This window comes from Wolbachia endosymbiont (group A) of Limnophora tigrina (assembly GCF_964263225.1).
GTDB lineage: Bacteria > Pseudomonadota > Alphaproteobacteria > Rickettsiales > Anaplasmataceae > Wolbachia.
In genome coordinates, this window is the sequence record NZ_OZ181654.1 from 1,326,443 (window position 1) to 1,384,113 (window position 57,671).

At 34.0% G+C, this 57,671-nt stretch carries 58 protein-coding genes, 1 tRNA gene and 1 rRNA gene (2 of these 60 running past the window's edge); 25 read left to right on the plus strand and 35 right to left on the minus strand.

What is annotated here, in order from left to right; genetic code table 11:
* Window positions 1-892 carry the 5' portion of a tyrosine--tRNA ligase gene (gene tyrS, locus ACE38P_RS06245; RefSeq protein ID WP_264730063.1) on the minus strand. Its footprint begins 371 nt before the window's first position, so the window shows 892 of its 1,263 coding nt (coding positions 1-892); its start codon is at window positions 890-892; its stop codon lies beyond the left edge, outside the window.
* A gap of 230 nt (window positions 893-1,122) precedes the next feature.
* Entirely contained in the window at window positions 1,123-1,440 is a 318-nt protein-coding gene (rsfS, locus tag ACE38P_RS06250) for a ribosome silencing factor (protein ID WP_264375992.1), read from the minus strand.
* Between the two features lie 128 nt (window positions 1,441-1,568).
* On the opposite strand from rsfS, the gene ACE38P_RS06255 reads away from it, so the two are divergent.
* The 3 genes from ACE38P_RS06255 to ACE38P_RS06265 are packed head-to-tail and all read left to right on the plus strand — an operon-like array spanning window position 1,569 to window position 3,427.
* Window positions 1,569-2,168 (plus strand): hypothetical protein, encoded by a 600-nt coding sequence (locus tag ACE38P_RS06255; RefSeq protein ID WP_374699710.1) that lies wholly within the window; start codon window positions 1,569-1,571, stop codon window positions 2,166-2,168.
* A complete protein-coding gene (locus tag ACE38P_RS06260) occupies window positions 2,161-2,649 on the plus strand; it encodes an RNA pyrophosphohydrolase (protein WP_264375990.1) in 489 nt (162 codons plus the stop codon). Before ACE38P_RS06255 ends, ACE38P_RS06260 begins: the two co-directional genes overlap by 8 nt.
* Window positions 2,639-3,427 carry a TatD family hydrolase gene (locus ACE38P_RS06265; RefSeq protein WP_264704496.1) on the plus strand — a complete coding sequence of 263 codons (789 nt, stop codon included), beginning with the start codon at window positions 2,639-2,641 and terminating at the stop codon, window positions 3,425-3,427. The genes ACE38P_RS06260 and ACE38P_RS06265 overlap by 11 nt, the downstream gene beginning before the upstream one ends.
* 5 nt (window positions 3,428-3,432) lie before the next feature.
* Here the strand turns inward: ACE38P_RS06265 and mdh are convergent, their stop codons facing one another.
* Genes mdh through ACE38P_RS06300 form a run of 7 tightly spaced genes read right to left on the minus strand, consistent with a single transcriptional unit; the run spans window position 3,433 to window position 7,217 of the window.
* Window positions 3,433-4,377 (minus strand): malate dehydrogenase, encoded by a 945-nt coding sequence (mdh, locus tag ACE38P_RS06270; protein ID WP_374699711.1) that lies wholly within the window; start codon window positions 4,375-4,377, stop codon window positions 3,433-3,435.
* Window positions 4,378-4,380: 3 nt separating this feature from the next.
* Entirely contained in the window at window positions 4,381-4,956 is a 576-nt protein-coding gene (locus ACE38P_RS06275) for an NADH-quinone oxidoreductase subunit C (protein WP_017532371.1), read from the minus strand.
* Window position 4,957: 1 nt separating this feature from the next.
* Window positions 4,958-5,461 carry a NuoB/complex I 20 kDa subunit family protein gene (locus ACE38P_RS06280; protein ID WP_007302257.1) on the minus strand — a complete coding sequence of 168 codons (504 nt, stop codon included), beginning with the start codon at window positions 5,459-5,461 and terminating at the stop codon, window positions 4,958-4,960.
* Window positions 5,452-5,805: an NADH-quinone oxidoreductase subunit A gene (locus tag ACE38P_RS06285; RefSeq protein ID WP_064085468.1), complete on the minus strand. Its 354-nt coding sequence runs from the start codon at window positions 5,803-5,805 to the stop codon at window positions 5,452-5,454. Before ACE38P_RS06285 ends, ACE38P_RS06280 begins: the two co-directional genes overlap by 10 nt.
* 17 nt (window positions 5,806-5,822) lie before the next feature.
* A complete protein-coding gene (locus ACE38P_RS06290; protein ID WP_006014413.1) occupies window positions 5,823-6,191 on the minus strand; it encodes an HIT domain-containing protein in 369 nt (122 codons plus the stop codon).
* Between the two features lie 6 nt (window positions 6,192-6,197).
* Window positions 6,198-6,479 carry a hypothetical protein gene (locus ACE38P_RS06295; protein WP_010403548.1) on the minus strand — a complete coding sequence of 94 codons (282 nt, stop codon included), beginning with the start codon at window positions 6,477-6,479 and terminating at the stop codon, window positions 6,198-6,200.
* 3 nt (window positions 6,480-6,482) lie between these two features.
* The gene (locus ACE38P_RS06300) at window positions 6,483-7,217 is read right to left on the minus strand and encodes a hypothetical protein (protein WP_264686906.1); all 735 of its coding nucleotides are present in this window, start codon (window positions 7,215-7,217) and stop codon (window positions 6,483-6,485) included.
* A gap of 184 nt (window positions 7,218-7,401) precedes the next feature.
* Between ACE38P_RS06300 and ACE38P_RS06305 the strand changes: the two genes are divergently transcribed.
* Together ACE38P_RS06305 and ACE38P_RS06310 are read left to right on the plus strand one after the other, a co-directional pair.
* Window positions 7,402-8,778, plus strand: coding sequence for a UDP-N-acetylmuramoyl-tripeptide--D-alanyl-D-alanine ligase (locus ACE38P_RS06305; RefSeq protein ID WP_264336529.1), 1,377 nt, complete (start codon window positions 7,402-7,404; stop codon window positions 8,776-8,778).
* Window positions 8,779-8,826: 48 nt separating this feature from the next.
* Entirely contained in the window at window positions 8,827-9,777 is a 951-nt protein-coding gene (locus ACE38P_RS06310) for a complex I NDUFA9 subunit family protein (protein WP_179945645.1), read from the plus strand.
* Between the two features lie 8 nt (window positions 9,778-9,785).
* Here the strand turns inward: ACE38P_RS06310 and ACE38P_RS06315 are convergent.
* The 4 genes from ACE38P_RS06315 to rpmF all read right to left on the minus strand — a co-directional run bounded on the left by ACE38P_RS06315 (window position 9,786) and on the right by rpmF (window position 12,179).
* A tRNA-Arg gene (locus ACE38P_RS06315) sits at window positions 9,786-9,859 on the minus strand.
* 142 nt (window positions 9,860-10,001) lie between these two features.
* On the minus strand, window positions 10,002-10,958 hold the full coding sequence (locus ACE38P_RS06320; RefSeq protein ID WP_264377619.1) for a beta-ketoacyl-ACP synthase III: 957 nt from the start codon (window positions 10,956-10,958) through the stop codon (window positions 10,002-10,004).
* Window positions 10,951-11,988 (minus strand): phosphate acyltransferase PlsX, encoded by a 1,038-nt coding sequence (gene plsX, locus ACE38P_RS06325; protein WP_264682563.1) that lies wholly within the window; start codon window positions 11,986-11,988, stop codon window positions 10,951-10,953. The genes ACE38P_RS06320 and plsX overlap by 8 nt, the downstream gene beginning before the upstream one ends.
* 8 nt (window positions 11,989-11,996) lie before the next feature.
* Entirely contained in the window at window positions 11,997-12,179 is a 183-nt protein-coding gene (gene rpmF, locus ACE38P_RS06330) for a 50S ribosomal protein L32 (RefSeq protein ID WP_029237672.1), read from the minus strand.
* A gap of 234 nt (window positions 12,180-12,413) precedes the next feature.
* Here rpmF and ACE38P_RS06335 point away from each other — a divergent pair, with 234 nt between their 5' ends.
* The 3 genes from ACE38P_RS06335 (at window position 12,414) to tnpC (ending at window position 15,425) form a co-directional block, all read left to right on the plus strand.
* Window positions 12,414-13,196: an MlaE family ABC transporter permease gene (locus ACE38P_RS06335; protein ID WP_029237671.1), complete on the plus strand. Its 783-nt coding sequence runs from the start codon at window positions 12,414-12,416 to the stop codon at window positions 13,194-13,196.
* Window positions 13,189-13,890 (plus strand): ABC transporter ATP-binding protein, encoded by a 702-nt coding sequence (locus ACE38P_RS06340; RefSeq protein ID WP_010405332.1) that lies wholly within the window; start codon window positions 13,189-13,191, stop codon window positions 13,888-13,890. Before ACE38P_RS06335 ends, ACE38P_RS06340 begins: the two co-directional genes overlap by 8 nt.
* 152 nt (window positions 13,891-14,042) lie before the next feature.
* Entirely contained in the window at window positions 14,043-15,425 is a 1,383-nt protein-coding gene (gene tnpC / locus ACE38P_RS06345; protein WP_374699286.1) for an IS66 family transposase, read from the plus strand.
* Window positions 15,426-15,596: 171 nt separating this feature from the next.
* Here tnpC and ffh read toward each other — a convergent pair whose 3' ends face one another.
* The 8 genes from ffh to rseP form a co-directional block, all read right to left on the minus strand.
* Window positions 15,597-16,940 (minus strand): signal recognition particle protein, encoded by a 1,344-nt coding sequence (ffh, locus tag ACE38P_RS06350; RefSeq protein WP_374699712.1) that lies wholly within the window; start codon window positions 16,938-16,940, stop codon window positions 15,597-15,599.
* Window positions 16,925-18,484: a proton-conducting transporter membrane subunit gene (locus tag ACE38P_RS06355; protein ID WP_374699713.1), complete on the minus strand. Its 1,560-nt coding sequence runs from the start codon at window positions 18,482-18,484 to the stop codon at window positions 16,925-16,927. Before ACE38P_RS06355 ends, ffh begins: the two co-directional genes overlap by 16 nt.
* Window positions 18,485-19,093: 609 nt before the next feature.
* Window positions 19,094-19,498 (minus strand): hypothetical protein, encoded by a 405-nt coding sequence (locus ACE38P_RS06360; RefSeq protein WP_374699714.1) that lies wholly within the window; start codon window positions 19,496-19,498, stop codon window positions 19,094-19,096.
* Between the two features lie 85 nt (window positions 19,499-19,583).
* Window positions 19,584-22,397, minus strand: coding sequence for an FAD-dependent oxidoreductase (locus ACE38P_RS06365; protein WP_064085477.1), 2,814 nt, complete (start codon window positions 22,395-22,397; stop codon window positions 19,584-19,586).
* Window positions 22,398-22,442: 45 nt separating this feature from the next.
* Window positions 22,443-22,874 (minus strand): 3-hydroxyacyl-ACP dehydratase FabZ, encoded by a 432-nt coding sequence (fabZ, locus tag ACE38P_RS06370; RefSeq protein WP_064085478.1) that lies wholly within the window; start codon window positions 22,872-22,874, stop codon window positions 22,443-22,445.
* Window positions 22,875-22,878: 4 nt separating this feature from the next.
* Window positions 22,879-23,439, minus strand: a complete 561-nt coding sequence (locus tag ACE38P_RS06375) for an OmpH family outer membrane protein (protein ID WP_010404220.1) — start codon at window positions 23,437-23,439, stop codon at window positions 22,879-22,881.
* The gene (gene bamA, locus ACE38P_RS06380) at window positions 23,440-25,773 is read right to left on the minus strand and encodes an outer membrane protein assembly factor BamA (protein ID WP_374699715.1); all 2,334 of its coding nucleotides are present in this window, start codon (window positions 25,771-25,773) and stop codon (window positions 23,440-23,442) included.
* Window positions 25,774-25,780: 7 nt separating this feature from the next.
* Window positions 25,781-26,896 carry an RIP metalloprotease RseP gene (rseP, locus tag ACE38P_RS06385; RefSeq protein ID WP_064085479.1) on the minus strand — a complete coding sequence of 372 codons (1,116 nt, stop codon included), beginning with the start codon at window positions 26,894-26,896 and terminating at the stop codon, window positions 25,781-25,783.
* 99 nt (window positions 26,897-26,995) lie between these two features.
* Between rseP and ACE38P_RS06390 the strand changes: the two genes are divergently transcribed.
* On the plus strand, window positions 26,996-27,262 hold the full coding sequence (locus ACE38P_RS06390; RefSeq protein WP_010404229.1) for a succinate dehydrogenase assembly factor 2: 267 nt from the start codon (window positions 26,996-26,998) through the stop codon (window positions 27,260-27,262).
* On the opposite strand, the gene ACE38P_RS06395 is transcribed toward ACE38P_RS06390, so the two are convergent.
* The 3 genes from ACE38P_RS06395 to ACE38P_RS06405 are packed head-to-tail and all read right to left on the minus strand — an operon-like array spanning window position 27,240 to window position 29,551.
* Entirely contained in the window at window positions 27,240-27,557 is a 318-nt protein-coding gene (locus ACE38P_RS06395) for a cell division protein ZapA (protein WP_010404232.1), read from the minus strand. The genes ACE38P_RS06390 and ACE38P_RS06395 overlap by 23 nt on opposite strands.
* Before the next feature lie 43 nt (window positions 27,558-27,600).
* Window positions 27,601-27,879: an HU family DNA-binding protein gene (locus ACE38P_RS06400; protein WP_010404234.1), complete on the minus strand. Its 279-nt coding sequence runs from the start codon at window positions 27,877-27,879 to the stop codon at window positions 27,601-27,603.
* A 19-nt stretch (window positions 27,880-27,898) separates the two neighbouring features.
* On the minus strand, window positions 27,899-29,551 hold the full coding sequence (locus ACE38P_RS06405; RefSeq protein ID WP_264375979.1) for a 30S ribosomal protein S1: 1,653 nt from the start codon (window positions 29,549-29,551) through the stop codon (window positions 27,899-27,901).
* A gap of 103 nt (window positions 29,552-29,654) precedes the next feature.
* Between ACE38P_RS06405 and trmB the strand changes: the two genes are divergently transcribed.
* Window positions 29,655-30,299 (plus strand): tRNA (guanosine(46)-N7)-methyltransferase TrmB, encoded by a 645-nt coding sequence (gene trmB / locus ACE38P_RS06410; RefSeq protein ID WP_063631013.1) that lies wholly within the window; start codon window positions 29,655-29,657, stop codon window positions 30,297-30,299.
* Window positions 30,300-30,507: 208 nt separating this feature from the next.
* Here the strand turns inward: trmB and ACE38P_RS06415 are convergent, their stop codons facing one another.
* Entirely contained in the window at window positions 30,508-31,029 is a 522-nt protein-coding gene (locus ACE38P_RS06415; protein WP_006013204.1) for a pyrimidine dimer DNA glycosylase/endonuclease V, read from the minus strand.
* A gap of 130 nt (window positions 31,030-31,159) precedes the next feature.
* Window positions 31,160-32,557, minus strand: a complete 1,398-nt coding sequence (terL, locus tag ACE38P_RS06420) for a phage terminase large subunit (RefSeq protein ID WP_264730039.1) — start codon at window positions 32,555-32,557, stop codon at window positions 31,160-31,162.
* Between the two features lie 68 nt (window positions 32,558-32,625).
* On the opposite strand from terL, the gene ACE38P_RS06425 reads away from it, so the two are divergent.
* The 4 genes from ACE38P_RS06425 to ACE38P_RS06440 are packed head-to-tail and all read left to right on the plus strand — an operon-like array spanning window position 32,626 to window position 35,252.
* Complete coding sequence (locus ACE38P_RS06425) at window positions 32,626-32,955, plus strand: type IV secretion protein Dot (RefSeq protein WP_374699716.1); 330 nt, start codon at window positions 32,626-32,628, stop codon at window positions 32,953-32,955.
* 13 nt (window positions 32,956-32,968) lie between these two features.
* Window positions 32,969-34,426 (plus strand): IS4 family transposase, encoded by a 1,458-nt coding sequence (locus tag ACE38P_RS06430; protein WP_374699293.1) that lies wholly within the window; start codon window positions 32,969-32,971, stop codon window positions 34,424-34,426.
* Between the two features lie 2 nt (window positions 34,427-34,428).
* Window positions 34,429-34,911 (plus strand): hypothetical protein, encoded by a 483-nt coding sequence (locus tag ACE38P_RS06435; RefSeq protein ID WP_374699717.1) that lies wholly within the window; start codon window positions 34,429-34,431, stop codon window positions 34,909-34,911.
* Between the two features lie 53 nt (window positions 34,912-34,964).
* The gene (locus ACE38P_RS06440; RefSeq protein ID WP_353275668.1) at window positions 34,965-35,252 is read left to right on the plus strand and encodes a hypothetical protein; all 288 of its coding nucleotides are present in this window, start codon (window positions 34,965-34,967) and stop codon (window positions 35,250-35,252) included.
* A 730-nt stretch (window positions 35,253-35,982) separates the two neighbouring features.
* On the opposite strand, the gene ACE38P_RS06445 is transcribed toward ACE38P_RS06440, so the two are convergent.
* The 8 genes from ACE38P_RS06445 to purE all read right to left on the minus strand — a co-directional run bounded on the left by ACE38P_RS06445 (window position 35,983) and on the right by purE (window position 48,096).
* The gene (locus ACE38P_RS06445; RefSeq protein ID WP_374699718.1) at window positions 35,983-37,305 is read right to left on the minus strand and encodes a hypothetical protein; all 1,323 of its coding nucleotides are present in this window, start codon (window positions 37,303-37,305) and stop codon (window positions 35,983-35,985) included.
* A 4-nt stretch (window positions 37,306-37,309) separates the two neighbouring features.
* On the minus strand, window positions 37,310-38,536 hold the full coding sequence (locus tag ACE38P_RS06450; RefSeq protein WP_374699719.1) for a hypothetical protein: 1,227 nt from the start codon (window positions 38,534-38,536) through the stop codon (window positions 37,310-37,312).
* On the minus strand, window positions 38,511-41,612 hold the full coding sequence (locus ACE38P_RS06455) for a hypothetical protein (protein ID WP_374699720.1): 3,102 nt from the start codon (window positions 41,610-41,612) through the stop codon (window positions 38,511-38,513). The genes ACE38P_RS06450 and ACE38P_RS06455 overlap by 26 nt, the downstream gene beginning before the upstream one ends.
* Before the next feature lie 372 nt (window positions 41,613-41,984).
* Window positions 41,985-43,448, minus strand: a complete 1,464-nt coding sequence (locus tag ACE38P_RS06460) for a DegQ family serine endoprotease (RefSeq protein WP_374699721.1) — start codon at window positions 43,446-43,448, stop codon at window positions 41,985-41,987.
* Between the two features lie 3 nt (window positions 43,449-43,451).
* Window positions 43,452-44,324 (minus strand): protease modulator HflC, encoded by an 873-nt coding sequence (gene hflC, locus ACE38P_RS06465; RefSeq protein WP_010407101.1) that lies wholly within the window; start codon window positions 44,322-44,324, stop codon window positions 43,452-43,454.
* 2 nt (window positions 44,325-44,326) lie between these two features.
* Window positions 44,327-45,352 carry an FtsH protease activity modulator HflK gene (hflK, locus tag ACE38P_RS06470; protein WP_264375971.1) on the minus strand — a complete coding sequence of 342 codons (1,026 nt, stop codon included), beginning with the start codon at window positions 45,350-45,352 and terminating at the stop codon, window positions 44,327-44,329.
* A 414-nt stretch (window positions 45,353-45,766) separates the two neighbouring features.
* Window positions 45,767-47,596 (minus strand): DNA mismatch repair endonuclease MutL, encoded by a 1,830-nt coding sequence (gene mutL / locus ACE38P_RS06475; RefSeq protein ID WP_052264667.1) that lies wholly within the window; start codon window positions 47,594-47,596, stop codon window positions 45,767-45,769.
* Complete coding sequence (gene purE / locus ACE38P_RS06480) at window positions 47,596-48,096, minus strand: 5-(carboxyamino)imidazole ribonucleotide mutase (protein WP_007302433.1); 501 nt, start codon at window positions 48,094-48,096, stop codon at window positions 47,596-47,598. Before purE ends, mutL begins: the two co-directional genes overlap by 1 nt.
* An 861-nt stretch (window positions 48,097-48,957) precedes the next feature.
* On the opposite strand from purE, the gene ACE38P_RS06485 reads away from it, so the two are divergent.
* From ACE38P_RS06485 to ACE38P_RS06525, 9 genes are all read left to right on the plus strand, one after another.
* Window positions 48,958-49,254: a helix-turn-helix domain-containing protein gene (locus ACE38P_RS06485; protein ID WP_064085421.1), complete on the plus strand. Its 297-nt coding sequence runs from the start codon at window positions 48,958-48,960 to the stop codon at window positions 49,252-49,254.
* A 60-nt stretch (window positions 49,255-49,314) separates the two neighbouring features.
* On the plus strand, window positions 49,315-49,707 hold the full coding sequence (gene rpoZ, locus ACE38P_RS06490; protein ID WP_264682592.1) for a DNA-directed RNA polymerase subunit omega: 393 nt from the start codon (window positions 49,315-49,317) through the stop codon (window positions 49,705-49,707).
* A 29-nt stretch (window positions 49,708-49,736) separates the two neighbouring features.
* A complete protein-coding gene (locus ACE38P_RS06495) occupies window positions 49,737-49,982 on the plus strand; it encodes a monovalent cation/H+ antiporter complex subunit F (protein ID WP_010404268.1) in 246 nt (81 codons plus the stop codon).
* Window positions 49,983-49,988: 6 nt separating this feature from the next.
* Window positions 49,989-50,261: a monovalent cation/H(+) antiporter subunit G gene (gene mnhG, locus ACE38P_RS06500; protein WP_064085418.1), complete on the plus strand. Its 273-nt coding sequence runs from the start codon at window positions 49,989-49,991 to the stop codon at window positions 50,259-50,261.
* A gap of 11 nt (window positions 50,262-50,272) precedes the next feature.
* On the plus strand, window positions 50,273-50,797 hold the full coding sequence (locus ACE38P_RS06505; RefSeq protein ID WP_010404272.1) for a DUF4040 domain-containing protein: 525 nt from the start codon (window positions 50,273-50,275) through the stop codon (window positions 50,795-50,797).
* Entirely contained in the window at window positions 50,790-51,209 is a 420-nt protein-coding gene (locus ACE38P_RS06510; protein ID WP_064085417.1) for a Na(+)/H(+) antiporter subunit B, read from the plus strand. The genes ACE38P_RS06505 and ACE38P_RS06510 overlap by 8 nt, the downstream gene beginning before the upstream one ends.
* A complete protein-coding gene (locus ACE38P_RS06515) occupies window positions 51,206-51,508 on the plus strand; it encodes a cation:proton antiporter subunit C (protein ID WP_010404276.1) in 303 nt (100 codons plus the stop codon). The genes ACE38P_RS06510 and ACE38P_RS06515 overlap by 4 nt, the downstream gene beginning before the upstream one ends.
* Window positions 51,509-51,647: 139 nt before the next feature.
* Window positions 51,648-53,546: an RNA polymerase sigma factor RpoD gene (gene rpoD, locus ACE38P_RS06520; protein ID WP_264376177.1), complete on the plus strand. Its 1,899-nt coding sequence runs from the start codon at window positions 51,648-51,650 to the stop codon at window positions 53,544-53,546.
* 776 nt (window positions 53,547-54,322) lie between these two features.
* On the plus strand, window positions 54,323-54,466 hold the full coding sequence (locus ACE38P_RS06525; RefSeq protein ID WP_029237693.1) for a hypothetical protein: 144 nt from the start codon (window positions 54,323-54,325) through the stop codon (window positions 54,464-54,466).
* Window positions 54,467-55,175: 709 nt separating this feature from the next.
* On the opposite strand, the gene ACE38P_RS06530 is transcribed toward ACE38P_RS06525, so the two are convergent.
* On the minus strand, window positions 55,176-55,793 hold the full coding sequence (locus tag ACE38P_RS06530) for a hypothetical protein (RefSeq protein ID WP_211907729.1): 618 nt from the start codon (window positions 55,791-55,793) through the stop codon (window positions 55,176-55,178).
* A 153-nt stretch (window positions 55,794-55,946) separates the two neighbouring features.
* Between ACE38P_RS06530 and ACE38P_RS06535 the strand changes: the two genes are divergently transcribed.
* Both ACE38P_RS06535 and sdhC read left to right on the plus strand, forming a co-directional pair.
* Window positions 55,947-57,450: ribosomal RNA gene (locus ACE38P_RS06535) — 16S ribosomal RNA — on the plus strand.
* A gap of 102 nt (window positions 57,451-57,552) precedes the next feature.
* Window positions 57,553-57,671, plus strand: the 5' portion of a protein-coding gene (gene sdhC / locus ACE38P_RS06540; protein ID WP_010407125.1) for a succinate dehydrogenase, cytochrome b556 subunit. 259 nt of this gene lie beyond the right edge of the window; the window shows 119 of its 378 coding nt (coding positions 1-119); the start codon lies at window positions 57,553-57,555; the stop codon falls past the right edge of the window.

Sequence of the window (57,671 nt, forward strand, 5' to 3'; positions counted from 1 at the left end):
CTTCGTTTGTTTCTTGATCCTTCAAGGACTCTAGTTTTTTAATTTCATCAATTGATAAATCAGTGAAAAGTCTCAAAAAACGACCAACATCTTGATCATCAACATTGCGAAAATATTGCCAGTAGTCATAGGGCTTTAGCATGCTACCATCAAGCCATACTGCTCCACTTTCAGTTTTGCCCATCTTTTTTCCTTGTGCGTTTAATAAAAGAGGTGTGGTAAGACCAAACAGCTCAGGTAAATTTAACTTTTTGCCAAGTTCAATTCCGTTTACTATATTTCCCCATTGGTCTGACCCTCCAATCTGGAGACGACAGCCATACTTTTTATTCAACTCGACAAAATCATAGGCTTGTAACAACATGTAATTAAACTCGAGAAAGCTTAGATTTTGCTCCCTATCTAGCCTAATTTTCACACTATCAAAGCCTAACATGCGATTTACAGAAAAATGTGTCCCTATATCACGCAAAAAGTCTATATATTTTATGTTATCTAACCAATCTGCGTTGTTTACTATGATTGCACCAGTTTTTCCATAATCGAAAGATATCATCTTCTCGAGGGTTTTCTTTATACCAAGTATATTTTGATTGATATCTTCTATCGGCAAGACGCTTCTTGCTTTGTCTTTACCAGATGGGTCACCAATTTTTGTTGTGCCACCTCCAAGTAGAATTATTGGCTTATAACCGAATTTTTGTAGGTGACGGAGCATCATGATTTGAATGAGACTGCCAATATGCAAACTTGGTGCCGTACAATCAAACCCAATGTATGCAATTATATAATTATCTTGTGATAATAGCTGGTCTAACCTATCAATGTTTGTACATTGATATAGGTATCCTCTTTCTTGAATGAAGTTTAAAAACTCGGATTTATGTTTCATAATATGTTATTTTGTGTGTAAACGGTGTTGTTAACGATGGCGTCATTCCAGTGCTTGACGCTGGAATCCAGTTTATTATGAAATTTCATCAAAAATGTTGTATAGTGTGCTCGTTTATGATTAAGTTTTCTAGATTCCAGTGTCAAGCACTGGAATGACACCACCAACTTCATAAGGGTTGCCTTCAAAATTACAACATTTGAGCAAGTGTATACCAGCTACCTGGATAATCAATTCCATAACTCTTCTATCTTATAATATTCTCTTACTTCTGGCCTGAATAGGTGAACCATTATACCTTGAAAATTCACAATCACCCAGTTACCTTCATCCATACCTTCTACATCTATTTTATCATATTGCTTGAGATTTTTCATCACGTGCTCAGCTAATGCTTTTACATGGCGGCTCGAATCACCGGATGCAATGATCATATATTTTGCAATGACAGTTTTATTCTGCACATCAAAAGTAACTATATCTTGACCTTTGTTTTGATCTATTATATCTACAATCTTACTTTTTATTGATTCTGTATCACCATTCATTATTCTAAATTATATAATTTATCTGTAATGATACACTCAAAATTTCTGAATATGAACTATTTTTGATATGTTTCTAGTGTAACGTTTATAATACATATGTTTGTAATATATGATAGTTTTCTGATGGTATGGTCATTTACTTAATCGGATTTCCGGGTAGTGGCAAACTTACGATTGCAAAAGAGCTGTGTAATATTATTGATGGGGTGATAGTAGACAATAACCTGTTTAATAATATTATATTTGATATGATTGATTTCAGAAACGCTGAGGTTACAAGTGAAATATGGGAAGAAATTTTTGTGATTAGAGAGAATATGTTAGCAATATTGGAAAAATACCATATAGAATCAAAGCATTATATATTTACAAACGAATTGATAAAAGGTGATTCCTATGATCAAAAAGTATATAACTCAGTGGTGAATTTAAGTAAAAAAATGAACGTGGAGATTCTCCCTGTGGTGTTATATTGTAATAGTGGAGAACTAATAAAGCGCGTTCAATTAAAGGAAAGAGAGCAGGAGAGAAAAATTACTGATTCAGATTTTGCTATGAGAAGAATTAAAGGAAAGAAACTATTTGTGCCTCAAGGTTCACTTGAAATTGATAACTCAAACTTAAGCGCAAAAGAAGTTGCAAAAAAAATTGTTGAAAAAATGAATAGTAAAAAAGTAGTTGGAACTTCTATGATAGATAATTTAGCAACAGAGAGTGTTTGTGATTAGTGAGGAGAAAGAGTATCGCCCTTGTGTTGGCATAATGTTATTTAACAAACAGGGAAATATTTTTATTGGAAAACGTTTTGATAGTGACTCTTATTGGCAGATGCCACAAGGAGGAGTTGATGAAGGTGAAGAGCTAGAGCAGGCAGCGCTACGTGAGCTATTGGAAGAAGTTGGTACTGATAAAGCAGAAATTGTGGCTAAAAATAAAGAGTGGATACACTATAACTTACCTGAGGAAGTTATACCAACATGCTGGAATGGGAGATATTCTGGCCAAAAGCAAAGGTGGTTCTTAATGAAATTTTGTGGGAAGGATAAGGATATTAATATTAACTATACTGATCATCCAGAGTTCAAAGAGTGGCGTTGGCAAAATGTGGATGATTTGGTAGCCAGTGCCATACCGTTCAAAAAAGAAGTTTATAAAAAAGTGATAGAAGAGTTTTCTTCTATCATAAAAGGATCTATTTATGATAGTTGATTCTCATTGTCATCTAATTTATTTTTCTTATGATGAAATACCAAAGGTAATTTCAAGAGCAGAGCAAAATGGTGTGAGAATTTTGCATAACATATGTATAAGCATTAATGATATCCCTAAATTATTAAAAATCTCTTCATCCTATGATCAAGTCTACTGCTCCGTTGGTATACATCCGCTTGATACTAATGTGGAAAAAGGTGAATGTATAAATGCTGATGAATTGATTGAATTTACTAAGGGCAAAAAGGTAATTAGTATCGGTGAAACCGGATTAGATTTTTATAAATCTGATAATAAAAGCAATCAAAAAAAAAGTTTTGCATCACATATAGAAGCGGCAAAAGTAACAGGATTACCTTTAGTTATTCACACTAGAAATGCTGATAGTGAGATGATTGATATTTTAAATTCAGAAATGAAGAAGGACGCTTTTAGTGGAGTAATGCATTGCTTTGCTTCTTCTAAAGAGCTTGCTTATAAGGCTATGGACTTGGGATTATACATTTCATTTTCTGGAATTATTACTTTTAAAAATGCGAACTTACTAAGAGAAATTGCACAAAATGTGCCACGTGAGCGTGTTTTAGTTGAAACTGATGCACCTTATCTATCTCCTGAGCCTTACAGAGGAAGAAAAAATGAACCGGCAATGGTGAAATATGTTGTGAATTGTTTAGCAGAATTATGGAATGAATCGCCGGAACAAGTAGCAAAAATAACTACAAATAATTTTTTTAGACTGTTTTCGAAGCTTGAGCTCAAAGAAATTCTATAGGGCAATTAATTTAGCTGACAGAGCTCTTTTACTGCACTTACAGATTTATAAAACATCTCTTGTTCACTATCGTTCATTTTAACTTCTAGAACTTTCTCAACTCCATTTTTGCCAATAATAGTAGGAACACCAATGAATAAGTCTTTCACACCATATTCACCATTAAGATAAGTAGCGCATGGTAATATACGCCTTTTATCTTTTAAGTATGATTCTAGCATACTTATGGCTGAAGATGCAGGAGCATAGTATGCAGATCCAGATTTAAGTAGATCAACTATTTCTTTTCCACCATTACGAGTGCGCTCAACTATTTCATCAACTTTTCCTCGCGTAATCAAACCCATCTCAATGATTTGGGTAAGTGGAATGCCAGCAATTGAAGCATAATTGATTAGTGGTACCATAGTGTCACCATGTCCTCCAAGCACAAAAGCAGATACATCTTCGACAGAAATATTTAACTCACTTGCAAGAAAATAACGAAAACGAGCAGAGTCAAGCACTCCTGCCATACCAACAATCATATTAGTTGGCAGACTTGAAGATTTGTATACTACTGAAACCATAGCATCTAAAGGATTGGTAACCACTATTACAAATGCGTTTGGAGAATGTTTTTTAATATTTTCCCCAACCTCTTTCATTACTGCAGCATTAGTTTGCAGAAGGTCATCTCTGCTCATTCCAGGTTTTCTGGCAATGCCAGCAGTTATTATAATTGCGTCAGAGTTTTTTATATCTTCATACCTATTTGTACCAGTAATATTGACATTAGATCGATCAATAGGAGATGATTCTGTAATGTCAAGCGCTTTACCTTGTGGTATTCCATCGCTTACATCAAGCAAAATAACATCTCCTAGCTCTCTTAGTGCAATCATATGGGCAAGAGTCCCACCGATATTTCCTGCACCAATCAAAGATATTTTTTTTCTTTGTGCTGTCATTTTCTACTCCTTTATATTTACTTTTGTGGCTTTACTACCTTCCCAAGGGGATAAGCTGTCAAACATACGAAAATCTTGTGGTAAGTCTATAGGATTATATACAACCTTTTTTGCCTCTATATCGTATCTTACTTCCTCGTAGCCAGTGAGAGGAAAATCTTTTAACATTGGATGACCTTTGAATCCATAATCCGTTAAAATCCTACGTAAATCTGGGTGATCAGAAAACTCTATTCCATACATATCAAATACTTCACGCTCAAACCACGAAGCTGCGTTAAATATCTTTGCTACACTTAGAGGTATATCACCTTCACATAACTGAAGCTTTATGTGCACTCTGATATTGTGTACAACGCTGAGCAAATTGTATATTAGCTCGAAACGTTTTTCTCTATCTGGGTAATCAACTCCAAAAACGTCAACTAATAATTCAAGCCTACACTTTTCATCATCACGTAGAAAGAGTAAGTGATTTTCAATGTCATTCAAAGCTGAATATATTACAATAGTGCCATCATTTTTCTGAATACATTCACATTTAGTCTTTTTTTGTATGTATTTTGCAGTTTTATCCATGCTATATATTTTTAGTTCGTTTTATTTTATTTTGTAGACATAGCATTCCATATAGCAACGCCTCAGCAGTTGGAGGGCATCCAGGAACATACACATCAACTGGCACAATTCTATCGCAACCACGGACTACTGAGTAAGAATAATGATAATAGCCACCGCCATTTGCACAACTTCCCATAGAGACGACGTATTTGGGATCTGCCATTTGATCATAAACTTTACGCAATGCTGCTGCCATTTTATTAGTTAACGTGCCAGCAACAATCATAACATCTGCTTGCCTTGGGCTTGCACGAAAGATTATGCCATATCTATCAAGATCATAACGACTGGATGCAGTGTGCATCATCTCTACTGCGCAACATGCAAGACCAAATGTCATTGGCCACAATGAACCAGACCTTGCCCAGTTCATTATATAATCTATTAAATCGCCAAATTTAGTGATAAGAAAACCTTCTTTTTTGTAACGATTCCAGTCGCCATTAGATAAATTTATTCCCATTCCAACGCACCTTTACACCACTCATAAATAAAGCCTATAGTAAGTATTGCAAGGAATATCATCATAGACCAAAATCCGCAATAGCTTATTTTAGATAAAGAAACGGCCCAAGGGAAAAGAAAAGCAATTTCTAAATCGAATATTATGAACAATATTGCAACTAAGTAAAATTTTATGTCGAAACTTTTTCTGGCTCTTGATAAAGGATTAAAGCCACACTCATATGTAGAAAGCTTTTCACCATCTGGGTTACTGACTGCAAGAAACATAGGTAATACACCTAAAGTAAAGGATACTACAATTGATACACAGATAAAAATTAATATGGTTAAATATTCACTCATTTAAAAAACATATAACACTATGAATTTACATGCTTTCCTAATCTTTTACCACCTAAAATATGTATGTGAAAGTGCGGTATAACTTGCTCTCCATCTTTACCGTGATTAGTAACTAATCTATATCCTGTTTTTTCTAAGTTATATTTATGTGCTATTTCTCTAACAGTTTTAAAAAAACTTACTATTTCCTCTTCGGAAGCTTTCAGAACAAAATCATCGTATGAAACGTATTGAGCTTTTGGTATAACTAGAATATGAACTGGTGCATCAGGATACTTATCACGAAAAGCTAGCACATTTTCATTTTTATGTATTTCCTCATAAGACAACTCACCTCTTAATATCTTAGCAAAAATATTAGTGTCATCATAAGCTGTACTACCCATACTTTATTAAATTCCTGGTCCTCTTCTATTTTGCTTATGATTTGGTGTAGAAGGTGGGCTTATTGCTGCTTCGCTAGAAGCATCTTCAAGACTTGAAACATCTTTTAGTTGTATATCTTGTCCACGCAAAACTGACCCATAGTCCATTTGGTGTCTTTTTGAAAACGTTTCTATTCTTTTTGCCCTTCTTGCAGCAATAACTTCTGGTTGTAAATGATACATATCTCCAGGAACAGTTAGGCTATGATACCTTTCCTCTATTTTAACTTCTTTCATAACACTCTCCATAATTTATTTCCCCCTACCTCTTATGCTTTCGCAACTTTCAAAATCTTGTTTAATAGCTTTTTGCCAATTATTTAAAATTTTCTCTGATGACTTTTCTTTACCTATAGACCTTATAACTTCTTGTGACTGTTGCTTTTTACTATCGTATCCACTATACAACTTTTCTGCAATATCATACAGCAACTTTCGGTCTGTGTGAACTTTAAACTCTCCACCAGTAATTTTTGCCAAATTTTTGAGATCATAATCAATTTTATTATAAATTTCTTCAAGAGCGTACTTTTTCATTACTTTTTCATCTATACCTGGATTTTTATCTTTTATTTCTTGGATAATCTTCTCAACATCAACTTCAATTACAATTTTGTTTTCTTCTCTAAAAATAGTTATATTTGGCAGATCTTTCCTTATTTTATCTAATTTCTCTGGACTCAAGTAAGGTATATCCTCCGTTAAAGTTCTTGACGCTAAAAAACTTACCTTACCTTTTTCTTGTTTTGTTATTTGTATGCCAAGGTACTTACTAGCTTCTGTGGTTTTTATAGGTGGGTCATATTTCTCTTCTTCTTTAGGTACATCACTCACAGCCTTTTTTAATGAAACTTTAGCATCATGCTTCATTTCATCAATTGAAGCAAACGGTTTCTTTATAGGATAAATAAGTGCTTTAGGCACAAGAAAAAACACGCCTTTTATCTTAGCCAAAATAGACTTTTTATTTGACTCATCTTTTGCCATACATACCTCCAAGTCACTTTCTACAATCAGATAGTAAAATACACCCAATTATAGACGAAAATATTTAAGCTTGTATATCTATTATAAGATGAAATTATAGAGATAGCAATCATTATTTGTACATTACCAAAGTATGTAGTATTTTTGCTGCTTTTCTTGTTCAAATTATCTTTAAAGATAAATTATGTTAAAATGGAACGCAAATAATATTATCGATGCTACTGGCGGAAGAGGGGAGGGTGTTTGTAATTCGGTATATAGCTCAAATATTTCAACGGATACAAGAAGCATAAAAAAAGGCGATTTATTTATTGCTCTCAAGGGAAAGAAATTTGATGGGCATGATTTTCTACATGAAGCATTTTTAAAAGGAGCTGTTGCTGCGGTAGTAAGCGAAGATAAATATAGAAATTTTCCTCTAATTATTGTGCAAGATACTCTAAAAGCTTTGCATAATATGGCATCATATTACATTAGAAATGTTCTTGTTAATGCTAAAGTTATTACAATTACAGGTAGTGTCGGGAAAACGACTACAAAGGACATGCTGCACACTGTTCTATCGCAATATGGAGCGTCTTATGCAAACAAAGATAACTTGAATAATAATATAGGATTACCTTTTACTATTCTAAAAGTCCCAAAAAACTGCCAGTACTTAATCCTTGAAATGGGAATGAATAGAGCTGGTGAGATAAAAGAGCTATCGAAGATTAGCAATCCGGATATTGCAGTTATTACCAACATCGAACCTGCGCATGTTGAAAATTTTTCATCTCTACTTGATATTGCGCAAGCGAAGTTAGAAGTCCTATGTGGTATGAAAAATAATGGTACTTTGATTTTGAACAAGGATAATAAACATTATGATTATCTTTTATCAAATGCTGACAGAAATGTAGTGAGCTTTGGTAAGAATGAAAGTGCTACTGTTCGTTTGTTAGACCTAATAAGAAACGATAGCGGTATAAATTTAAAAATTAAACCGCACAACGGTCAAATTATAAACTGTAATTTACGTTTGCGGGGTGAGCATTTTACATACTCTGCATTAGTTGTGACAGCAGTTGTGCAAAGTCTAGGACTTGATTTATCGAAATTACCACTAGCACTTGAGAATTTTACTGTAACAGAAGGTAGAGGTAATGTTCATCAAGCTAAATACAATGGAAAATTAGTACATTTGATTAACGACTCCTATAATGCTAACCCTACTTCAATGAAGGCTGCAATAAGAACTTTAGGTACATATTCTAATTTAAGAAAAGTGGCACTACTCGGCGATATGTTAGAACTTGGTAATGAAAGCATAGTATTTCATACAGAATTGCTTGACTCTATAGTAGAACAAAATGTGAATAAAGTTCATACAGTTGGTAAATTTATGTTAGAATTGAATAAACTTTTACCGGAGAATATAAAAGGCATGCATTTCGATGATTCTAACCAATTGAAAAGTAATTTAGCTAATATTGTTCAAGGTAATGATGTAATTTTAGTTAAAGGTTCTCATGGAATGAGAATGGACCTTATAGTGCAGGAATTCACAATAGAATATTAAATAAAACTATTGTATTAATTTAAAGTTAAGTTATTGGAAGTTTTAACTGTGATAAAACGTATAGTTATTTTTGGTGGAACGGGATTTATAGGAAAACACATCGTAAGACGCTTGGCAGCGGCGGGGTATTTAATAAGAATATTTACTCGTGATCAGGAAAAAGCTGCTTGTCTAAAGTTATGTGGCAACTTAGGGCAAATATCAATACTTGAAGGAGATTTTTTTAATGAAAAATCAATTTTAGAAAGTATGGAGGGGTGTGATGTTGTTATAAACTTAGTAGGAATATTATATGAAAAAAGAAAATACGATTTCTATACAGTTCATGTTGGAATAGCTGAAAGAATAGCAAAAGCTGCGCAAATAAAAAATGTATCCATGATGATACATTTTTCTGCCATGGGAATAGAAAATGATAAGTTATCAAAATATGCCCAAAGTAAATTGAAAGGTGAGAAAGCTGTAGCTTCGGCGTTTCAAGGAGCAATGATAATTAAGCCCAGTCTTGTATTTGGTAAAGAAGATAATTTCTTTAATAAATTTGCAAGATTAGCAACAATTCTTCCTTTTTTGCCGTTGATCGGTAGTGGAATAACGAAGTTTCAGCCGATATGTGTAACAAACTTAGCTGAAGTGGTATACCGTATTATCAGCTTTAATAAGCAAGATAAAAAAATTTATAATATAGGTGGATCAAAAGTTTACTCTTTTAAAAGCTTATTAAAGTTTATTCTGAATGTGACTAACAGAAAGTGTCTACTGATCAATGTACCTTTTCCAATGGCAAGATTGATAGCCTTTTTCTTAGAAAGTAAAGTTGTTTCTGTGCTGTTAAAACCTATAACTGGAGATGCAAGCCCTATACTTACTCGAGATCAGGTGAAAGTTATGATGAGTAGTTCAATCGAAAAGTCAGATGATCTCGAAACAATGAAAATTAGACCACTAGCAATTGAAAATGTGGTACCAGAATACTTGAAAATTTATAGAAAGCATTGATAGAAGAATGTGCCCGGTAGGATTCGAACCTACGACCCACAGCTTAGAAGGCTGTTGCTCTATCCAACTGAGCTACGGGCACACATCATATATAAAATGCTTCTTAGTACACGTGAAGTCAAGTATTTCTTGTGAATATAATGTTTGTGATAATATCTCAAAACTTTGTCAGTACAGCATGTAACGATAAAATTGAGAAAAAAGAAGCGTGGGTAATAGGAAGTCTAATAGCGCAGTAACACAGAACCCCAGGCTAAACCTGCACCTATTGAAATCAGCAATATCAGATTTCCTGACTTTATTTTTGATTCTTGTACTGCATAGTCTAAGGCTAGTGGAATTGACGCTGCTGAGGTGTTTGCATGCTTATCAACTGTATTAATTACTTTTTCTATAGGAAAATCTAATTTCTTTACTACTGCTTCAATAATGCGAATGTTTGCTTGATGGGGAATGAGCCAGTCAATATCAGTAATCTTCAAACTATTGCATTTTAGAGTTTCCTCTACTGAGGCTGTTAATTTCTCTACTGCATGTTTAAACACTTCTCTTCCATTCATAAGTATCTTTCCAGAATCACGAGTAGAGGATATTCCTCCGTTTGTACATAATAAGTCCACATTGCCATCAGAGTGTAAGTTTGTTGATATAATGCTACTGCTACTCATTTCTGATTTCATTATCACTGCACCAGCACCATCACCAAAGAGTACACAAGTTGACCTATCTTCCCAATCAACAATCCTAGACATTATTTCAGCACCAATAACAAGCGCGTATTTAATTCTATCGTTAGACTTTATAAGTGAATCAGCAACTGTAACTGCATATATAAAACCAGAGCATGCTGCCTGTACATCAAAAGCAAATGCGTTTTTACACTTTAATTTACTTTGTATAATCGTTGCACAGCTAGGAAAAGTTTTGTCAGGTGTTGTTGTTGCAACTATGATCAAACCAATTTCATCTATTGAAATTTTCGCTTTTTCTATAGCATTTTTCGCTGCATTAACAGCTAAATCTGACGTTAGTTCTCCTTCATCTGCTATATGTCTTTGAACTATTCCTGTTCTTTGCCTTATCCATTCATCGTTTGTTTCAACTATCGATGCAATTTCGTTATTACTCAAAATTTTTTTTGGTAGATAAGAACCAGTGCTCAATATGAAACTTTTATTCAATATGACTTACCCCGTTAATTATCTTCTGGTTTAAATTTTCACTGATTGCATTTACTGCAAATTTTATAGCGTGAGCAAAAGAAATAGCATCAGAATTTCCGTGGCTCTTTATAATGATACCATTTAGCCCTAAAAACATAGCTCCACTTCTAATTTTAGGATTAAAACGCTCTAATGCTTTATTTAGCTTGGATTTCAACAATATGCCGACAAGCATTTTTGTCATCCATGAATTAAATACTTCCTGTTTTATTAGACTGATAAAAGTACCAGCAGTTGCCTCAGCTGTCTTGAGCATTACATTACCAACAAAACCATCAGCAACAATTACGTCTATATTACCATCTAAAAATTCACTTGCCTCTATATATCCTTTGAAGTTAATACTTGGAGCATTTTTGAGTAACTCAAAAGCTCCTCTTACTGAGTCAGTACCTTTCACTTCTTCTGTACCAATGTTTAGCAAAGCGACTTCAGGATTTTCAACTTTTAATGCTATTTTTGCAAATATACTCCCCATTAATGCAAATTGAAATAATGAGTCAGTATTACAGTCAACATTTGCACCAAGATCAAGCAATGCAAAGCTTTTTGTCTTAGTTGGACAGACAGATGCAATAGCAGGACGATAGATATTGGGTAATGTTCCTAAAATAAATCTGGAGATAGCCATCAATGCTCCAGTGTTGCCTGAAGACACCATTCCAAAAGCTTTACCTTTTTTCACTGCTTCAACAGCTGCCTTCATACTTGAATCTTTGCGATGTTTCAGTGCAAAAGAGGGTTTATCATTTGGAAGAACATTATCAGAGCAATGGGTAAATTCGGAGTTATCGATTACTTTTTTGTATTTTGAAAGCAAAGGAGATATTTCTTTCTGATCTCCATAAATATGAAAAAAAACTTCAACACCTGGATCAACAAGATTATCCAAGAAAAAACTAGCACCCTGAATTACGGAAAGAGGTGCAAAATCCCCTCCCATAGCATCAAGTGCGATAACTATGTTGTTGTTGACCGTGGGTAACATATCATGAGTTACTCCGCCTTTTGTTTAATGAAAACACGTTTTCCTTTGTAACTATTGTCAACTGCTATGTTGTGAGGCAACATGAATTCTCCAGTTGTTGCACATACCACAATATTCTTAGGCTTAATAGTATGATGAGAACGATGCATATTACGCCTTGACTTTGACTTTTTTCTCTTCGGAACTGCCAAAACTTACTCCAATTCAATTATATAACACAATTTATTAGTAGCATGTTTTTTACAAGAAGTAAATAGCGAAATAAGTAAGGTTTTCTTATACAATTCAGTCTTATAAACTTAAACTCAAGCATTTTGATCAAAGTATATTGAACTTAAGATATATCTTGACTATACTCTGCGATAGAGTTAATAAAAATTTTAATAAAATCAGTAAAACTAATTTTTAGCTAAGATAAATGCAAAGTGAGTTCCTTTGATGTAAACAGTGTTAGAATAATCGGTAGGTGCTTTATCAACTTTCTGTTGAGGCTTGGTAACGCATTTGTGTTTTTTATTCAATCTCTATACCACTGCTTTGTGCCACCGTATTATTTTAGCAATGTAGCAAAACAAATTATAGAGATAGGCTTTTTCTCTTTACCAATTGTTGGGCTCACTGGAGTTTTTATAGGAGCGGTGATAGTTTTACAAAGTAGCTTAAGTGGTCTATTGATTAATCAAGAACAAGTAGTACCTAAGCTTGTTACGATCACTATCATTAAAGAGTTAGGGCCAGTTTTGATTAGCTTAATAATGGTAGGAAAGGTTGGGTCCTCAATTGCAGCAGAAATTGGCACGATGCGCATCACTGAACAAATAGATGCACTTACAACTTTGGACATCAATCCTTTCAAATATTTAATTGCACCAAGAATTCTAGCGTCAGTTATAGTATTTCCAATACTTACAGTATGTGCAGATCTAATAGGAATATTTGGAGGGTATGTCACCGCAGTCTTTGAATTTAACCACAATTTAAATATATACATAAAATATACAGCTCAATTCTTTAATATAAACGATTTTGTTGTTGGGCTAATGAAAGCGACTGCTTTTGGGGCTATAATTTCTGTTTCAAGTTGTTATTACGGTTACCATTGTAGAGAAGGTGCACGAGGAGTAGGTGTTGCTACAACATCAACTGTTGTTTTTTCGTCCATATTGATCATTTTAGCAAACTACTTGATTACTTTGATACATGTATAGCCCCATAATATCAATATTGAACCTAAGCTTGTCTTTTGATGATAGAACGATATTAAACAACATAAGTTTTAATATATCGAAGGGGGAATCATTAGTCATACTTGGCGGCTCAGGAAGTGGTAAATCTGTATTAACAAAAATAATCATTGGATTGCTAAAACCAGACTCAGGGTCTATTAAAATAAATAGTGAAAGCAAAAATAAATTTGGAGTCTTATTTCAAAATTCTGCTTTATTTGACTACGTTACAGTGTGGGAAAATATATCTTTTAATTATAAAAAGCGCTTTAATATCAGCGAAAAGGAGGCAAAACAGCTAGCAATCGAGAAGTTAAATGATGTTGGACTGGAGGAAAGCATAGCAGATATGTTTCCAATCGAGCTATCAGGCGGAATGAAAAAAAGAGTAGCACTTGCAAGGGCGATTGCGCACAATCCAGAAATTATTGTATTGGATGAGCCAACTTCAGGATTGGACCCAATTATGTCAGATATGGTAAACGAGATAATAATAAAATTATCTAAAGACTTTAACCCTACAATTATCACGATTACACATGATATTCATAGTGCATTTAAAATAGCTGATAAAATAGCAGTATTATACGAAGGGAATATTATCTACCACGGAACTGTCCAAGAAATACAAAATACTAATAACGAATATATAAAAAAATTCATTCATTATATATAGCTATAGGTTTACAAACGATATTGTGAATGCCATATCTACCCTAACTTGAGCTACTGACAATTGTCGTTCTGTTGTGTCCGTTCAGCAGAGCGGCAAAATAAGGTAGACAAAGCAAGATAATAAAGATAATCATAGGGTAAATATGAGGTAATATGGTAAACCTTTTAGAACTCTGCAAAAATTTACAGCAAAAAATAGAAAAGTTAGAAGCAAAAATAGAAAGATTGGAAAGAGAGAATGAAAGTTTAAAAGCAGAGCATGAGGCTTTAAAGATAGAGAACGCTGAATTAAAGGAAAGGCTAGGTTTAAATTCAAAAAACTCATCAATTCCCAATTCAAAAGAATTATACAAAATGAAAAAGGAAAAGCCAAAAAGCGAAAGAAAGATTGGTGGTCAAGTTGGGCATAAGGGTAATTATCGTGCTAAAATGGAAGCAGATGAGGTGATAAAGATAGAGTTGTCACCTACTTGCGAATGCGGAGGGAAGATTGCAATATGCGAAAAACCTTATATTCATCAGAAAGTAGATCTTCCGGAGATTAAGGCTTATGTAATGGAATATCAGTTGGAACATGGCCGTTGTCAGAGATGCGGAAAAAGAAGAAGTAGCAAGTTACCAGAGGGTGTTACGCCAGATACATTTGGCCCAAGGGTTAAGTCAGTAGTTGCAGCACTCAGTGGGTTTTATAAAAATTCAAAGCGCGAAGTAGCTAGCATCATAAATGATATCTTCAATTTGAACATAAGCGTCGGTAGCATATCAAATAGTGAACATAGAGTTGCTTCAAAATGCAAAAAAATGTATGAGCAGATCGAACAAGAGATAAGTAGGAGTAAAGTTCTACATATTGATGAAACGAGCCATTATAACAAAGGTAAACTCGCTTGGTGTTGGATGTTTGCAAGCAATACGGCAAGTTTTGTGAAGTTGACAGAGTCAAGGGGAATGAAAGTTTTAAAAAATAGTGTATGCTGCAATCGTAATAGCTTGGTAGTAACCGACAGATATGCAGCATACAACTACTTTGCTGATGAAAGAAGGCAAATCTGTTGGGCACACTTAGCAAGGGATTTTGAAAGATTAGCGCATAGTTGGAAATTTGAAGTTAAAGTTCTGGGCTGTTACTTGAGAAATGTAGCCACTGAGTTATTTGCACTGAAAAAAGCTTTACTAAAAAATGAGATAGATGTTTCAAGATTTATTAGACGTGCCAAGAAATTGCGAAAACGTACAAGGTATTATTTGAAGGAAATATCTCGCTTACCTGAAGCAATTGGAGCGTCTCGAGTTGCAAAGAATATTTTGAAATCTGAAAGAATGATGTGGAAATTTTTAGATGACCCAGAAAATACTCCGCTGACAAATAATCACGCTGAACGGCAAATACGGCATTATGTCGTTTATCGCAAAAATTCATATTTTACACAATCAGAACGAGGAAACTCATTCCTTGAGCAAATAATTTCGTTATACTTAACATGGAAACAGAGGAGGCTAAACCCTTTTCACAATCTTCTATCTATCGTTTCTTAAACCACTCTGCTGAACGGATACATAAAACAACGCATTAAATATAGCTAAAGTAACTTATATCAATTTTTATTATTATGCCAATTCCAACTGCGAAAATTTATTGAATTTGTTACTTCACTACTTAACAGCAATTACAACTGATGATTTTATTTCATTCTACTACCTGCTGATTTATTTTCTGCTCAGCATATCCATTAAATCAGATTCTTTGAGTTTATTATGATCAACTTTACTGAATTTATTCACCATAGAGCTCATTTGATTATACTGCTTAATTAGAAGATTAACGTCAGTTACACTTGTTCCGGACCCCTTAGAAATTCTAAGTCTTCTTTTGCCATTTAAAATATCTGGATTTTGCCTTTCTTTTTCGGTCATTGAGTTTATGATGGCTATATATTTTTTCACTTTATTGTCGTCTGGCACACTGCTACTTAGCTTTTTTGTGAATGAACTAGGGATGAATTTCATTATGTTGCTAATGCCATCCATTTTACTCAGAGTTTTTAACATTCCCACTAGGTCGTTTAGGTCGAATTTACCCTTTTTTACTTTCTTTTGTAACTTATCAATTTCTTCCTGACCAACAATCTCAGCAGCTTTTTCAACCAATGATACAACATCACCCATGCTAAGTATCCTTTTTGCAATTCTATCGGGATAAAAATCATCGAGGTCACTTAATTTTTCACCACAAGCAATAAATTTAATTGGACAATCGGTGATCATTTTCATAGAAAGAGCAGCACCACCACGTGCATCACCATCAACACGGGTGAGAATAATGCCGGTTACACCTATTACCTCATTGAATGATTTGGCAATGTTGACCGCATCCTGGCCTATCATTGCGTCGGCTACTAAAATAACTTCTGCAGGTGAAGCTATTTCCTTTACGGCTTTCAACTCATTCATCATATTATTGTCAATATGAAGCCTGCCTGCGGTGTCTAGTATTAATACATCATAATTATCGTTCTTTGCTGCTGCCAGTGACCTTTTTGTAATTGCAATAGGCTCCTCATTTATTACTATAGATAAAGTTTGTACGTCTATCTGTTTACCCAGCACCTCAAGTTGTTTCTGGGCAGCCGGCCTATAAATGTCTAAAGAGGCAAGCATCACTTTTTTCTTTTGCTTTTTTAGCTTTAAAGCAAGCTTTCCTGAGGTAGTTGTTTTACCTGCACCTTGTAAGCCCACCATCATAATCACAGCAGGGGGTTTAACTGCTAGATTTAAGTCACTTTTCTCTGATCCGAGAACTGCAACTAAATTATCCTGCACAATTTTAATTATCATTTGTGCTGGAGAAACACTTTTTATGACTTTTTCCCCAATCACTTTATCTTTAATGTCGTTGATGAATTTTTTTGCAACTTCAAGTGAAACGTCAGCTTCAATTAAAGCTATACGTATTTCACGCATGGCAAGATTAAAATCATCTTCAGAAATGATCGACTTTCCTCTCAGTTTACTAAATACAGAATTTAAACTTTCAGTTAACGATTTAAACATAATAGCATTAGTAGAATACTCATTAAAAAGAGAGAAGAAGCTGAAACAAAACTTACTGAGTTATAACTTAGCACTTCTTTAAGTTTAGTAATATTATTAAAGTATAAATTAGTAAGTGAATTAGTCAAGTTTTGCAGTACGTTGGCAGACATTTCTCTCACTTTAAAGACCAATTGATTGAACAGCAAGACAATATAGGGTACGAAAGCTCTAAAAATCCAATCAATATCCATTTTAAAATTTATTCTTGGGTAAAATAACTTGCGTAAAGGAATAAACAATAAAGTGGTACATAATAACAAATTAAATTGCGACAAAATATTTTTTGTGTTGTACACAAAATCGAAAATCGAAGGGTTATTGTAAATAGGCAAGTAAGGGTTGCCAGCAATTATACATATGAATGCTAAAATAATCATTGTTATTCTACCTTCTTTCCCTTCTGAAGGTTTGGACTTGCTTTTAGCGATAAATATGTAATAGAAAAACTTGAGCCCCACGCTTAAATAAAGCAGTAAATTTAGAATCTTGTATAAATTTTTATACACTTCTAAATTAGCACCACTTGCTTCAATCTCGGCTGTAATGTATGATTTGCTAATAAATCCAACGGTTCCAGGAAATGCAGCCACTGTGAATATCGCAATTATAGCACACATGCCTTCGACTGACATCAATTTACCCACTCCATTAAAACTAATTGTTTTTGTCCGCGAAATAATCGCATTGCTAACCACAAACAATAATGATTGATAAACAAGAGAGAAAATTATGTGTAGCATCAAAATTGGTGTTGCCTTTTCCGAAGGGCTGAGTAAACCTCCTGCAATAATCAGCAAGCCCATTTGTCCTACAACATTATAGCATAGAAATCTACGAATATTTTGCTCAAGAGAAGCAAATATAATGCTGTAAATTACAGTGATGGCGCCTACAAGTGCTAATATTTCAGTACAATCTTGCCATAGGGTGTAAGTGTGTAAAAGCATCACTAAAAAAGAGACTTTAGTGGTAAATAAAGAGAGATATGTAGTGCCATGTAGTGATGCAGCAGGATATGCATCAACAACCCAAAACGAAAAAGGAAAACAAGCGCAGTTTATCAATAAACCCAAAATTATCAGGTTAGTGCTTTGAAGTGCCAATCCTGCTGTCAATATAACTCCAACCAAAAAGTGTACACAAGCGTACCTTATTGCAGATCCACTATCTCTACAGCTAGCTGCGATAATAAAAAATGCACTGATGGTCATTAATTCAAAGAATATTATAACCAACATTATCTGCTTGGATAAAATTGCACAGAGTGAGCAGGTAGTATAAGCAAAAAAAGATAGCATCTCTGAAAAAGTCAAATTTTGTGTTGGTAGAACAGCTAAAAATGCAACTGATAAAAAAGATATTAGTACGATACGAAAAGATAAATCAAAATTTAGAACTGGATGAGAGCAATTCAGTGTAGTACCTAAATTTTCAGGTAATATTAGGACTATCACTATTAATGTAGTCAATAGAAATAGCAATAAAAATTTATAAAGTTGCACAATGATGTAAAACAGTATGGTTTATGCTACATCAACATACAAATAAAATCAATTTGCATATTAACCACTAGTTAAGCTAATTACCATATAATTATATCAGGGTTTAGAAGGTTATAGAGAAACCGGTCAGATTAGGTTTTTAATCTAATCTGACCGATAGCTTTAATATAGCACTCCTAATTCACAGTGCTACACTCGTGCATAATTTATTTTTAATTTGTGCACGAGCGTTAGTAAATTATTTACTTTTTGAAATAAAATTTGGCATCAATTCAATATCCAGAACTTCAGTAAGTCTGCTAGTTGAGAGTGATTTACTTTCTTTGTTTTAAGTATCTGCATAAATCTAATGGAGCTGCCAGTTTTCAATGCACTCATTCGACTTTTATGCTCTTCGCAATATTTGATTCTATTAAAGAATTCTTTGCTAATCTAGTCTTTAACGCTTTTTTTAGATACCGCCGCGGTGTCTCAGCATAGATTCCACTAACACGTAGCGGAATCTTAAATTGTTTTAGCTATAGATCCCTGTATCAAGTACTGTAATGACGGCATTCGAGTAGCGGACACTGGAATCAAGAAAGCTCTTTAGTAGCTGTATAATGAAAATTAGATCATAAAATCCTCTGACAGCACATTCTGTGTTTTACCGTCATCCATAACTTTGTAATCAATATTATATTTATCGAATTCATTGCGCATCCTAGTTAAATGTCCTTTATCATGATCCGAAAGAACACTTACGTAGCTAAAGCTATCATTAAAAAGATCATTATAAATTACTGGAGATTGAACTGTGTAGGATGTTGTACACTCATCTTGACCGTTATTATCTTTACAAAGGGACATTTTTCCTGTTTTGCCAGTATCATCTTTAGTAGAAATAAGAAATTTCATACCTACGTCTTCGTTTTTTGCTATAAACTCCTTACACTTTCTACTTTTTGCAGAACATGGTCCTATAGCTATAGAGTAGCTTTCTTTTGGAAGTTTGAATATTAACTCATGTGTCATAATACTACCTTAATAAAAATCATTATTATAGTATAGATTTATTAATAAATAATATACATTATGGTATAATTAGTACAAAATAGGTTTAACCAATCTCAGTAGGACTGCCAGTTGGACCCATAAGAATTATTTGTTCACCTTTTTTAAAACATTTACATAAATTAGTGGAACCGCCAGTTTCAAGCACAATAGTAGAAATAAATCCTTTTTTTTTGTCTACTTCAGTGCCGGTTACTGCTATACCTTCCATAGTGAGGTGAGTTTTTCTGCTATTGGTTTCAAAATTTTGCAACCTAAAGAATTGTCCAGGTTTAAAATTCTTTGCCGCAAGTGGTGCTTTGATCACTATTTCCACAACTTTGTCTGTTAAATATTGAACTTTTATAACCTTTGCAGTGAATTGCTCTTTGATTCTATTAAAGAATTCTTTGTTAGCTTGACGGAACAGCGTCACTCCAGCGCGTGACGCTGGCTGATTAGCTGTTTGGATCACTCCACTCAAAAGCTGAGAAATAATAGGGTAGCCGTTCTTAGCACTTGCCATAGCTTTCACGACGCTGCCGCTATACGAAGGGTGAAGATCACCAAAAAAGCTGATTGTTTTATTGCCTTGCTTATACACTAATATTCTATCTTTATTTTGCATTTTAGGAGAAAATATTGGGTCTATTTCTTTTCCTGATGAATTCAAATGAGTAAAATACCCATTACTTAATTTAAAATGCTTTTTATCTTCTGTTGCAATAACTGTATTTGGCTCAGTACCTGCTGCTATAAAAATAGAACGTGCTTTTATACGTTTGATTTCGCCGGATTTTGTGTCTATCAGTTTTATTGACTCAGCATGGTTATATTTATCTGTCACAACTTCAACTGGCTCTAAGTTTTCAATAAAGTAAATCCCTTCTGATAATGCGTTTTGCACCTCTTCGCTATTTAATCGATAACTTGGCGAGTCTTTCAGCTCTTTTCTATATACAACTTTCACTCCCCCAAGACTCTGCATTAACTCTAATATTTTTATTTCTCTACTTTCTTTTTTTGCTAATTCTTGCTCTGCTTGGATCAACTTTGCGTGCGATATGAGCTCATTCGCAATTTCGTGCTCTTCTTCTGTCCAATCTTTTTCAACACAGTCCTTTCCATACTTATCAACTAATATCTCATAACGAAGTAGAAATTTGTCTACTTGAATTGGATAATACGCTAAAGCTTCAGTGGCAGTGTCAATCGCAGTAAGCCCAGCCCCTATTACAACTATCGGCATACGAACTTGCAGACTTGCTATAGAATCAAATTTAAGAGCGCCAGTCAGTTGTAACGACATAAGAAAGTCAGATGCCATACGCACTCCACGAGCTAGTATATTCTTTATTTTGATCATTCGTGGCTTGCCAGAGCCAAGTGCTAGGGCGATGTGATCAAAACCCGAGTTGAACGCGTCATCAACATTAATCGTGCCACCAAAACGAATACCTCCATAAAGTGCGAAATTCTCACGTCTTTCCAGCAAAAGTCTAATGATTTTTAGGTAATTTTTGTTCCATCTAGAGGTTATGCCATACTCTGCTACTCCACCAAATCCACCAGCTGTGCGTTCACTTAGTTTTTCATGCTCGAAATCTTTAATTAGCTGAAAATTATCGATCAAAGGTTCAATCTTTAGTCCATCAATGGCGATAACGTTATGCCCATCGTTTAATAAATGATGAGCTAAATTAAAACCCGCAGGACCAAGCCCTACAACTAGGACGTTTTTTCCTGTGTTTCCTTTTGGCAATGGACGCTGAAAATTTAAAGGATTCCAACGGCTAAGCAGAGAATATATTTCAAATCCATACGGTAAACTGAGCACATCATCTAGAATCCTTGTTTCAATCATTGGCACATTTACAGGCTCTTGTTTCTGATATATGCATGAGTTCATGCAATCATTGCATATTCTGTTCCCAGTAGCTGCACATAATGGGTTATCTATTACCACAATTGCAAGGCTTGCTATGCTGTACCCTTCGCTTTTCACCAGATTCATTTCTGATATTTTTTGTTCTAGTGGACAGCCGTGCAATTCAACTTTGAGTGGGGACTGTTTAAAGGTATTGTCGTTATTACTTAGCCCCTTTGAACAACTGTCCTTATTTTGCTTATGACAAAATATGCAGTAATGAGCATTATCCAATGCTTTATTCAAACTCACCTTTTCACTTGTCAGATCAAAACCATGTCGTCTTTTTGTTTTGCTTGAATACAATACCTCAACTTCGTCTACTTCTTTTTTGAAGAACGATACGAGATTTTCGTGATCAATTTTTCTGTGAATACTAAAAAGTATACTCTGTTTATTTTTCACTCTCCACGCTGCATATTGCGCTGCAAGTTCTATTTCTTCTTTGTGATCCTCTTTATTTTCCAACCAACGCATCACCTGCTCAGCAAAATTTTTTTCTGTTGTTGGTAGGGCAAGAAAGCGATTTAATTTGCTGGTAACATAATCAATATCTATATCTGCTATATCAGTGTACTTCTTTAATGCATAGCGTTGAACAAATAACCTTTTACACTTATATATTGCAGCAAAGTCGTTGTGCTTTTTCTTTAGCTCCTCTGCTTCTTTTCCAATATTAAAAAGTTTTGCAATAAATTCATCAAGTAAATATGAGAGGTCTATTATTAACTGACTATCTGTCATTTGAGAGGCCAACATTGGTTGTTCTATGGATCCCAGTGTCAAGCACTGGGATGACATCAAAGAAGAAGCTGCTTTTTCTCTTGCTTCAATTAATGAACAAAACAAGCTTTCATCGCACGATTTTATATAATCTAAAAACGTCTCATCTAATTTTATTAATCCACTACAAGTGTATAAGTTTGAAAATGAGATTTTGAAATTCAGTTGCATTGTTATACTATACAGTGTACATACTGTTTCTTGCAGATGAAGATTTTATTTATCTTGCAGTCTTGCTAAGATTGTTGCTTCTGCAGCTTTTTCTTCCCCAACATATGCAACACACTCAAATTTGCATGCACCCAAACGCGCATTTTTTATATTGGATTGAAGAACCAACGTGTCCCCTGGAATAACTGGTCTTCTGAATTTTGCGTTTTCAATAGACATAAAGTAAACAACTTTATTTTCTATTGTTTCTTTACCGAGGACACATATAGCAGATGCCTGAGCTAAAGACTCAATTATCAAAACTCCTGGCATTATCGGATGGCCAGGAAAATGGCCAATAAAAAATGGCTCATTGAAAGTCACATTTTTGATTGCTTTTATGCTTTTACCATGGTCACATTCTATTACTCTATCTACTAAGAGAAACGGATAAGAATGTGGTAGTATTTTTATAATATCACTGATATTAAATTGCATAAGCCTACTCAATGCTTTGCAAAGCAAATTCAGGTATTTCCTTATTTACATTTTTTAATACCACATCTGATAAATCAACCTCATCCATAGAGTATAGAACTTGGTTCTTTTTTGAAATAAATAGTACTAAATCTACATTGTTTTTTTCTGCCGTTCTTTTAGCCACTTCTTTTATTTTGTTAAAGACACTTTCTACTGCTTCTCTATAGTTTTCTTCTAAATTTGACATTTTCTTAGCGTAATTATCCCTAACGCTTACAGTGTACTTACTAAATTGTTCCGTCTTTTCTTTTTTTGCTTCTTCTGACAAAAGGTCAAATTCTTCTTTCGATGGCTTAAATTTTTCTAACTCATTTTCAAATTCTTGCTGTAATCTAGAATTCTGCTCCTTTATTTGTTGTTGTATATTTTGCAGAGCCAGAGATTCGTTGATAACTTTGTCACTATCAATAATGGCAGCCTTTGTATTAATCGCGCTCTGAGGTTGATACCCTACAAACTTATACCCTACAAATAAGGAAACAATTAAGGCAATGACTGATGTAAATAACTGTATATATTTCATTCAAATCCCCGCTTCAATAGAAATTTTAACGTTTGGTGATGGTATTATATCATAAGTTTCCTTTACTAAAGGAAACCCAAAATCTAATCTAAGTCTACCAAAAGGAGAGGGCATTGAAAAGCCAAAACCTGGTGATACTCTTATAAGCTTACTATCGTAATATTTTCCACTATATATCTCCTTTTCATCTAAACCAAAAAGTGTTGCGTAGTCAACAAATAGTGAGCCTTTGATACCAGCATAGTCGTATAATTTAGATAGTGGAAAATCTACTTGCTGTGTTAAATTAAAATAAGTTTTGCCTCCCAATGAGCTTTTATTTTTGTCTTCTGCTCTTGGTCCAATGCCGGAAAGGTCAAATCCTCTAATTTCATTACCACCTTTAAAAAAGTGCTGGCCAATATTTAGCTCTTTATCGGTATAAGAGAAAATATGACCTGCTGCTATTTTAAAGCGCAACGTTATATCATCATCAATTTTGCTTAGTATAGGGCGTGTATAAAAAGACAAAAACTCAGATTTTAGGAAATTTACATTTCCTCCCAATCCTGAAATATCCTGATTTAAGCGCAATAAATATCCCTCTTTAGGAGTATAGAGGTTATCCAGTTTATTGTATGATAACGTATATCCCACTGATGAAACCTGATACTCACCTTCTTGATCTCTTATTATCTCAGAGATATCCTCATCTTTTCCACTCTTATTGTCCATATGTATATGGTTATATTTATAAGAATAGCGAATAGAGTTGGTTAGATTTTCTAAAATTTTATAAGATAATTTTACTGTTCCTCCCCAGTCACAAGTATCAAAAGTGGTGTTTGGCTTATCTTGTTTTTCATAAAATATACCTACGCCTAATGACGTATCAGAATCGTTAAAATTATTTTCAACAGCGTCTATACTAGTAGAAAGAACATATTGACTTTTTTCAAGAGCAAAAGATACCTCTTTACCACTACCAAATAAATTACGATCTGTGAAATCGGTTTTAACAAATACTCCACCAGGAAGAGACATGCCACCTGTTAAAGATAACGAGGCAGTTCTTTTTTCTTTGACATTTAAATCAAGATTTACTGCATTTTCATCCACTATATAACTATTTATTTTTACTGTTTCAAAAAAATCGCTATATATAAGTTTTCTACGTGATTTTTGAATCTCAGATGTGTTATATGCGTCGCCTTCTGCCATGCTAAGTTTTCTTCTAATTACTTTATCTAAAGTGCGGTCATTGCCATCAATAGTAATTTGGTTTATATAAATCTTTTTACCTGGTAGCACTTTGTAAGTTACATCCACAATATTGTTATGTTGTGTATATTCTGGATTAACTTTTGCAAATATATATCCTTTTTCGTTTAAATGTTTACTTATTTTTTCTGCTGTATTGTTAATTTTAACTCTATTAAATATTTGATTATTTTCCTCTTTGATAAATTCTAATATTTCTTCCCTTAAACTTAAATCCTTAATCTCAGTTTCAATATCAACTTCATTATTTCCAAATAAGTATTGCTGCTTTTCATCAATCAAAAAAGTTAACTCTATTTGGTTGTTATTATCAACCTCAACAATTGGTTGGATATTATTTTGAATATATCCCTTAGATGAATAGAAGCGATCAAGCAGTTCTGTGTTAATCAGTAGATATTGAGGTGAATAATGAGTTCCGCTTTTAAAAATGGCTCTAAATAACTTACTAAATATATCATTGCTATGCCTTTTGATAACTTGCTCTAGCTCATTTGCTGAAAAGTTTTTATTACCTATGAATCGTAAACCCTTAATTTTAGACGTTCTTCCTTCTTTTATCTTAAAAATTAGGTTTATCCTATTGCTACCAAGCTTATCTAGCTCATATGCAATTTTAACACCAATTTTACCACTGTTCCTATAAAGAGTAGCTAGATTTATTAAATCGTTTTGTAATTTTGTTTCAGTGAAAATAGTTAGTGATTTTGACTGGATAACGTTATTTAGCAACTCTTTACTGTTAAATAACTTATTGCCTTTCAATATTACTTTGTTAATCAATGGATTCTCATGAATTTTTACTACTAAGTTTTTTTCATCATCGATATAGGCGTTAATACTAGCAAATAACTTTGTTTTATATAAATCTTTTATAATTGAATCTACATCATCATCATTTACATGACTACCTGGTTCTAATTTTGTATAAAACCTTATTGTTTGATCACTTACTCGCTCATTGCCAATATACTTAATATTTTTTATCTGTACTTTTTCTTTATTTTCTAGAGCAACAAGTAGAGTGGGAAAAGAAATAAGTATTATTATTAGTATGTGAAATAACTTTTTCATATGTATCTTAAAAAAGATGCCTAATATCATTTGTGATTGCAACTGCCATCAACAAAAACAGTATGGTAGCACCAAAAGTGACTGCATATTTTTGATATTTCAAACTCAAATCTCTACGTATAACTGCTTCTATAATATAATGAAATAAATGCCCACCATCTAGTAGTGGTATTGGCAGCAAGTTAATTGCAGCTAAATTAGCTGAAATAATTGCCATAAAATATAGAACCATCATAAGTCCCTTTTTAGCTGATTGCCCTGAATATTTTGCAATTTTTATTGGCCCACCTATTTCATTTATACTCCTTTTACCAACAACAATTTGAAAGAGTGCTTTGATTGTTAAACACATAGTGTGGTAGGTTTCATTCACTGATAGGCTAGCAGCTCCAAGAAAAGATGACTGTTTTAACCCTATCATATTAATTGAGGTAATTCCTATAGTTTTTCTTTCTATTATGTTACCAAAGACATCTCTATCCTCAACTGTAAACGGAGTTAGAATAGTTCTGTACTCTTCGTTATTTCTGCTATACTTAATTTCTATTCTTGTTTCAGGATTGGACATTATCACGCGTGAAATATCTTCAAAGTATTTTATTTTGTACTCATTGATCTGTGTAATAGTGTCACCTGGTAATAGGCCAGCTTGCTTTGCTGCACTTTCTTCAATTACATTACCAATTACTGGTGGAGTACGATAATAACCTGCCACGCTGAAAAATATTGTGAAAGCTATAACGGTAAATATCATGTTTGCAAAAGGCCCTGCAAAAACTATTGCTGCTTTTTGATATCGAGGTTTTGTATGGAATGAGTATAATTTTTCTTCTTCAGTTAATTTTTGTTGATCAACAGGAACGCTTGCTGCATTAGTATCCCCTAACATTTTAACGTAGCCACCCAATGGAAAGGCACTTAATTTCCATCTAGTTCCAGACTTGTCGTTAAAACCAAAAATTTCAGGACCAAAGCCTATAGAAAAAGATTCAACTTTAACCTTGCATGCTTTAGCGACAATATAATGCCCACATTCATGCACGAATACTATGATAGAAATTATTAAAGAAAACGATAAAAAATAATATATTCCAGCGCTAAGTTGATGAGAAATTAATTCCACCTATGTTTTAAATCTTAATCAAACGTTGAGTATATTAAAATGCGCCTTGCTTGACAAGTATTTAGTTTAGTCTTTAAATTAAAAAAAAGTTTAATGACAATGATAGATATCTCCTTATTAAGAAGAAAACTGATGTATAGGAGTTGGCATAGGGGTTGTAAAGAAACTGATATACTTTTAGGGCATTTTGCATTGAAATATCTTGATAAATTTTCCTTAAGTGAACTAATTGAATACGAAAAAATAGTTGATCTTGATGATTGCGAATTATATTGTTACATCACTCGTAAGAAACTTCTCCCCCCTGATTTGAGTAGTGAGGTAGTCGATTTGATTGCTTGCTTTAATCACTTATGCACCCAATAATCTTGTTTACCCTATCTAATACTTCAGCATATTCTACTCTTTTTTCCTCCCTATACTTTTTGCATTCTTGATTTATTTCGTCTAATCGCTTTGTTAATTCTAAAATTTTATCTTCGAGAGTCAATGCTGCAAGTAAGAAATTTAATGCATCTGAGCCCTTACCTCCAGTTCTTTGAGATATGGAGCTAACTAGCTTGTTGAAGCTATTAGCAAGTTGTAATAAATGGTCCTTCTTTTTACTTTCGCAAGATATTTTATATGTGTTATTATGTATAACTATTTCTACTACTTGCATATGATGCTATATTGTACAACTTTCAAAATTACAATATAGATTTTTATTCATTTATCAAGAGGGATAACTTTTTACTGCTACGAAAATAAGTTTTAAAGTATTGATGTTTTGCAACCTTCTGTGACGTCAAATTACTTGCTTCTTTCAAGTTATAGCTTCTAATTGAAAAAGAACCAAACCCCCTGATTTCAACTCTATTATGATATTTCAACGTGTTTGAAAACACTCGAAAGAAACTATCAACTATGTCTGCTATAATGACCTTATCTAACAAAAGGTGTTTTTTTGCCACTTTTGCTATTATATCAGATTTCGTTGCCATTTATATGAAGCACAAGAAGTTATTTGGCAGATAATATTATATTATATTTTTCAACACCTACTACTTCAACTTGTATTTTTTCTGATATAGAAAACTTTTTATTTTCTGGTAAATGCTCTTGATCTACTAAAAGGGTTACATTGTTCTCAACCTCAACGATTAGACCATTTTCCTCTCTCTTACTTACAGTAACCTGAATTTTATCCCCTACTTTAACTTTCTCTATCAGTTCTTCAAGAGGATCATACTCTATTTGCTTTACTCCAAGATAAATTCTTGTCCGATCTACGTTAGCCCTTATCACTTTTGCTTCTATTTCATCACCTACATTATACTTTTTTATCTCATCTGAATTGTTTTTCGACCAACTTAGATTTTGCATATAAATTGTTCCTTCTACGTCCTCAGATATCTCAGAATTATCAAAAGTCACAGATATTTGTGAACCATTGTTGCTTTTAACTTTACCAGAAACAATAGAACCAAGAGGATATTTATCAATAAATACTTGCCAAGGATTCTCTACGCACCTTTTTGTGCTTAAACTCATCTTATTTTTAATAATGTCAATACCGAGAATTTTTACATCCACTTCTTGTCCTATTGTTACAAAACTACTGATTGGTAAATTACTCTTGCTCCAAGTTATTTCTGATGAGTGTACCAAACCCGCAATCCCAGGTTTAATCTCAACAATGAATCCACAATCTTTTATACCCGTTACACATCCTTTGTGTACGCTGTTAATTGGACATTTTGACTCTAGATCTTGCCAAGGATTGTCTCCTAATTGTTTTACACCCAGGGAGATTTTTCCATTTTCTCTATCTATTTTTATAATTTTAGTTTTTATATGCTGACCATAAGAAAAAATTGCAGATGGATGACTTACATTACTCCAAGAGATATCTGTAATATGTAGCAGCCCATCTATAACTCCCACTGTATCTGATTCATGAATGCCAACAAATGCACCGTAGTGAGTGATGCTTTTTATTTTGCCTTCTACTACATCACCTTCATTTAAAGATTCTAAAAACTTAATTTTTTCACCAGCATGCAATTTCTCTAATACCAGCTTTCTTGATACTACAATATTCCCCTGCTTCTTATCCATTTTAAGCACGATGAATTTTTGTTCAGTTTCAATAAGGTGATTAGCATCTTTTATTTGCTTCAAATCCACATGACTCAGCGGTAAAAACGCACTTATTCCATCACCAAGATCAACAATAAAACCGCATTTAATTGAGCGTTTAATGATTCCTGTTACTTCATCTTTTGTAACTGCGCTTTCTTCCAATTTATTCCATTTTTCGTCTCTGATTGCTTTCTCACGACTAAGAACAACATTACCATGGTAATCTTCAATTCTCTCAACATAAACTCTAATTTTCGAGCCAACAGTGATATCATCATTACAACTGAGCTCCTTAATCAGAATTCTTCCGTCTGACTTTAAACCAACATCAACCACAATATCATTAGAATTTCTTCTTGTGATTATACCTTCTACCACATCTCCTTCTTTGATTTTGTTAGCAAAAGAATCTTCACAAAAGTCATTGTCTTGATTATCAAATTGATCTTGAAATATCTCTTCTATGAACCTATTTGATGATAGCCTCTTGATAGCAACTGTACTTTCCATACCTTTTAATTTTAACTTCATTAGAACTCATATATTATATAATATTAATAATTAGTGACAAGTAAATTCTCATTAATTCATTTCGAGAATTGTTTAAGCTATAAAAGATTAAGTTATGTAAGATATGTTATCTAGGAATAATAATTGGATTAGGTCATTTTCCAGAAGATCTAGGTTGAAGTTGAATGTTTTGGAGAAGTATTCTATTAAAAACAGCAAGGAATCTATAAAAAAGATCGTAGACTTACAAAAAAGAATACGAGTAGAAATAGGTTTCGGTAATGGTGAAAATATGCTCCATCAGGCATTCAATGAATCTGATCTATTATTTATAGGATGTGAGCCTTATTTAAAGGGGGTCTCTTCCTTGCTAAAAAGCATAGAAGCACACAGCATAAAAAATATTTTAATATGGACAGAAGATGCAAGAGAATTAATTGTCAATTTTCCTGACCACAGTGTTGAAAAATTCTTTATTCTCTTTCCAGATCCATGGCCAAAAAGAAGTCACAACAAAAGACGGTTAATTAATACGGAATTTTTAAATTTATTAGCAAAAAAAATACTTGTCACAGGTGAAATATTTATTGCAACTGATCATCAGGATTATGCAGAGTGGATAGAGTTACATATAAAGCAGTGTAATTTTTTAACCTATAAGGAAGATAGTTTTGCAAATTATACCCCAACAAAATACCACAGAAAAGCGCTAGAATATCAGCGTAAAATAAAGTTTTTTAAAGTAAATGTTATATCTAAACTGACTTAGATTTACCTCTGCTTGTTAGTACAGATGTGTACATGACACTCTATAGTGCAAGTAGCCTACCATATACTGGGAATAACAGTTTACTGAATTCTTTAATCTCACAAATAGAAAGATCAATAAACTTGATAAACATCAACATTATCAGCCAGCATTGCTTTTGCAACTTCAATTCTACCTTTTTTATGATCGGTTTGGATAATTTTATAACCTATAGCATTTTGTCTAGCAACCAATCTGGTGCTTCTCTACCTTTTTCCCACTTAGCAAATCTCATCTTTTCTTTTAGGTAATATTCTCTATATGCTTCTATTGGGTTACTACATTTATATCGATCAGGTAACGCTTGTGTAAAAGCTTGTATATCAGCTGATCGAAATATTAGCAAATCCTTGTTATTATCGCACCAATCTATAACTTCTTCGGATTTATGCGTTCTTTTGTATCGCAAGCTATATTCTATACACAATTCTTTTCCATGTTTTATTAACCAATCAAAGTTTCCTTTTGATTGTCTAGCCCATAAAGAACAAGGATGGTTTTTGTGAGTAAGTTTATATGGAACTTCTATATTCTGGTTTGTAATGCTGACTAAAGGATTTGGCTCTTTTAATGCTATTGAAAAAACACTGCTAAGCAATTGAGCAGTTTCTAGCGGCATTTTTACTATGTGCTTATCGCATAACATTTGTGCTGCAGTTACAGGATTTTCGTCTAATATAAAGATATTCATCTAAGCACCCAGAGATAGAATTTTTGCGTAGTATTTATTTCAATAAACCCTAAAATATCATTCAGAAAATGGATAAGTTAAATAAGCTCAGTTAAAAAAATTATACACAATTCCGAGGAACCTTTTCAAGCTACAATGAACGTATAGCTACCACTCTAGCAATATTATTTCTCACCCACTGAAGATATTGCACGGTACTGTCTACTTGATCGTCGTGACGGATTTCTGGAAACATTAAAATCTCATACTCAAAGTCGCTAAGCCATACTGCTTGGTTAGGGAGAAAAACCCGCTCAGATTCTATAATTGGGACAATTCGGTGAAATCGAGTTAATTTGTCATCATGTGGTACTATTTGAATAATAGGTAAATCACTGTTTTTCCTGAGCTCCTGAACCAATTGCTGACCGCTTGCTTTTGCTTCGATTAAAATTGCGTGTGGCTTCCACCTTGCAGCCAGCGACAGAACTTTCTCTTTAAGTTTTGGATATTCAAGTTTTGCGCGATATACATCGAGTAAATAGAATGTATTATCTACTTTTGTCCAGGTAGTGCAGACACTAAAGTCACTTGTATTGTTTGTTGAAATTGCAGTATCCCAACTTTGTGTTACATGCAAGAGGCTATCAGGAAAATTTTTATAGCGCTTCAACCACTCTCGTTTAATTATAGCACTTGAAAGTGGTAGAGGGTTTTGTTGGTATTGAGCAGCAAAACCATAACTCCCAAGTTCAGCTTTTATCATCTCAATTTCTTCTTTTCCTTCAGTTAGGGAATACAACAATTGACCTTCTTTTCTTGAGTATATTTCCTGTTCATGCTCTGGAATATGATTATTAACTGAATAAATAATCTCCTTATCTTCAGCTATTATTGGTAAACAGACATGATGCCATATGTTTCTTGGTTTACAGAGGAGGTGACCAGTTAAATCTTCTAAATGGAGTCTGTGCATCACAAGAACGATAACTCCTTTTTTTCTGTCGTTGAGCCTGGTTACTAAAGCCTGATCAAACCAGTTTGCAGCACGCTTTCTAAATGTTTCGCTCAAAGCTTGTGCGGGACTTAGTGGATCATCCACGATAATGAAATCTCCACCTTCACCGGTTAATGTTCCTCCAACTGATGTTGCAATTCGACATCCTCTCTGCACTGTTTGAAATTTATATTTAGTGTTTTGATCTTTGCATAATTCTACTTTCGGAAATAGCTCTCTATACCAATCAGATTGCATTATGCACCTGGTATCGAGTGAGTGCTTTTCGCTAAGCAACCGAGAATAACTTGCAACTATTATTCTTGCAGTTGGCTGATTTCCAAGTATCCATGCGGGCCATGCAACACTTACACAAATGGACTTCATTGAACGCGGCGGCATATTGAATATTATTCTTCTTGCTTCACCAGCGCTTGCTGCTTCAAGCCTGTCTGCTATGACTTTTATATATTGATAATCATTATACTCACACCCCGGCACTACCGTTTGAAAGCATAATTCAATGAATTTGAGAAGGTTTATATTGTTCATAAATTAAGGTTTGTTGATTTTTTTAAGATTTTGTTGTGTAATTAAACCAGCATAGTGAGAGTTAAAATATGAAAGAAATAAGAGAGCAAACTGAGAGAGAATTTATAAAAACTCAAAACGGGATGAAAATAGAGACAATTACGCTTCTTGGTAAAAATCAAAACAATAATCAAGGTGAAAAACATCTGATATACTTTATTGGTGGAAATAGAGCGTTAAGCCCTGGTAAAGATTATTCCCAAAATTGGAATTGGGCCACAGAGCAAGGGATAACTGTACATCTTTTTAATTATCCTGGACTTGGTTTAAGTAAAAATAACTCATTGATACGTAGCAATAGAGTTAAATCCTCACTTTTACCCACAAATAAAAAAGTGAGTAAAATGGATACCAAATAAATTTGGGATTAAAATGAGTGAAGTAAGTACAAATGTGCAATATACTGATGGCTTAGGGGATAAATGGCTGGAAAGAGAGTTAAAACACGTTAATTTAGGAGATACAAGACTTAATAAGAGACTTATTAAAACAGGCTATTGTATAGAGGGTAAGGCGTCTGGATCAATTAATCAAAGCTGTAGTGGATGGAAAGAAGCTAAGGGTGCATACAGATTATTTAGCAATGAAAAGCTTAAGGATAAGGAAATTTATTCTTCCCATTACAAAGAAACTATGGAGAGAATGAAAGGAAATCAGTTTGTTTTTTCAGTTCAAGATACAAGTTATTTGGATTTTGACTCTCATATAAAAACTAAGAGGCTAGGTAGTATTTCTAAAGCTTATACGAAGCATAAAATGGGTTTACTGTTGCACAGTGCCTTAATAGTCAGCAAAGACGGATTGCCTTTAGGTCTATCTTCTCAACAATGTTGGGCACGTTCTATTAGGGAAAAAGAAACGTCACAAGAAAAAGCAAACAGGAAATACCGTACCTCCATAGAAGAAAAAGAAAGTTATAAGTGGATAACAGCTCTCAAAGAAAGCATAAACAACCTTCCTGCAAATGTACAACTTGTTACCCTTGGTGATAGAGAGGCAGATATCTTCAAATTTTTATGGATCACTGAGACATTAGGTAGTTTTTATGTAATCCGTAATCGAACTAATAGAAGATTTATCTGTACTGAAATTGGAAAAACAGATTTGCAAACACGCATCACTCAACTGCCAGTAAAGAAGAAAATTTCTCTAGAAGTTAATAAAGGTGGAAACCAAAGATCAAGGAAAGCTAATATTGAAGTTAAGTATATGAAAGGCTATATACCTATCAGATCTTCTTCAATTTATGGATCAAAAGACACAGTGCATAAAATAAGTGATAAAATCCCTGTATATGTGGTAAGTGCAAAAGAAACAAATCCTCCTGAAGGATTGGAAGCTATTGATTGGACTTTGCTGACTAATGTACCAGTTAATAGCACTTTAGATGCTATAGAAAGGATAAATTGGTATAAGCTAAGATGGAAAATTGAGGAGTATTTCAGGGTTTTAAAATCAGGATGTAAAATAGAAAGCTCTCGTTTAACTACAAAGGAAAGGCTACAGAAATTAATTGCTATAAAGAGCATTATTGCATTTAAAATTTTATATTTAACAAAAGTCGCTTTATCAAATCCCATGGAAACCTGTACTAAAATTTTAAGCAACGAAGAGTGGAAGGCCCTTTTCATACGTGAGCATAAAGTAGCTACATTGCCAGAAGAACCTCCAAACATAAAACAAGCTATTATTTGGTTAGGAAAATTAGGTGGATTTATGAATAGAAAAAGTGATAATTTACCAGGGGCTATGACTCTATGGCGGGGCTATGAAAATCTTAAGGAGAGCATAGTTATGCTTCACATCATGACCTCTCAAAATTGTGGGTAAAAGTGAGAGTTAAATCTGGTGTAGCAGTTGTAACTAACTTGTTGGAAAAAGGTATAAAGCCAGATGATATCATATTGTTTGGAGACTGCCTTGGTGGACATGTAGCTGCAGAGGTTCATAAAAATTTTAAGGGTAAGGATATACATTTAAGATGTATCGTTAGCAATGCCGCTAGTTCACTTAAACAAGCGTCTCTTTATTACTTTGGTTTTATGGCAAAATTAAAAATTTTTCTTGCTCCGATAATCAAATTGGTACTAAAGATTTTTGGCTGCCACTGGAAGACATATAAAATCGTAAATTCAATTACTCCTTATACAATGTACTTTAATCGAGAGGGAGATAAAACGATAAAACAGCCAGCGCAACTTGCAACAGAAATAGAAAAAATAGATCAAAGCGGTAGAAGAAAAGATTACCAAAAAAAGAAGTATTTGAAGATTTTGAGGAATATGAAGGCTTTTTTAAGCAGCATACAACATTAAGAAAGAATGATAAATGTATTGATTCTAAAAAAGCTGATAAAGATATACATAAATTGCCAATTACGTGTTTAAAGTCTTCCAACAAAACTGATTACACTTTTCCTGAGTTGATTAGTTTATATATTCACATTACAGATGAATATTTTTCTAAATATGGCTCATTAAATAATGAAGAGAAGATTAAAGCATTTAAAGAAAGTAAATTTTATAAAGATTTTTCAAGCTGCAAAAATTCAAAGGGCTTTTTGCATAATCACATGAAGAAGCAAGAGATGTCATTTCAGCATGTGATAATAGAATCTGGGGAAAAAAGACCTTTCTTGACAAGTCAAAGAAGGTAGTTGCTCTTAACTTGACGCGTATGCTTTCTTCAATATTTTAGCCATCTGTATCTGTTCAGATGCATGCAAATATTGAAACCAGTGTTTCTTTTCTTATCATCCGAGTACTGGGATCCAGAAGAATTAATTGTGAACAAATAGCTATACGATATTTTCAATGAAGTTACAAAAAAGCTGGATTCCACACTGGAATGACACCGTCATAAACTGCTAGAGGTCTTCATAATGTCATTCCAGTCCTCATAGTGTTTATCCCGGCCTTCATAATTTCATCCCAGTGTCCTCTTTCTCTTGTCATCCCAGTACTTGATACTGGGATCCAGATGTATGGCTAATGCTGAAACCAATACTCCCTTTTCTTGTCATACGAGTACTGGGACCCAGAAGACTCAGGTAATAAGAACTAGATTCCAGCGCCACGCGCTGGAATGACACCGTCATAAACTGCTAGGTCTTCATAATATCATCCCAGTACTGGGATCCAACTAAATTGGTGAACACTTTACAGCATTTTTGATAGAAAGAACTAGATGCCAGTGTCAAGCACTGACCCATTTTTTCCTTAAGTTTTTGCAGCTTGTGTTCTATTACAAAACCACTGCGGTACTAACGAGCGGCAAAATGGTAGCGAATCTAAACTAAAAAAATACATTTTTACACTGCTTGAAAGTCTACTCGATTCAATTTTAAAAACAATTATTGAAACAATTATAATATACTTTGTGCGTGGTTAAGATAGCTCTGGAATAGTATAAAGAACTATGTCATCATTGAAGAGAAACTCATCTGTTGCTGTGTACTCTTTATTAATTTTATAAGAATCATAAACATCGTAATCTGCTTTTGTATGGTAATCACAATATTGAAACTTACCCTCTTTATTAAAAACGCCAAATTGATCAATTAATGTAGCCATTTTCTTACCTTTTCCACTTTTTGTTAATTCAAATACATCAGCTGGGCAGTGGCCTGAAGAATCTTGATTAGTAGTTCCTTTTGCAATAAAAAAAGATGGTTTATCGTTAAGTAACTTGCAGAAATTTGGCTTATATTCCTTTTTCATACAGTTTAAACTTATATATTGATATTTATCTGGAATATTTGAGTATTGAGAATCGTATTTTTTATGTTCAAAAAACTCATTACCTAAGAAATTACAAAACGTTAATTGATAATCATCATTACTACTGGACTTGACTACTTTAAGATAATGAAAGTCTCTAGGAATTTTTATCTCTTCTTCTGTAACGTGATTATGTATGACCAATTGGTCATCAAGCATGCAGTAACCTATTTTTGGTAAAGTAGCTACAAGCTTACCGTTTAACATGATATCTGCTTGATAGATATTATCCGATAATTCTTTTCCCTTTTGCAAAGTAAAATTCTGCTCTGCCTTAGCTGGTGCACTGCATTGCTCAGTTTTAGTTAAGTTTTTTATTATTGTTGATATCTCACTAATTTCTAATATATCATGTTCATTTTTTGTGTATTGATACTTATAGCAACTACCATCCTCACATACTGGAAGACATTTTCCTTCTTCATCTGATATATAGATATAATCACCTTCTATTGTAAAATAAAGTCCACCTTTTTCTTCTTGAATTTTTTGTAGTACTGGGTCATTTTCATCGTTAAAATTGATAAAATTGAGCATTCCAATAAAATTATTTCCATCATCATCACTCATTATGAGTTCAATAACAAAATTATTACTGTCTTTTATGTACTTACGTGAAATTAACGCTTCTTCTCCTAATTTAAGCTGTTTTATAATATTCTCTTGATTCTCGCCTATGATAGCTTTTTGTTCTATAATAAAGTCCGTGCCATTTAATTTCAGAGGTGAGTTGTTTGTAAATAAAACTATCTCATCACCCTGCTCCTTTAACTTTAAATCATTAATATTCCCTACTTCAACTGTACCAATATGTGAAGAAACAGTATTAACATTACCATTTTCCTTTACTATGTAATATGCAGTGGGAAGTTTTATCAATTTTTTATAAAGCGGATTTTTATCGTCTATTTTAAATATATGTTTTTCCATGATATTACCTTAAATAACCAATAACTTGCTGATTAATGGCACTGAGGCTACTAGGAGGAGCAACATAACTCATAAAACTCCTTGGCTGCTCATTATCTGCCACTATTTTTTCAGTATTAACGAAAGCTCTTTTCTGCTCATTTAATCTTTTTTCCATATGATCTTTAAAAATAGCCAAACATTTACCGGTTTGTTTGTAATTAGGAAATGATTTTTTCGCAGTTACACACAAGAACTTCAACAACTCGTTATGATTTTCATCATTAAGTAATGACTTATTGATAATGGTTGACTGCAGTTCCATTGGATCAAAATTTAGACTTCTCTTTGAAATGCCACATTTCACAGCTGTTGCTCCTAATACTTCTTCAAATTGTATTACAATATCTGCTGCATTTATTATTTTTGCTACTTCCTGTATTTCATTTTTTACTTTATATTCATCCTGTCCTACCGCAGGGTAAAAGAAATTTATTACTTGAGATATAAATGAAGTTGGTCTGCTTGCTCCGCTTGTCACTGATGATTTTTTAATTTCCCTCCTTCTTCTACGTGCACCACAAATTTGATCTGCTGGACTTGTTCTACAAAATATATCTTTTGTTTGACGATAGAGCGCCTCTGTGTCTCTTTGCGATCGCAAAGCTTGAGTGTTAAAACTTTTAGCATTTTTTGTAAAAATAGCTGTTTTATTGTGCAGTTCTTCGACTTTGTTTGCAAAACCTTCTGAAGCATTTTTAGCTGCCTCTGCTGCTTTTTTAGCATCCAGAGTTTCATTTTTTGCTTTTCTTATCTCACGTAAAAACTGATCAGCTAATGTAGCACCTATTCCATCTATACCTGGCTCACCTTTTATGCCTTGAGGACCAATATCTCCTTTTAATCCGTCTATACCGGGCTCACCCTTGTTGCCTGTAAGACCTTGTGTACCATTGAAGCCCCTCATACCTGGCTCTCCTTTTGAACCTGGCAACCCATCTGATCCTTTAGGACCTTCTGGACCTTGCAACCCATTCGCACCTGGTTCTCCTTTGTCACCTTTAGAACCTATCTCTCCTTTCTCACCCATATCACCTTTTATTCCCATGGCTCCGTCTAATCCTTTAGGACCAATATCTCCCTTTGTTCCATCTATACCTGGCTCACCTTTTATGCCTTTAGGACCAATATCTCCTTTTAATCCGTCTATACCGGGCTCACCCTTGTTACCTGTAAGACCTTGTGTAACCATTGAAGCCCCTCAGACCTGGCTCTCCCTTAGGACCTTCTGGACCTTGCAATCCATTTGCACCTGGAGCTCCGATCTCTCCTTTCTCACCCATATCACCTTTTATTCCCATAGCTCCGTCTAATCCTTTAGGACCTATATCTCCCTTTGTTCCATTTATACCTGGCTCACCTTTTATGCCTTGAGGACCAATATCTCCTTTTAATCCGTCTATACCCGGCTCACCCTTGTTACCTGTAAGACCTTGTGTACCATTGAAGCCCCTCAGACCTGGCTCTCCCTTAGGACCTTCTGGACCTTGCAATCCATTTGCACCTGGAGCTCCGATCTCTCCTTTCTCACCCATATCACCTTTTATTCCCATAGCTCCGTCTAATCCTTTAGGACCTATATCTCCCTTTGTTCCATTTATACCTGGCTCACCTTTTATGCCTTGAGGACCAATATCTCCTTTTAATCCGTCTATACCCGGCTCACCCTTGTTACCTGTAAGACCTTGCGTACCATTGAAGCCCCTCAGACCTGGCTCTCCCTTAGGACCTTCTGGACCTTGCAATCCATTTGCACCTGGAGCTCCGATCTCTCCTTTCTCACCCATATCACCTTTTATTCCCATAGCTCCGTCTAATCCTTTAGGACCTATATCTCCCTTTGTTCCATTTATACCTGGCTCACCTTTTATGCCTTGAGGACCAATATCTCCTTTTAATCCGTCTATACCCGGCTCACCCTTGTTACCTGTAAGACCTTGCGTACCATTGAAGCCCCTCAGACCTGGCTCTCCTTTTGAACCTGGCAACCCATCTGATCCTTTAGGACCTTCTGGACCTTGCAACCCATTCGCACCTGGTTCTCCTTTGTCACCTTTAGAACCTATCTCTCCTTTCTCACCCATATCACCTTTTATTCCCATGGCTCCATCTAATCCTTTAGGACCAATATCTCCTTTTTCTCCCTTTGGACCTTGGACTTCTCCTGGATTTTTCCTTAGTTCTTCTGCAATGCTTTGTGTTAGCTCGGTATTATTTGCAAGGTTTTCTACTAATGTATGATTAGCATCACTTAGTAACACATCTGCTAGCTCTTCCATTCTGTTATCAGCTAATGCAATGGCTATTCCTGTTTGAATATCTTGATTACTAATAATTCTTCCTGCAACTTGCTTCTCTAATACTAAATCTCCGCCTTGGTCACGATATTCAAGCACCTGATTAGCAATAGTGCCATTATTAATTAATTTTTGTGCAACTTCTTCAGGACTTGCATCTCTACCTTTATCACCTTTAGACCCAGTATCTCCTTTGTCACCTTTAGAACCTATCTTTCCTTTCTCACCCATATCACCTTTTATTCCCATGGCTCCGTCTAATCCTTTAGGACCAATATCTCCCTTTGTTCCATTTATACCTGGCTCACCTTTTATGCCTGGCTCTCCTTTAGGACCGATATCACCTTTTTGTCCTTGTGTGCCTGGAGGACCTTGATCACCTTTTGGTCCAGGTGCACCTGACGATCCAGTATCCCCCTTGTTACCTTGAGGACCAGGAAAACCTCGGTCACCCTTACCACCTTTGAAACCTTGGTTGCCCTTTAGACCTGGTTCGCCCTTTTGGCCTGGAGGACCTTGTACGCCTTTAACTAACGCTTTTAAAGAATCTTCTCGCTTTACACGCTCACCAAAAAAATGTGCTATTCTTTCTGAAAATCCCATGGAATTACGCTTATCTTCTTCCATTATAGCTGCTGCTAAAGGATATAGATGGGCTCTGTTAGAAGAAAATTCGGTAACAACTTGATTAATACTTGGAGTTATTCCATTAGTGCCTTGATTTCCTTTTTCTCCTTTAGGTCCTTGATCGCCTTTTGATCCATGCGCACCTGACGATCCAGTATCCCCCTTGTTACCTTGAGGACCAGGAAAACCTCGGTCACCCTTATCACCTCTGGAACCTTGTTTACCGTGGAACCCCGGTTCACCGGGTGCACCGGTATAACCTAGTTCGCCCTTTTGTCCTGGAGGACCTTGTATACCTTGAGGAGCAGGCTCTCCATCGAAGCCTCTATCACCTTTTTGTCCCCTTTCACCTGGCTCACCTTTAGGACCTTGTACACCAGTACGTTCTAATCTGTCTATTCTGCGTTTTAAAAGTTCAATTTCTGTTTCTAAATTTATATGTTCTTGAATATTCACATCAACCTCCAAAAAGTTATCAAAATTTTCTAAGTTATAATAATAAGGATATGGACCTGGTCTATTGTCGTGCTCATACCCAAAAGAATTAGGGTTAAAATTATAAAAATTTTTGCATGTGCTATTTTCATACGATATGCAACCAACATAACTATTGCCTAACTTTTTTACTGCGAAATAGGTATCTTGTGCTTTCAAGCTCTCCATTTCATGAAAAGGGAATAGCTGGAATGTATTGCTTATACGAGTAAATGTTGAAAGGATATTATTCAATATGCCAACTTTTCCACCAGTTAAATTATATACCTGAGCGCTCCTATATCCTTTGTACATATTTCTTGATTCTTTAAACAAATAGTCTCCTATTTTTATTTTGAGTCTTTTATCAGGTGAACTTTTAAGATCTTCCAAAATAAGACTGACATTTTCGCTACTAATTATGTCTTTTGGATCTATTAAAACCTTCCTGTTTTCTAGCAGTTCATAATAAATACTACAGTTTTCACGATTATATGCGTTAACATAGAAACCATTTGTGTAACCATGAGGTATACGATCAATAGTATTTATCATAGTATCTTTGCCATCATAGTAATAATAATAAGGTTGATCAGAGGTAGTAACTAAAGCGAATTTGTAATCATTTCTTACGCTTTCTAGCTTTAGTTGTAGCCCTTGAGATAAGTCGTTTAATATACTTCCCACGTCATGCTTGAAATCCCAAATTTCAAAACGCTGACCAGTAGCGTCATCCTGAATAATGTAAGATACACTAGGCAGGCTAAATGTTGTTTTGTTATTTAATCTTATTTGTGCAGGTATCCTACGACCAGTTCTATTATTACAATCTTTTTGTGGAATATCTTCCTTTTCTAGTTTAAAACGCATCTCCACCTCCCTTTGCGATTAGATATAATTAATTTATGGGTATTAATTATTGATTAATAATGATGATCAGTAAATATAATTATATTTTACACTAATTTAATTATAAATTAACTTGTGAAAGAAAGTTATTTTTTTACAACTGAGCATAAAAATGCTTTATATTATCGAATTTCTTACCACTCCAGCTCTTTCATCTTATAGATGATGATGTTCCAGTGCTTGATACTGAAATCTAGTTCTTCCATAATCTCGTTGGAAACGTTTTCAGTATAGGGATAAATTTTATTAATCTACAGAAAAGCCCTCACCCTTAGGGTAAAGAAGCTAGTTAAATTTGTCAAGCAATTTTTTCATGACCAGCTAGATAAATAGCTACTTCTTCAATTTGATTGAAGTAAAAAACTGGTTTCCATTGCGGTAAATAAGCAACATTACTGAATCTTTGCCGTCTTTTTTTACTGCTGAATCAATTTGTTTTTGAAAATCATTAGTATTTTCAATATCGATTCCATCTAGTTGGATAATTATATCACCTTTCTTAATAACACGTAGTGTAGAATTACTACTACTATCTACACTAGTAACTACTACACCCTTTGTGGGTGCATTTTTTTTTAGTTCTTTTGGCAAATTTGAAACGGTTAAACCACTTATATAACTAGATGTTGATTTATTTTCTTCTTGATTATTACCTGAATCATCATTTGTAGATTCCTCGATTGCAACCTTGATATTGACTTCTTTACCTTTTCTAAGTAACTTAACCTGTACTTTCTTTCCGGGCTCAGTTCGTGAAACCATATGAGGTAATTGCGTCATTCTATCAATTTTTTTGCCGTCAAACTCTAATAGTATATCACCTACTTTGATTCCTCCTTTCTCTGCAGGACTGCCCTTTACTACGCTTGCAACTAATGCACCTTTGATATCTTTTAAACTCAAGGATTCAGCAAATTCTTTTGTTATAGGCTGAACTTGCACGCCAAGCCAACCATGTTTTATTTTTTTACCACTTTTTAATGTGTCAATAATTGAAATAGCTAGATTAGATGGTATAGCAAAGCCTATACCCACGTTACCGCCAGACTCAGATGGGGAATAAATAGCAGTATTAATACCTATAACTTTTCCATTTAGATGAAATAGTGGTCCCCCTGAGTTACCTCTATTAATTGCAGCATCAGTTTGAATAAATTCATTCATAGTACCAATACTAATGTCTCTAGATCTTGCAGACACAATTCCTGTACTTACAGAGCCACCCAAACCAAAAGGGTTGCCTATTGCAATAACTGTATCACCAACTCTTGCTTTATCAGAATTACCAAATTCAACAAAAGGAAGATCTTTATCAGAATTAATCTTAAGCACAGCAAGATCAGTTTTTGCATCATAGCCTAAAACTTCTCCTTTGAAATAAGTATTATCGTTCATAGTAACTGTAATATCTTGGGCATTTTTAATAACGTGATAGTTGGTTACTATGGTTCCACTTTTATCTATAATAAATCCAGACCCAAGTAACGTCACTTCTCTATTAATGCTAGGAGCTCTATCGAAAAATTGATCAAAATGCTCGAAAAATTCTCTAAAGTCATCAAAGAAATTATTTCTTGGCGTAAAGGGAATTTTAGTTCTACTGTTATTTTCTTGCTTAACTATTTGCTCACTTGAAATATTTACAACTGCGGGAATAAGTTCTTCCACTATATCAGCAAGCCCTTTATTACAACTACATACAGGATCTGCAACTGTTTTTGCAAACAGATTAGCATATGAAGAAAATGAAATTAAAAAATATGCAAATATAGATAAAATAAATGCTTTACTTTTCATAAACTATTTCCATCCCTTGTTCAAAATATCTAAGAAATTATTATTTGGTGAAAGCACAAATTTAGTATTACCCTCAGCAAATGATTTACTGTAAGCTTTCATAGAGCGATAAAAGTTAAAAAACTCTTCATCAACCTTGAATGCCTCATTATAGATTCTAGTTGCTTCAGCATAACCACGGCCTCTTATTTCATGTGATTCTTTTACTGCACTAGAGACAATTCCCCTTTTTAATTTATCAGCTTTTGATCTAATTTCTTGTCCAGCTTGTTCTCCTTCTGCTCTAATTTCTTTTGCTTCCTTTTCTCTTTCAGTTTGCATGCGGCGGAATATTGCAGAACTATTTTCTTCTGGTAGATCTGCTCTCTTAATTCTTACATCTATTATCTCTATGCCAAATTTTCCAGCTTCAGAATAAACTCCACGTTGAATTAATTGCATAACTTCTGATCTCTTTTCATTCAACAAACTAATTAATGAAAATCTTCCTATATTCTCCCTTATGTGAGCTTCTATGACAGGATATAATCTTCTAACTAGCCCTGATTCATTTTTCACAGTTTGATAAAAAGTAATAGGATCTATTATTTTATATTTTGCATAAGCATCTACTATAATACGCTTTTGATCTGCAGTTATCACTTCCCTTGGAGTTTTATCAGGACTTAAATCTAAAATTCTCTTATCAAGAAATTCTACGTTATTTATAAATGGCAATTTAAAATATAAACCACTGTCCCTAACATCTTTTACGACTTTACCGAGTTGTATAACTATTGCTTGTTTTGTTTCTTGAACAACGAAGATTGAATTAGATAAGGCAATCAATAATACAACAAATATAAAAGCAAAAACAATTTTTATATTACTACTCATGGCTATTTTCCTAAATTTGTAAGAGGTAAATAAGAGAACATACCTTTCAGATCGTCTGTTATAACAAACTTATCTACCTTGCTGAAAATATTTTCCATAGTTTCAAGATAAATACGATTCTTAACAAGAGAAGGATTTTGTCTATATTCTTCGTAAAGAGATAAAAAGCGATTTGCATTACCTTTTGCTTCATTTATTATTTCATTCTCGTATGCTTCTGCATCTAATTTTATCTTTATTGCTTCACCTTTTGCACGAGGTATAATATCATTACTGTAAGCGTATGCTTCGTTTATGGTACGCTCCTTATCTGCGCGAGCACTTTGTACATCCCTAAATGAGCTAATCACCTTTTCTGGTGGATCAATTTTTTTCATTTGAACGGATAAAATCTCTATACCCATTTGATATCCATCAAGAATCTGTTGCAATAAAATTATAGTATCTCTGGAAATTTCAGCCCTGCCTTGACCTTCGAGTGCAAAAGAGATCGTATTCTTACCTATTATTTCTCTCATAGCACTTTCAGCAGCATTTTTAACGCTAAAACCAGGTTTATAATCCCGCACTTTGAATAAATAATCTTTAGCATCCCTGACTCTCCATTGGACCTCAAAGTTAACGTTGACTATGTTCTCATCTCCGGTAAGCATCACTCCTTCACCACGATCTGTATCTCGCCCATAAGAGCTGCTTATCCCAATTTCTTCACGATTTACTTCTTTAACATTTACTTTAAAAACCTTACCAATAGGGTAGGGAAAGTGATAACGCAAACCAGATGTTTCTGTATTGGAATATTTGCCAAAAGTAAGTTCTATACCTTCCTCACTCGGATGGACAATATAGAAACCAGTACAAAGATAAAACAACAAAACAATAAAAATAATGAAATAAGGTTTTTTCCCTCTATTTCTGGTTAAGCCATTAAAAAAGCATCTTATATCAGACACAGCTTTACTTAAAATATCTTCATTACTTGAACCTGACGGTTTCTTTCCAAGATTCCAAGGATTACGCTCATCCATAAAAATTATTAATTGTATAACTAATACGCTGATATTACTTAATCTTATCAAAAAATGCAAAACTATTTTGTTTGCAGATTAATGATCGGAGTGAAGGATGTGATCATACACTTCCTTTTTCTCTATATGATATGGTCAATTCTACAGAATTTCTGGCTTTTTTTGAATTCTTTATTGTCGTTTTTGATAAGTATCTTTAGTTGTATATTAATTATTAACATAAAAGACAATGCCTGGGATTTAGGAAACTTAATTTTAATCAAGTAGCTGCATAATAAATCATCGTCAAGTAATAGAATGACATTATCTACTATACAAATTACCTGCAAATTGCAATGTTCGAACAATTGTGTATCTGAGTTTTGAGATGACGAAACTAGGGTTGTATAATCTATACACATTTGTGACAATTTCTTACCTTCGCTCAAATAACTTTTCAATATCGCTTAATTTCATTTCTATATAGGTTGGTCTTCCGTGATTGCATTGTCCAGAATATGGTGTTTTTTCTATTTGCCTCAACAACTCATTCATCTCCTCTAATTTCATCTTTCTACCTGCTCTAATTGATCCATGACAAGCAATTGTAGCTAGTATTTTATTTATTTTATCCTCTATAGGTAGAGTATCTTCTATTTCTATTAATCTATCCACTATATCAATTAGCATTTTCTTCACATCTATTGACCCTAAGATTGCAGGTATTTCTTTTACTATGATCGCATTTTCTGATTTAATTTCGATATCAAAGCCCATTTCGAAAAGCTTATCCTTATAAACTTCTATCATTTCCATACCGGCTTGACTTTTGATTTCAACCATTTCAGGCAAAAGAAGTTTTTGTCTTTTTATACTTGATTTCTCCTTTAAGCACTCGTATACTAGTCTTTCATGGGCTGCATGCTGATCTACTATAATTAGTTTGTCTCTTACCTCGGCAATAATATAAGTATTGTAGATTTGACAGTGTGCAAACCCAAGTGGATAGTCCCTTATTAGATCGGTTTGTTTCCTTTCCAAAATTGTAGTTTCTGCTCGTGGAGGAGATTTTTGCATACCAGTATAATCAAACGATTTTGAATGTTCTGATAAGCTTTTTGTCTCTATATTTGGAGAAGTAAATTCTCTCATTAACTGGTTTTCAAAAGGATCCGACCTTCTTCCATAAAATTCATTTTTAAGACTAGACCTACTAAAAGGATCTGATGATAGATGATTCGTTGTTGTTCCATTCTGGGCCAATACAGTTTCTGCAAGATCTATTCTCTTTGATAGCACTTTTATTAGCCCTCTTCTCACTATTTCATATATTAGCCTCTTGTTCTGAAACCTTACCTCTGATTTATTTGGATGCACATTTACATCAACTTGATCATACGGTATCTCTAAGTGCAGCGCTGCAAAAGGATATCTATTGCTTGGAATAAGGTCGTGATACGCATAACGAATTGCACCAATAAGTAGATTATCTTTAATTGGTCTACCATTAACAAATGTATAGATCTGAGTTGAATTGCTACGATTGACAGTAGGTTTACAGATGTATCCTGTAAGTCTAATGCCATCTTCTTCTTCACTAATTTGCAAAGAGTTTTCATGAAATTCTTCTTCTACTTCGCATAGCCTGCTAAATAATGAGTTCTGCTTAGCATACTTAAGAAGCTTCTTATTATCGGAGATAAGAGTAAACTCAATTCCATAATTGATCATTGCTAAGTTGTTTACAATATCAACAATGCTTTGTGTTTCTGCCCTTTCGGTTTTGAGAAATTTTAGTCTATTTGGTGTGGCAAAAAATAAATCTCGTACTTCAATATATGTTCCTATCGATAAAGGATAAGGAACAAGCTCTCCTATTTTTTCTCCCCCCTCATACCTTATAGACCATGCTTGATCTGCTTTGCTTGCCTTAGATGATAATTTTATTCTGCTTACTGCTGCAATTGAAGGCAAAGCTTCTCCTCTAAAGCCAAGATGCTTGATCTCTATCAATTCACTGTCACTCAATTTTGAAGTAGCATGGCGCATAAACGCAAGTTCTAAATCATCCTTTTTTACTCCGCTACCATCATCGATTACAGTAATGAGGTTACGCCCACCACTTTCTATCTTAATTTCTATCTCTGAGCTTCTGGCATCTATTGCATTTTCCACTAATTCCTTTACCACACTTGCAGGCCTTTCTATTACCTCTCCTGCTGCTATACGATTTATGGTTTTTGTATCTAAAAGAACTATTGCCATTATAATGTTGGTTTTTCTTTTACTGCTTTAGTTTGCCCCTCTCTCCATTTTTTTAATCTATCTGCAATTTCACTATTAGAAATCGACAATATAGATGCAGCAGTAATAGCGGCATTGCATGCTCCACTCTCTCCTATAGACATTGTTGCAACTGGAACACCTTTTGGCATCTGCACTATAGATAATAGACTATCTAGCCCATTTAATTGCTTGCTATGCACAGGAATACCGATAACAGGTAAATAAGTAAGCGATGCAGTCATACCAGGTAAATGAGCCGCTCCTCCTGCACCAGCTATAATAACCTTAAAGCCTTTTTCTTGAGCAGACTTAGTAAAATTAAAGAGTCTCTCTGGTGTTCTGTGTGCGGATATTATAAATACATCATGTGAAATTTCCAATTCTTTTAATAGGTTAATAGCATGCACCATAGTGCCATAATCCGACTCGCTTCCCATAATTACAGCAACATCCTTTTTCATTTTTTCTGTATTAGACATGATTTTATTTACTAACCAAATAGTATTTCAGAAGCAACAGATATTTAAATTAAATTACGAATATGATATAGCATTCTTATTAAATAGAAACTTTAAAAATTGAAATGAATCCCTATATTAAAATATAGAGGTATAAATTTCGGATATAAGGGTCTATTCATAATCTTTTTAGAAGCAAAGCGGTGGAAGCAAGAAGACGATTTGTAAGCTAGTATTGAATTTTGCTTATCACAATTGTCTACACTTTTCTATAAGAGTATTAGAGACTTACCTTTTGACAATACGGCAAAGATTTCTACAGTTACATCCTTTTATTTGTTTCTTTGCAATTACTTTTTTATATATGTTTCAAAACACTTTCTTTACTTCCGCTATGTTTTTTACTTCATTTATTAAAATAATCTTGCCATTTTGAAAACATTGTTGATTCACTGAAGCCACTTTTTAGGACCTGTAACACTATGTAAAATATATCCTAAATCTTCTTGATTTTGTTTCTTTCTACAGAACTCTACTCAGTTTTTCTCCTACTCATCTTGCTCTGTTTTCATAATTTACATACTCTATCTCCTGCTTTATTCCTTTCTTGAGATCATGTACAGTCTCTAAAACGAGTTTGTAAAATGATTATTTCTGTATTTTAAACTTTGCAATTTCAACTTATTCTCTTTAATAGTAAGTTTTTTACAAAATAATAGTTTGAAATTACTAGTATTTTGATAAAAATTATAGTCAATTTAAAATTTTGAGTATCAGTATATCATTATAGTTATTGACAAATTATATAATATTAATATATTGGTATATTAAATATTATGATATAATTTTAATAAAGCTAGTTGGTATGTGAGAGTAAAAATTATGGAAACAATATCATTAAACAATCTGGATAGTGAAGCAATAAAAAAAAAATTGCTGAGCATAATAAGTAAAATTATAGGAAAAAATACTTGGACTCAAGCTTGTGCGGCTGAGAAACTTGGTATTGATCAACCAAAGGTGTCACAAATTAAAAGTGGTAAGACAAGTGGTTTTTCTTTAGAGAGACTGTTAGGTTTTTTGAAAAAGCTTGATCATGAAATAACAATTACAATAACAGAAAATCAATCAGTAAAAGCTAAAGAAGAAAAAGTAGAATGTAGAATTGGATCTCAATAGATCCGAAGTTGACATCTTATTTTTTGTGATATAGTATAAAGTTTATCAAGGTAGTATTTTATGATTGAGTCTATTGTAGAAAAGTGTGTAGAACAGGTACACAACCGTTTTAAATTGGTTCTGCTAGCAAGTCAAAGAACGCATGATTTGAGTACAGGGGCAAGCGATCCCGTTGAAATGGTTAAGTTTAAAGATCATAAGGATACGATAGTTTCTTTATATGAAATAGCAGAAAAGAAGGTGAATACTCATGAGTTGTTTAACCTTTTGGTGAAAAGGTGCAAGGAGCACATGAAAGGAAACACAGATAATACTTATATTAATAGTCCAAGTAAGCTAGCAAATTTGTTAAATTTTTCTGATCATCAACTTAACACAAGTCTGGATGTAAGTCAAGAAAGCCACGATGATGAAATAGATGATCAAGATAGTGGTGAAGAAGTACCGATTTAGAAATCTGCAGAGGTTATAATAGCTTATAAATGATTAGTATTGCTATCTATGCGCTTTTGTTCTGTATGAGTGTAATGTTATGTTGTATAGTATTTAGGTCAAGTGATGTGTACAATAAGATTTTAGCATTCAATAGTTTATCAACACAAGTAGTTTTACTCATAACAGCAATATCGATTACTCTGAATGATTTTTTTTTAATTGATATAGCATTACTATATGCTAGCATCAGCTTTATATCAACTATAGCGCTAATGAGATTAATGTTGTTTTGATAATTTATGGTAGCATCCATTCTCATATTTTTAGGTGTTTGTTTAATATTCATTTCAAGCGTAGGAGTAGTAGTATTTCCTGATTTCTATACTAGACTACATGCTGCAGGTATTGCAGATTCTAGTGGCGCAATGTTGTTGTTGATTGGTTTTGCTTGGCAAAATGAATTTTCAATCAATACTATTAAAGTTATATTATTGATTTTTATAATATGGATAGCCAATTCAACTAACAGTTATATTTTAGCGCGTACTTATTATAAAAGTAAAGACTATTAAAGAAGGTTAAGATGCTAGAAATACTGAATCTAATATTACTTTTGCTGTTACTCACGGTTACAGTTTTTATAGTTCTTTCGAAACATTTGGTTGTAAGTGCTGTTCTAATGTGTGTATTTAGTTCACTTATTGCACTTATGTACTTGATTATGAATGCGCCAGATGTTGCAATTACTGAAGCTTCTGTTGGTGCAGGATTGAGCACAGTCTTTACGTTTGCAGCACTCTCTTTGGTAAAGAATTACAAAGCAAATTTATCTCATAGCCCCACAACACTTTTTTTTATGTTATTTTTGACTGCATGTTTATCATACTTTATGATTCAATTACCAGATTTTGGCAGTCATAATGCTCCAGTTCACTTGCACGTTGCTCCTTATTATGTAGAAAATACTGAAAAAGCTATTGGTATTCCTAATATAGTGACAGCTGTTTTAGCAAGCTTTCGTGGCTATGACACATTTGGAGAAACTATAGTAGTTTTTACTGCTGCACTTTGTATAATGTTAATATTAGAAGAGAAAGAAAGTGATTAAAGATCCGGTATTAAGTGCAGTAACATTTTTGATGATACCTTTTATCATTTTGTTTGGTTTATACATACAGTTTCATGGTGACTATACTCCAGGTGGAGGTTTTCAGGCGGGAATAATTATTGCTTCTGGGATAATATTATATTCTATGTTATTTGATATACCTACAACTTTAAAAGCAATACCTTACTCTATTATCAAATTTACTAACGTACTAGGTATTTTAACCTATGGAGGAGCTGGTATTATAACAGTTTTATTTGGCCAAAATTTTTTATCCTATAGTATATTGTCAGCTGATAGTAGAACAGGTCAAAAATTGGGTATTTTCTTAGTGGAGCTGGGTGTATTGCTTACCGTCTCTTCTTCCATGTTAATCATATATATAAATTTTGCTCGCAGGAAAAAACAATGACTCTATATAATTATGTAGGCATTACTATATTAATGGTGCTAGGTTTCTATATCATTGTAAATGATAAAAACTTAATCAAAAAAATGATGGGATTAAGTGTCTTACAAGCATCTGTTTTGTTGTTTTACATATCTTTAGGGTATGTAAAAAGTTCTTTACCTCCTATATTGACTTCAAATTTTCACTTATATACCAATCCTATACCTCACGTCTTAATGCTTACTGCTATAGTGGTTGGAATTGCAACATTTTCAGTTGGATTGTCCATAGTAGTAAGAATGGAGAGATTAGTTGATTAAGAAGAGTGTGAATAAATTGACAGTATCTTAAACTATATGAAGTAGCAAGTAACTATAAATTAAGAATAAAACTATAAGCTTGCTAATTGTAAGTTTATTTGATAAATAAGAAATAAAATTATAAACTGTAAAGGTAATGATGTCAACTATTAATGGTACGGAAGATAGGAAAAAGATCATCAAAGATCTTGTAACCAAAAGTATAAGAAAGGGCGGTTTTATCACTTTTGATGATATAAATGATAAGTTGTCAGATGAAAGTTTTCCACCTGATTTTATAGATGATACTATAGCTTTATTGCAAGACTCTGGAATTAACATACTCGAAAGTAGTGAAGATGAGGAAGAAGCTCCTTCTAATGATGATGGTAATAAGCTTGATGATGATGAGACATCGTTGAATACTACTACAACTTTAGTGCAAAATGATGATCCAGTAAGGATTTATTTACAAGATATGAGCTCTGTAAAGCTTTTGTCACGAGCAGATGAAATTAAGATAGCAAAAAAAATTGAATCTGAAAAGCATAACATGTTACGTGCAATAATTGAAACATCAGTGGCATTCAACATGATCAAAACATGGCGTGATGATTTAAGTGGGGGAACTTTTTTGCTGAGAGAAATGATAAATCTAGATGCAATTTATAACTCTGATTTCAATATGGTAGCCAAAGAAGAAAGTGAAGCTGAAGATGTTAAAGATTATGTTGATGATGAGGAAAAAGGCAACGATGAAAAGGGAAATGAGAGTGAAGATATAAGTTCAGCGAATTTAAACATTTCTGTTCTTGAAATGGAAAGTGATTTATTGCCAAAGGTTATCACAGCATTGGATGAGATCATTACTTTAACAAATGAAGCATTGGTATTGAAAAAAAATTCTAAAGATTTCTCTAATGAGCTAGAAAATTTATATAATCAAATATGGTCTGTAGCATTACAAATTCAGTTTAGTGATGCTGCTATTGCCAGAATTACACAAAAACTTTACGAAATAAATAGACTAATCACGTTTGAAGAAGCTAATCTTATTACTGAGGCTAGAAAGTACGATATTGATAGAGAAAGTTTCTATAATATTTATTGTGCTGTGCTTTTAGAGCACGAATTGAGCGAAATCAGTCTTTTAAAGAAGAATGAAAATCATTCCCTTTTTACAGGTGAATTAAAAAATAAATTCTTAAGGTTTATAAACGATAACTATGAATATATAGCTAGTGCCTTAAGAAATATTAAGAGTTATGTACAAGGAGATAAAGTACAAGAGTTTAAGGAGCTAATCAAGAGAATACAAAAACACGAACGAGAAGTCTCTGAAGCAAAGCAAGAGATGATAAAGGCTAATTTAAGGCTAGTGGTTTCAATTGCTAAAAAGTATTCAAAAAGAGGACTTGATCTACTTGACTTGATACAAGAAGGCAATATTGGTCTTATGAAGGCTGTAGATAAGTTTGATTACAAACGTGGATATAAATTTTCGACTTATGGTACTTGGTGGGTAAAACAATCAATAACTAGGGCAATACCTGAACAGTCTAAAGTAGTTAGAATACCAGTTCATATGGTGGAAATTATCAGTAAAATCAATAAAGCATTAAGAAAGATGACTCATGGAATGGGTAGAGAGCCAACATTAGAGGAATTAAGTATAGAATTGGCAATGCCGATAGAAAGAATACGTAAAGTTATGAAAATAGCAAGAGATCCAGTAAGTCTTGAAGCTCCAACAGGAAAGGATGATAGTAGTACCTTCGGTGATTGTATAGAAGATAAGCGAGTTTCTAAACCAGAGGATGCTGCAATACTTGCCGACTTGCGTGGCATTACGACCAATGTTCTTGCAACTTTAACACCAAAAGAAGAAAGAATTCTAAGGATGCGCTTTGGCCTTGGTAAAGATGGAAAGGAGCATACCTTAGAAGAAGTAGGAAAAATTTTTAATGTTACACGTGAAAGAATTAGGCAAATAGAGGCAAAAGCACTACGTAAGTTGAAACATCCAAGCCGTGCTAAAAAACTTAGAGGTTTCTTTTAAGGCAGAAGGGCTGCTCAAAAAATAGGTAAAATTCAGCCAAAGTTCTATAATTTTACCCTATTTTTCTTTTTTTATAGGCTTCATAGAGCAGTATGATTAGATATTGAATGTTATGGCAAATGAAAAGAATAACTCTAATTCAAAGTGTAAAAATTTTTGTGTTCTGGGTGATAGTTTATCTGATAATGGTGTAATTATTGAAATTTTAATAACTTATCCTTTGTAAGAAACGTGAAACTTAATGCCCCTTTTTATTAAGGAGGATTTTTAGCAATGGCCTTACTGTTGTTGAATATGTAGCAAGGTATTTAGGTTTAGAAGAATTTAAGTCATCATGGAGATGCTCATTTTTTGATCGATACTATGAACAGTAAGGTCATAACTATGCGATTTTATATGCAACAGCATCTGAAATTCTTAACCCTATTTTTTCTTATTTCCTCAATAAATTTCGTTTAGTTAATCAGCTAAACGCAGTAATTAAACATCATCCAGACGTAGGTAAAGGAGATTTTATTTTTCATTATAATCGAGGAAATAATATTATGGGTGCCACTGCTTATAACAATGTTAAAGCAGAAAAAGTATTAAAATAAAGCGGTTAGTGAAATATGTAATGCATTTGGTTCTAAATGAATATGGTGTAAAGCATGTGATTGTTGCAAATGTGACTGAGGTTGGTTTGATACTAGCTTTAATAAAGACGAAAAGCAAGAGAGCTGGCTGCAAAGCTTACACAGAGTTTCAATACAAAATTAGCTAATGATTTAGATTATATGAAGAAAGGTGCAGATCTTGAAATAAAAGCATTCGATCTTAATTCTAAAATGAAAAGTATGCTTGGTAAATATAAGAGCAAAGGGTTAAATGATCGAGATGCATACCTATCAAACATCGTAGACCAGTTTGGGGGAGGGTGATTTGGAAAAAGTATAAAGATACTCTTGTTGATATTTAAAGGAAGGCTTGATACTTACTATAATTCTGGATGCAGCACAGAAATACTAAAGGATTATTTCTTTTTTGATTATTTTTATCCAACTGCAGAACCTTATTGTGAAGTTGGTAATGAAATGTATGAGTTGATAAAAAATTAGATTTCTTTTAAACATCTTTACGGTTTGTAGTAACTATCTGCGTAGCTGAATGGTAAAGGGAGGGGGGTAAACAAAGTAATCTAAAATATAGAGAAAATACAACGGTGCTTGATACATAGCTATTGCGATTTTATCCTCTTTTTGTCATTTTAGTGCTAGAATGACATTCTGCGAGTGAAGTTTATTCTTTGATATATTAACTATAAATATAGAGAAGTCTTACTAAATAAAAAGGTAAAAGGAACCTCTGAGTAGTGAAATTTTGACTCTATATTACTGTAAGTGGTGCTGTAATAATGTTCTAACAAGCGCGACTTGGCTGAGTATAGAAAAAATTTAAAAAACCGCTATAATTTTACGTAATCTACCAATAAACACCTAAGTTTTTACTGGATTTTGTGATTGATCCTACAGTCAAAAACAAATTTTGAGTCATAAATACTTTTAGTGCCATAATAAAATAGGGAGGTTTGTCAAGTAAAGTTCTTTATTTCATCAGATGCGCTGCCAAATTGTTATGCAAGCAAGTTTTTTAGTTTTCGTATATCCGAAGTAATTCTTGTGCATTGGCCTTGATTAGAGTCGGACATTCTCTATCATTTAATAATGAATGCAATATTTCAATTGCACCTTTAATGTCGTTACTGTGTATCTTTACTATAGCGATAGCTTCTTGGCTTGAATAAGGGTACACTGCATTTGATTCTAAATTACTAATTTTATCTCTATTTGTTTTTTCATCGCTGGAGTGAAGTAAGCTCATTACTTCTAAGTATTGTGCTAACTCACGCAAAACATCAGGAGCATCTTTATCGTCTGCCAAATCATTATAAATAATAGATGCTGTGTCTGTTGGCATTGAATCTGAGATATGATTGAATGCGCGTTCAAAATTTGCTAAATACTCCCAATTTGAATCTATTTCTTCTAGCAGTGACTTATTATCTTTTTTTAAGAATAATACTTCGTAAAACTTGTCACCTGCAGTTATAGATTGTTTTGTGTTATCAATGTTGCGCAATAAGTATAATGTGATGCCAACTAACATTGGCGCGAGTGCAAGCAGAAAGATGTATTTTTTCATGGTAATATTCCAAATAGTTATATATTTATACATTAATGCTTTTGATTTGCAAAAACATATTGACATAGTGATTATATCACATAATAATATTCTTAGAGTTGTTTGAATAGTTGGAGATTAAAATATTTCTAAAGTAGAAATAAAGACAGCAGTATTAAGCTAAATTATTTTTTGTCGGATTTATCCGATGTACCCTCAACCTTTTATAGGTTGAAGTCTAAATTTGAGAGTTTGATCCTGGCTCAGAATGAACGCTGGCGGCAGGCCTAACACATGCAAGTCGAACGGAGTTATATTGTAGCTTGCTATGGTATAACTTAGTGGCAGACGGGTGAGTAATGTATAGGAATCTACCTAGTAGTACGGAATAATTGTTGGAAACGGCAACTAATACCGTATACGCCCTACGGGGGAAAAATTTATTGCTATTAGATGAGCCTATATTAGATTAGCTAGTTGGTGGAGTAATAGCCTACCAAGGCAATGATCTATAGCTGATCTGAGAGGATGATCAGCCACACTGGAACTGAGATACGGTCCAGACTCCTACGGGAGGCAGCAGTGGGGAATATTGGACAATGGGCGAAAGCCTGATCCAGCCATGCCGCATGAGTGAAGAAGGCCTTTGGGTTGTAAAGCTCTTTTAGTGAGGAAGATAATGACGGTACTCACAGAAGAAGTCCTGGCTAACTCCGTGCCAGCAGCCGCGGTAATACGGAGAGGGCTAGCGTTATTCGGAATTATTGGGCGTAAAGGGCGCGTAGGCTGGTTAATAAGTTAAAAGTGAAATCCCGAGGCTTAACCTTGGAATTGCTTTTAAAACTATTAATCTAGAGATTGAAAGAGGATAGAGGAATTCCTGATGTAGAGGTAAAATTCGTAAATATTAGGAGGAACACCAGTGGCGAAGGCGTCTATCTGGTTCAAATCTGACGCTGAAGCGCGAAGGCGTGGGGAGCAAACAGGATTAGATACCCTGGTAGTCCACGCTGTAAACGATGAATGTTAAATATGGGAAGTTTACTTTCTGTATTACAGCTAACGCGTTAAACATTCCGCCTGGGGACTACGGTCGCAAGATTAAAACTCAAAGGAATTGACGGGGACCCGCACAAGCGGTGGAGCATGTGGTTTAATTCGATGCAACGCGAAAAACCTTACCACTTCTTGACATGGAAATCATACCTATTCGAAGGGATAGGGTCGGTTCGGCCGGATTTTACACAAGTGTTGCATGGCTGTCGTCAGCTCGTGTCGTGAGATGTTGGGTTAAGTCCCGCAACGAGCGCAACCCTCATCCTTAGTTGCTATCAGGTAATGCTGAGTACTTTAAGGAAACTGCCAGTGATAAGCTGGAGGAAGGTGGGGATGATGTCAAGTCATCATGGCCTTTATGGAGTGGGCTACACACGTGCTACAATGGTGTCTACAATGGGCTGCAAGGTGCGCAAGCCTAAGCTAATCCCTAAAAGACATCTCAGTTCGGATTGTACTCTGCAACTCGAGTACATGAAGTTGGAATCGCTAGTAATCGTGGATCAGCATGCCACGGTGAATACGTTCTCGGGTCTTGTACACACTGCCCGTCACGCCATGGGAATTGGTTTCACTCGAAGCTAATGGCCTAACCGCAAGGAAGGAGTTATTTAAAGTGGGATCAGTGACTGGGGTGAAGTCGTAACAAGGTAGCAGTAGGGGAATCTGCAGCTGGATTACCTCCTTAGGCTTTGTACGTAATTCACCATTTCAAATAATAGTGTCATTATGTACTATACTGCTGTCTTTACTTCTACTTTATTTTTTAATTTCTCGATAACGAAATTTTATGAGTAACAGGCCTCTTTCCCCACATTTACAAATATATAAAGTACAAGTTACTAGTTTTTTTTCTATTATGCATAGATTGACTGGTATCTTGCTATTTCTTTTATTAATCATACTTTC

What these genes read in the sequence shown, in the direction of transcription:
- rsfS (WP_264375992.1), bottom strand. Translation starts at nt 1,440, where the DNA reads ATGAATGGTGATACAGAATCAATAAAAAGTAAGATTGTAGATATAATA.
- ACE38P_RS06255 (WP_374699710.1), top strand. Translation starts at nt 1,569, where the DNA reads ATGGTCATTTACTTAATCGGATTTCCGGGTAGTGGCAAACTTACGATT.
- ACE38P_RS06265 (WP_264704496.1), top strand. Translation starts at nt 2,639, where the DNA reads ATGATAGTTGATTCTCATTGTCATCTAATTTATTTTTCTTATGATGAA.
- mdh (WP_374699711.1), bottom strand. Translation starts at nt 4,377, where the DNA reads ATGACAGCACAAAGAAAAAAAATATCTTTGATTGGTGCAGGAAATATC.
- ACE38P_RS06275 (WP_017532371.1), bottom strand. Translation starts at nt 4,956, where the DNA reads ATGGATAAAACTGCAAAATACATACAAAAAAAGACTAAATGTGAATGT.
- ACE38P_RS06280 (WP_007302257.1), bottom strand. Translation starts at nt 5,461, where the DNA reads ATGGGAATAAATTTATCTAATGGCGACTGGAATCGTTACAAAAAAGAA.
- ACE38P_RS06285 (WP_064085468.1), bottom strand. Translation starts at nt 5,805, where the DNA reads ATGAGTGAATATTTAACCATATTAATTTTTATCTGTGTATCAATTGTA.
- ACE38P_RS06290 (WP_006014413.1), bottom strand. Translation starts at nt 6,191, where the DNA reads ATGGGTAGTACAGCTTATGATGACACTAATATTTTTGCTAAGATATTA.
- ACE38P_RS06295 (WP_010403548.1), bottom strand. Translation starts at nt 6,479, where the DNA reads ATGGAGAGTGTTATGAAAGAAGTTAAAATAGAGGAAAGGTATCATAGC.
- ACE38P_RS06300 (WP_264686906.1), bottom strand. Translation starts at nt 7,217, where the DNA reads ATGGCAAAAGATGAGTCAAATAAAAAGTCTATTTTGGCTAAGATAAAA.
- ACE38P_RS06305 (WP_264336529.1), top strand. Translation starts at nt 7,402, where the DNA reads ATGTTAAAATGGAACGCAAATAATATTATCGATGCTACTGGCGGAAGA.
- plsX (WP_264682563.1), bottom strand. Translation starts at nt 11,988, where the DNA reads ATGTTACCCACGGTCAACAACAACATAGTTATCGCACTTGATGCTATG.
- ACE38P_RS06340 (WP_010405332.1), top strand. Translation starts at nt 13,189, where the DNA reads ATGTATAGCCCCATAATATCAATATTGAACCTAAGCTTGTCTTTTGAT.
- tnpC (WP_374699286.1), top strand. Translation starts at nt 14,043, where the DNA reads ATGGTAAACCTTTTAGAACTCTGCAAAAATTTACAGCAAAAAATAGAA.
- ffh (WP_374699712.1), bottom strand. Translation starts at nt 16,940, where the DNA reads ATGTTTAAATCGTTAACTGAAAGTTTAAATTCTGTATTTAGTAAACTG.
- ACE38P_RS06360 (WP_374699714.1), bottom strand. Translation starts at nt 19,498, where the DNA reads ATGACACATGAGTTAATATTCAAACTTCCAAAAGAAAGCTACTCTATA.
- ACE38P_RS06365 (WP_064085477.1), bottom strand. Translation starts at nt 22,397, where the DNA reads ATGCAACTGAATTTCAAAATCTCATTTTCAAACTTATACACTTGTAGT.
- fabZ (WP_064085478.1), bottom strand. Translation starts at nt 22,874, where the DNA reads ATGCAATTTAATATCAGTGATATTATAAAAATACTACCACATTCTTAT.
- ACE38P_RS06375 (WP_010404220.1), bottom strand. Translation starts at nt 23,439, where the DNA reads ATGAAATATATACAGTTATTTACATCAGTCATTGCCTTAATTGTTTCC.
- bamA (WP_374699715.1), bottom strand. Translation starts at nt 25,773, where the DNA reads ATGAAAAAGTTATTTCACATACTAATAATAATACTTATTTCTTTTCCC.
- ACE38P_RS06390 (WP_010404229.1), top strand. Translation starts at nt 26,996, where the DNA reads ATGATAGATATCTCCTTATTAAGAAGAAAACTGATGTATAGGAGTTGG.
- ACE38P_RS06395 (WP_010404232.1), bottom strand. Translation starts at nt 27,557, where the DNA reads ATGCAAGTAGTAGAAATAGTTATACATAATAACACATATAAAATATCT.
- ACE38P_RS06400 (WP_010404234.1), bottom strand. Translation starts at nt 27,879, where the DNA reads ATGGCAACGAAATCTGATATAATAGCAAAAGTGGCAAAAAAACACCTT.
- ACE38P_RS06405 (WP_264375979.1), bottom strand. Translation starts at nt 29,551, where the DNA reads ATGAAGTTAAAATTAAAAGGTATGGAAAGTACAGTTGCTATCAAGAGG.
- trmB (WP_063631013.1), top strand. Translation starts at nt 29,655, where the DNA reads ATGTTATCTAGGAATAATAATTGGATTAGGTCATTTTCCAGAAGATCT.
- ACE38P_RS06415 (WP_006013204.1), bottom strand. Translation starts at nt 31,029, where the DNA reads ATGAATATCTTTATATTAGACGAAAATCCTGTAACTGCAGCACAAATG.
- terL (WP_264730039.1), bottom strand. Translation starts at nt 32,557, where the DNA reads ATGAACAATATAAACCTTCTCAAATTCATTGAATTATGCTTTCAAACG.
- ACE38P_RS06425 (WP_374699716.1), top strand. Translation starts at nt 32,626, where the DNA reads ATGAAAGAAATAAGAGAGCAAACTGAGAGAGAATTTATAAAAACTCAA.
- ACE38P_RS06430 (WP_374699293.1), top strand. Translation starts at nt 32,969, where the DNA reads ATGAGTGAAGTAAGTACAAATGTGCAATATACTGATGGCTTAGGGGAT.
- ACE38P_RS06445 (WP_374699718.1), bottom strand. Translation starts at nt 37,305, where the DNA reads ATGGAAAAACATATATTTAAAATAGACGATAAAAATCCGCTTTATAAA.
- ACE38P_RS06450 (WP_374699719.1), bottom strand. Translation starts at nt 38,536, where the DNA reads ATGGTTACACAAGGTCTTACAGGTAACAAGGGTGAGCCCGGTATAGAC.
- ACE38P_RS06455 (WP_374699720.1), bottom strand. Translation starts at nt 41,612, where the DNA reads ATGCGTTTTAAACTAGAAAAGGAAGATATTCCACAAAAAGATTGTAAT.
- ACE38P_RS06460 (WP_374699721.1), bottom strand. Translation starts at nt 43,448, where the DNA reads ATGAAAAGTAAAGCATTTATTTTATCTATATTTGCATATTTTTTAATT.
- hflC (WP_010407101.1), bottom strand. Translation starts at nt 44,324, where the DNA reads ATGAGTAGTAATATAAAAATTGTTTTTGCTTTTATATTTGTTGTATTA.
- hflK (WP_264375971.1), bottom strand. Translation starts at nt 45,352, where the DNA reads ATGGATGAGCGTAATCCTTGGAATCTTGGAAAGAAACCGTCAGGTTCA.
- mutL (WP_052264667.1), bottom strand. Translation starts at nt 47,596, where the DNA reads ATGGCAATAGTTCTTTTAGATACAAAAACCATAAATCGTATAGCAGCA.
- purE (WP_007302433.1), bottom strand. Translation starts at nt 48,096, where the DNA reads ATGTCTAATACAGAAAAAATGAAAAAGGATGTTGCTGTAATTATGGGA.
- ACE38P_RS06485 (WP_064085421.1), top strand. Translation starts at nt 48,958, where the DNA reads ATGGAAACAATATCATTAAACAATCTGGATAGTGAAGCAATAAAAAAA.
- rpoZ (WP_264682592.1), top strand. Translation starts at nt 49,315, where the DNA reads ATGATTGAGTCTATTGTAGAAAAGTGTGTAGAACAGGTACACAACCGT.
- ACE38P_RS06495 (WP_010404268.1), top strand. Translation starts at nt 49,737, where the DNA reads ATGATTAGTATTGCTATCTATGCGCTTTTGTTCTGTATGAGTGTAATG.
- mnhG (WP_064085418.1), top strand. Translation starts at nt 49,989, where the DNA reads ATGGTAGCATCCATTCTCATATTTTTAGGTGTTTGTTTAATATTCATT.
- ACE38P_RS06505 (WP_010404272.1), top strand. Translation starts at nt 50,273, where the DNA reads ATGCTAGAAATACTGAATCTAATATTACTTTTGCTGTTACTCACGGTT.
- ACE38P_RS06515 (WP_010404276.1), top strand. Translation starts at nt 51,206, where the DNA reads ATGACTCTATATAATTATGTAGGCATTACTATATTAATGGTGCTAGGT.
- rpoD (WP_264376177.1), top strand. Translation starts at nt 51,648, where the DNA reads ATGTCAACTATTAATGGTACGGAAGATAGGAAAAAGATCATCAAAGAT.
- ACE38P_RS06525 (WP_029237693.1), top strand. Translation starts at nt 54,323, where the DNA reads ATGAAGAAAGGTGCAGATCTTGAAATAAAAGCATTCGATCTTAATTCT.
- ACE38P_RS06530 (WP_211907729.1), bottom strand. Translation starts at nt 55,793, where the DNA reads ATGTCAATATGTTTTTGCAAATCAAAAGCATTAATGTATAAATATATA.